This window comes from Pseudomonas sp. LA5 (assembly GCF_028640825.1).
Classification (GTDB): Bacteria; Pseudomonadota; Gammaproteobacteria; order Pseudomonadales; family Pseudomonadaceae; genus Chryseomonas; species Chryseomonas aestiva.
Map to the genome: position 1 here is coordinate 510303 of NZ_JAQYZY010000037.1, position 57391 is coordinate 567693.

Here is a 57391-nt window from a genome sequence, read left to right on the forward strand (position 1 = left end):
ATGCCGCGCATGAACGGTATCGAGCTGGTGGAACTGGTGCGCCGCGATCCGCGTCTGCATGCCCTGCCGGTGATGATCGTCTCCTACAAGGATCGCCCGGAGGATCGGCTCAAGGGCATGCAGGCCGGTGCCGACTACTATCTGACCAAGGGCAGCTTCCACGACGACGCCCTGATCACCGCCGTGCAGGACCTCATCGGAGCCCCATGAGAATCGCCATCGTCAACGATCTGCTGCTCGCCACCGAGGCCTTGCGTCGCCTGCTGATCGGCGACGGGCGCCATACGGTCGCCTGGATCGCCCATGACGGCGAGGAAGCCGTGGCGCGCTGCGCCGAGGACCGCCCGGATCTGATCCTCATGGACCTGCAGATGCCCCGCCTGGACGGCATCGAGGCAACGCGCCGGATCATGGCGCAGTCGCCCTGCGCCATCCTCATGGTCACCGCCACCCCCGACGACTGCGAAGGGGTGTTTCGCGCCATGGGCGCCGGCGCCCTCGACGTAACCGCTACCCCGGCCTTGAGCGGCGGTGCCGATGGTGGCGCCCTGCTGCGCAAGATCGCCCGTATCGAACCCCTGGTGCGGCTGCCCGAACGACCCGCGCGCCCGCCCCAGGCCACCGCTGCCACGCCGAGCACCGCGGCCGACGCCACCCGCGATAGCCTGGTGGCCATCGGTGCCTCCACGGGTGGACCGGCGGCCCTGGTCAGCCTGTTCGAGACCTGGGCGCCCACCAAGGAGGCCAGCGTGGTGCTGGTGCAGCATATCGACCGCCGCTTCGCCCCCAGTTTCATCGGTTGGCTCGGCACCCAGATCGCCTGGCCGGTCACCGCCGCCATGCCCGGCGCCCTGCCGGAGCCCGGCCACGTCGCCGTGGCCCTGGGTGACGATCACCTGCTGCTGGATGAGCGCGGCCGCTTCGCCTATACCGCCGAGCCGGTGGACTACCCCTATCGTCCCTCGGTGGATGTGTTCTTTACCCAGCTCGCCAGCCACCCGCTGCGAGCCAGCAAGGCCCTGGGCATCCTGCTGACCGGCATGGGCCGCGATGGCGCCAGCGGCCTCTATGCCCTGCGCCAGAGCGGCTGCCCGACCCTGGCCCAGGACGAGGCCAGCTGTGCCGTATACGGCATGCCCGCGGCTGCGGTTAGAATGGGCGCCGCGGAGCGCATTCTCAGCCCCGCGCAGATCGGCGCCTGGCTGCAAAGACGCTTCGGCAACGGCTCGCGTAACATGACATGAAAGGTCGCCAACAGGAGCGTTGGACGGCGCAGTGGCAGGGATTGGCCAAGAAGAGACGCGGGACGCCCGACCCCGCCCGCACAAGGACTCGCAGTAATGGCCACGCATGAGGGTAACGCCCAGGATAGCCTGACCGCACCCAAGGTGCGCCTGCTGCTGGTGGACGATCAGCTGATCATCATCGAAGCCTTGCGGCGGATGATCGCCGATCAGCCCGACATCGAGCTGCATTACTGCCTGGACGCTCACCAGGCGGTCAACATGGCCCTGCAACTCAAACCCACGGTGGTCCTGCAGGACCTGATCATGCCCGAGATCGACGGTCTGGAAACGGTCAGGCGCTTCCGCGCCGAACCGGCCCTGCGCGACGTGCCCATCGTGGTGCTCTCCTCCAAGGAGGATCCCCAGGTCAAGGCGCAGAGCTTCGCGACCGGTGCCAACGACTATCTGGTCAAGCTGCCCGACAAGCTGGAACTGCTGGCGCGGGTGCGCTACCACTCCGAGGCCCACGTCCTGCGCGCCCAGCGCGACGAGGCCTTTCGCTTCCTGCGCGAGAGCCAGCGCCAGCTCGCCGAAGCCAATATCCAGTTGCAGAAGCTGGTGGCCATCGACAGCCTCACCGGCATCAACAACCGCCGTCATTTCGACCAGACCTACGAGGGCGAATGGCTGCGCGCCCGGCGCAATCGCCAGCCGCTGGCGCTGCTGCTGTGCGATGTCGACCACTTCAAGCGCTACAACGACACCTATGGCCATCTCAGCGGCGATCTCTGCCTGAAGAAGGTGGCGGCGGTGCTCACCGAGCAACTCAAGCGCCCGGCCGATCTGGTGGCCCGCTACGGCGGCGAGGAATTCGCCATGGTGCTGCCGGAGACCGACGCCGAGGGTGCGCTCAAGGTCGCCGAAGCCTGCCGTGCCGGGGTGGAACGGCTGCAGGTGGCGCATTCCGGCAGCGACCTCGGTTTCGTCACCATCTCCATCGGCGTCGGCAGCATCCAGCCGCAGAGCGGCGACGATCACGAAGCCTTCATCGAATGCACCGACCAGGCCCTGTACCAGGCCAAGGCCGAAGGCCGCAACCGGGTGCATCTGGTCAAGGGCGGCAAGGAGCTGGCGTCCCAGGGCGTTTCGCCAACCGGCTAGAAGCTGCGACTGACCAGGCGATTACGCCCTTCGGCCTTGGCCTGGTAGAGCAGGTTGTCGGCGGCCTTGAGCAGCCCGTCGGGAGTCTGTTCGGGGGTCGGATTGCAGCAGGCCAGGCCCATGCTCATGGTTAGCCAGAGGCGGTCCTCCGCCAGCGGATGAGCGATGCGCAACTCGGCGATGCCCTGCCGGCAGCGCTCCAGCACCGCTTCCGCCGCCGTGCGCGTGGCGCCCGGTAGCAGGAGCACGAATTCCTCCCCGCCATAGCGCGCCAGGCAGTCCCGCTCGCGGATGCGCTGCTCCAGCACCTGGGCGACCCGCGCCAGCGCCTGATCCCCGGCGCCGTGGCCGTGGGTATCGTTGTACTGCTTGAAGTAATCGATATCGAGCATGGCGATGGCCAGCGAACCCCGCCGGCTGACCGCCAGCTGCCACTCGATCGTCAGCTGCTCGTCGAAGCGACGGCGATTGCCCACCGCAGTCAGCGGATCCATGTGCGCCAATTCCTCCAGCAGCCGCCGCTGACGGGCCAGTTGCAGGTGCAGCCGCACCCGCGCCAGCACGGCCAGTGGATTGAAGGGCTTCTGGATGAAGTCGCTGGCGCCCAGCTCGAAGCACTCCACCTCGCGGTGCAGGTCGTTGGCCGCGGTGATGAAGATCACCGGGATGGCGCTGGTCTCGGCGCGGCGCTTGAACAGCTGGATCAGCTGCAGGCCGTCGATGCCGGGCATCACCACGTCCAGCAGGATCAGATCCGGGTGTTCGCGGGCGGCCTTGGTCAGTGCCTGGACCCCGCTCTTGGCCAGCATGATGCGCGCCTCGTTGCGCAACAGATCGCCGAGGACGCGCAGATTGCTCTTCTGATCGTCGACGATAAGGATCAACGGCAGCTCGGGACGACGCCCCTCCATCGGCAACTATCCCGACCGTTGTCCGGCCTGCCGCACTCGCCGCAGCAGATCCGCGGCGGCATCGGCGGCATGTTCGAACTCGACGTCGTTCACCCACTCGCGGATCCGTACCACGTCGGCGCTGTGCGGGGTGCTCACGCAGGCGCGCAACAGGGTGTCGAGCACCTCCTCGGCAGCGAAATCCGACGTCTGCAGGAGTCCGACCAGGCGTTCGAGCAGGGCTTCCAGTTCCTCGACGGCGGCCTCCTCGCCGCCGGCGACCTCGACCAGGATCTCGTCGAGCGACGCCAGGCACCGCTCGGCCTCGGCCTGCAGGCGGCGCACCTCCTCACCAATGGGCTGGGCCAGCCGGATCCGGGTGGTCAGGCGTTGCGCCGCTTCCTGCAAGTCCAAGGCGCCGACATAGGCGGCGGTGGCCTGCAGGCCGTGGGCGCATTCGAACAGCGCGGTGACATCGTCGGCCGCGCGCCAGGCGGCGATCCGCCCAGGCAATTCGGCCTGCTGCACGCGGAAATCCCGCATCAGCTGCTCATAGAGCTCGGCGCTGCCGCGCAGCAGGCGCAGCGCCGACTCGGGTTCGAGCACCGCACTGGCCCGCGCGCGTGCCAGCACGCCGACCTCCTTCACATCCCCCCCCTCTTCCACTGCCTTACGCTCGGCGCGCTGCAGCTGCTCGAGATTGGCCCAGGCGGCGATGATACGGAACAGCTCGGCGGGATCGAGCGGCTTGACCAGGTGATCGTTCATGCCCGCATCCAGGCACCGCTCGCGATCGCCGGGCAGGCCGTTGGCGGTCATGGCGATGACCGGCAGCGCGGCCAGCGCCGGGCGGGTGCGCAATTCGCGGGTGGCCGACAGGCCGTCCAGGCGCGGCATATGGACGTCCATCAGCACCAGGTCGTAGCGCTGCCGCTCCAGCTGGTCCAGCGCCGCCTGGCCATCTTCGGCCACGTCGATCAGGATGCCGCTGCCCTGCAGGAAGCCGATGACCACCTGGCGGTTGATGGCGTTGTCGTCCACCAGCAGCAGGCGAATGCCCTGCAGATCCACCACGCTTTGGCCCACCGTCGGCGCGGTCACCGGTGTCAGGCCCAGCCCGGACAGCAGTCGCTGCACGGCGGGACCGGTGACCGGTTTGTCGAGGAGTTCCAGACCTGGCAGATCCTCGCCCAGGCTGCGCACCTCTTCCGCCTCGTAGGGCGAGGCCAGCAGGGTCAGCGCCAGCTCCGGCTGACGGAAGCGCAACTGGCGCGCCAGCGCCAGGCCGTCCTCGGCGCCCAGGCGCCAATCGACGATGGCCAGTTCGAAGACCGCCGTGGCCATGGCCGCCAGGGCCTGCTCGGTGGATTCCGCTTCCACCACCTGCATGCCCAGTTCGCGCAGGCGTTGCCCCAGGGTGCGCCGGGCCAGGCCGTGGTCGTCCACCAGCAGGACCTGCCGCGGCGTCTGGCTGGGCAGCCGCTCCGGCTCGCCCACCACCGGCAGGGTCAGACGCAGGGTAAAGCAGGAGCCGCGCCCGGCTTCGCTATGGACCTCGAGGGTGCCGCCCATGAGTTCGGTGAGCTGGCGGGAGATCGCCAGGCCCAGGCCGGTACCGCCATAGCGACGGCTGATGGAGCCATCCGCCTGGGTGAAGGGCTGGAAGAGTTGCGCCTGCTGCGCCTCGGCCAGGCCGATGCCGGTGTCTTCCACCGCCAGGCTGAAATGGGCACGACCCGCTTCGCAGACGGCACCGACGCGGATCAGCACATGGCCCCGCTCGGTGAACTTGACCGCATTGCTCAGCAGATTGACCAGCACCTGCTGCAGGCGCAGCGGATCGCCTTCCAGCGCCAGGGGAATGTCCGGACCGCAATCCAGCACCAGTTCGACGCCCTTCTCGTGGGCCTTGATGGCGCAGAGATTGAGCGTGCGTTCGAGCACCTTGGCCAGGTTGAAGCCCAGTTGTTCGAGCTGGGTACCGCCGGCTTCGTTGCGCGAATAGTCGAGCACGTCGTTGATCACCCCCAGCAGGGTCTCGCCGGAGTCGAGGATCTTGCCGACGTGGCCACGCTGCTCGCCAGACAGCCGGGTGCCCAGGGTCAGGCGGCTGAGGCCGATCACCGCATTGAGCGGGGTGCGAATCTCGTGGCTCATGGTCGCCAGGAACAGCGACTTGGCCGCTGCCGCTTCCTCGGCCCGGATGCGCGCCTGGTCCAGCTCGAGGGTCCGTTCGCCGACGCGCTGCTCCAGGGTTTCGTAGATCTGCGCGTGCTCCAGGGAGATCGCCGCCTGGGTGGCCAGGATGCCCAGCACCTGCAGCCGACCCGGGGTGAAGGCCTGGGCCAGCAGGTTGTTTTCCAGATAGAGGATGCCGATCAGGCGGCCCTGGCGCAGCACCGGCAGGCAGCAGACCGAGCGCGGACGCCGCGCGCGGATGTAGACGTCGCGCACGAAGCGGCCGGCGCGGGCGGCGTCATCGAGGATCACCGGTTCGCGGTGACGGATCACGTGGGACACCAGGGTCAGGGGCACCAGGCCCTCGCCGGAGTCCTGTTCGTTCAGCGCCAGTGGCAGCCCCTGCAGCACCTTGGGCTCGGCCGAGCTGCTGCAGATCGAGGCCTGCACCAGCCAGCGACCGCCCTCGGGCAACAGCAGCAGGCCATGCTGGGCGCCGCCCTCCTCCAGGATGATGCGCATCATCCGCGCCAGCAACTGATCCAGCGCCAGCTCGTTGGAGATGGTCTGCAGCGACTTGAGCACCGACAGCCAGTCCAGCCGCATCATCTCACTGGTGGCCTGACTATGGGTCCGCTGCACCGTCAGGGCAGTGGCCTCGGCGGCGCGCAGCCATTGCGGGAATTCGTTTTCCAGCGCCTGGGCCTTGGCCGCGGCGCCCCAGTGCAAATAGCTGCGCTGGGCGTCCTGCAGGTAGGTCCGGGCGATCCGCGGACGCTGCTGTTCCAGCCAGAAGCGCCCATAGAGTTCCTCGGTCAGCGCCGCGCCCTGGCGAAAGCCGTGCAACCGCGCGGATTCCAGGGCCTGTTCGTAGAGATCCATGGCCGCTTCGACCCGGCCCTCGCGGCGGGCCCGCTCGGCCGCCACCAGGTCACGCTTGTGGGCGAAGTTTTCCGGGCAGTGCGCGGCCCAGCCGTTCAGCCGTTCCTGGGCGATCTCGACCTTGGCCAGCGCCTCACCCGCCAGTTCGCCCTCGGCCAGCAGGATCAGCGCCTGATAGAAGGCGTGCTCGGCGATGCTGAACCAGCCGAAGCTCGCCGCCAGCGAGGCTTCCATGGCTTCGGCGTGCTGCCGCGCCTGGGGCAGCCGGCGGAACAGCAGCGCCGCCTGCATCTTGTTGAAGTCGTAGTAGTTCAGACAGAGCACATGGCCGCTGTCCTGCATCTGCCGCACCAGCGCCGCTTCGTCCTGACCCTCTTCGTCCCAGCTCTCCTGACCTGGGGTGAGCCCCTGCAGCAGCCGCAGCGACTGGCGCAGGATGGTGAAGATCTCCAGGGTGTTGGGATCGCCGATGCCCAGCAGGATCCGCTCGATCTCCGCGGTTTCGCCGAGGATGTCGTCCAGCGGCGCCCCAGCGTGCTGCAGGTGCTTGAGGATGTGGAAGGCGCTGTAGGCGGTGAAGATGATCTCGCCGGTGCGCTGACCGGCGGCCAGGGCCTCGCGCAGCAGGGCGACGTTGTCCGCGATGGGGCTCGACCAGGGACTGTTGGTCACCGCGAACATGGTGTAGACCTTGCACTTGAGCGGCAGGTTGCCGGTGCGGTCGACCAGGTCGACGGCCAGGCGCCCGACCTGGTAACCCAGTTCGTAGCGACCGTGGAAGGCCGACAGCAGCGAGCCGTAGTTGGCATAGCCGAAGGGCGAGAGATCGCCATTGCCGTACTGGATCGACAGCTTGACGATGCGCATGACCGCCAGCAGGCTCATCGGCAGGTCGACGTTGATCGCCGGCCCCCAGAGCAGGCCCAGCAGGCGGATAAGCAACTGGGCACGCGGATCTTCCATGCGTGGCAGGTCGAGCAGCGCCGCCGGACTGCGCTCGGCGAGCCAGGCCTCGACCTCGGCGCTGTCGGCGCCGATGGCCTGGTTGATGGCGTCCGGCGCTTCCGGCCAGGGTTCGTCCAGCACCTGGAGGCCGGCCTTGGCCACCACCAGGGCTTCGGTGAAGCGCCCGAGGCCGCTGTAGAGGTCGATCTGCAAGGCCCGCACCCCGGCTTCCTCGAAGATGGTGAGCGCCCGCGGCAGCAGCACTTCGCAGATGCGCAGGGCCTCGTTGGCATCGCCACAGAGGTGCGCGACCTCGGCCCATTCCCGATGCAGCTGGAACAGCAGCTCATGACGGCTCTCCCAGGCCGCGTCGTCGATCAGCGCGACCGCCGTGCGCAGAAACTCCTGGGCGGCGGGATAGGCATTGGCCTGGCGCGCCTTGCGCGCGGCGTCCAGATTGAGTTCCAGCAGCTGCAGCCGCTCGGCGGGCGTCTCGATCAGCGCCAGCGCCAGGTTGAGGTGATTGACCGCGTCCAGCCGCGTGGCGCTGCCTTCGGCGAGATAGAGCTGACCGGCGCGCAGGTGGACTCGCTCGCGCTCGGCAGGCGCCAGCAGCGAGTGAGCGGCATGGCGTACCTGATCGTGCAGGAAACTGTAGTGCGTGGGCGTCTGTTCCCCCGCCGGGCCGCCTTCGGGCTCGGTGAGCAGGCCTTCCTGCACCAGCGACTGGCAGAGGCGGCGGATGTCCGCGGGCGATTCCGCCATCAGCGCGGCGAGGCGATCGCTGGAGAAATGGGTGCCCAGACAGGCTGCCCACTGCAGCAGTTGCGAGGTGCTCGCCGGCAGCTCCTTGAGCTTGCCGACCATGAAGTCGACGACATTGTCGTAGACGTCCAGGGCCTGCAGCCGCGCCAGCTCCCAGTGCCACTGGCCCTGCTCGCCGTCGAACTCCAGCAGGCCTTCCTGCTGCAGACTGCGCAGCAACTGCTCGATGAAGAAGGGATTGCCGAGGGTCTTGTCCAGGCAGAGCCCGGCCAGGGCCGCCTGCTCCGCCGCCGGTGCCGGCAGCAGTTCGGCGATCAGGCGCTCGATCTCCACCCGCGACAGCGGACCCAGCGACAGGGTACGGATCAGCGCCGCGCCGAGCAGGCGCTCCAGGGCGCTGCCGGCGAGCTGTTCTTCACGATGGGTCGCCACCAGCAGCAACGGCCCCTGGTCGGTCCGCGCCAGCAGGCGCTCGATCAGGCGCAGCGACGCGCTGTCGGCCCACTGCAGATCGTCCAGCCACAGCAGCAGCGGACGGGTGTCCACGGCGAAGGCCAGCAGCAGCGCGATCACGGCTTCGTCAAAGCGTTGTTCGGCCTGTAGTGGCGGCAGTTCGGCCACCGGTGCCTGGGGCCCGAGCCAGGTGGCCAGCTCGGGCGAGACCTCGGTCAGCACCCCGGCGTTGCCACCCAGAGCCTCGACCAGGCGGTCGGCAAAGGCTTCGCCCAGACTCTGCCCGACCTCGACCAGCTCGCGCACGGCCTGGCGCAGGGCGCCATAGGGCACGCCGCTGCCAAGGGTCTCGAACTTGCCGTGGGCGAGCAGCACCCGCTCGCCCTGGCGACGGACGAAGGACTGCACCAGCGCCGATTTGCCCACCCCGGAACTGCCACTGACGAAGACGGCTTCGATCCGGCCCAGGGTCGCCCGCGCCAGCGCCTCTTCGAGCAAACGCAGGGGCGCGCCGCGCCCCTGCAGGGTGCGTACCGGCATCAGGCGTGCCGGCGGATCCTGTTCGCCCAGGGCGAAGCCCCCCCGCTCGCCGGCCTGATGGGCCGCCTGGCAGCGCTGCAGATCGCGCAGGATGCCATAGCAGCCCTGGTAGCGTTCCTCGGCGGCCTTGGCCATGAGTTTGTCCACCAGCGCCGCCAGCATCGGCGGTACCGTCGGCACCCGCTCGACCAGCGAGGGCGCACGCATCGCCAGGTGCGCATGCACCAGTTCGAGCGGGTCCTGGGCGCGAAACGGTGGCTCGCCCGCGAGCATCTCGTAGAAGGTCACGCCCAGCGCATAGAAGTCGCTGCGATAGTCCTGGTGGCGCCCGGTCCGCCCGCTCTGCTCCGGGGCAAGATAGGTGAGCGAGCCCTCCAGGCGGGCATCGCTGCCCTGGACGGTGCCAAAGGCCGTGGCGATGCCCAGATCGGTCAGCCGCAGGCTGCCCGTGGTGCAGTTGCAGACGATGTTGCGCGGATTGAGGTCGTTGTGGGCGATGCGCAACCGGTGCAGCCGCGCCAGGGCACGGACGATGGCCAGCGCCCAGTCGAAGAAGTCATCCAGCGCCAGCGGCCCGGCGGCGAGCAACCCGGCGAGGTCGGTGCCGCCGATGTCTTCGAGCACCAGCACCTGCCGACCCTGGTATTCCAGCAGTTCCAGGGCAGCGCTCACCGCCCCGCTGGCACTGGCCCGGCGGGTCAGTTCGAATTCATGGCGCAGCCCGGCCTGGGCCTGGGGCGTGGGATAGTCGGCGGCCAGCTGCTTGAGGATCACCGGCTGACCATCGGCCAGGCGCGTGCCGCGGTAGATCAGGGCATGGCGGCTTTCGCTCACCCGCGTCTTGCAGCTGTAGCCTGGAATCCTCAACACCGCGCTCGCCTCGATCCTCGGCCGACCGGGCGATACCGGGCCAGCGCCTCAACTATTTCCGTTGCCTTGCTAAAGTCTCAAGGGAACTTTTCGATAAAGTGATATTACCCTAGCCATCATCTGGCTTACGTCCACTGGCGCAACAATTTGCACACTTCGGAGCAATACGCATGGACGCTGTACCTTCTGTCCGCAAGATCGCCATCTTGGGCGGCGGCGTGTCCGCCGTCACCACCGCCTTTCGTCTTACTAGTGAGCCCAACTGGCAGGACCGTTACCAGATCACCCTGTACCAGCAGGGCTGGCGTCTCGGCGGCAAGGGGGCCAGCGGACGCAAGGCGACCGACCACCAGCGCATCGAGGAACATGGCATCCATGTCTGGTTCGGCTTCTACTACAATGCCTTCCACAGCCTGAGGCAGTGCTACGAGGAACTGGACCGGCCTGCCGGCGCGCCCCTGGCGACCCTCGACGAGGCTTTCTTCCCGCATTCCCATACCGCCTTCGCCGATGCCTTCCAGGGACAGTGGACCAACTGGCCCATCGATACCCTGGCCCTGCCCGGCAAGCCCGGCGAGGGCTGGAATCCCAAGCCCTTCATGGCCGCCCTCGGCGATCTGCTGGAGTGGTTGCTGCGGCTGGGCGAGGTGGACGACACCCCGGCCGCCACCGCGCCAGGCGGCCTGTTCGCCCGGCTGCGCGCTCACTGCCGTGAGGAATTGCAGGAGCTGGCCCTCAAAGAGGCGGAGCACCAGTTGCAGCAGGCCCGCACGGCGCTGCCCGACGGCGTCGACCATCCCGTGCTGCTGGCGTTGCTGCGCAGGCTCCGCGGCCTGCTCGGCGACATCCTGCACGACCGCAGCCAGACCCACGTCAAGGCCCACCGGCTGTGGCTGCTGATGGATTTCGGCCTGACCGTGCTGATCGGCATGCTCGCCGACGAGGTCTATGCCAAGGGCTTCGCAGCGCTCAACGAAGAGACTTTCCAGGCCTGGCTGAGCCGGCACGGCGCCAGCGCCGCGACCCTGGACAGCGCGGTGCTCAAGTCCCTGCACGGCGGCATCTTCGCCTATCGCGACGGCGACCTCGCCCAGCCCGACGTCGAGGCCGGCACCGTGCTGCGTGCCGCCCTGCTGGCCCTGACCACGGCCAAGGGCTCCTTCATCTGGCGCATGCAGGCCGGCATGGGTGATGTGGTCTTCGCGCCCTACTACGAGGTGCTCGCCCGCCGTGGCGTGGACTTCCGCTTCTTCCACCAGGTCACCGCCATCGAAGCCGCCGACGACGGTCAGGGACCACGGGTGACGCGCCTGCAGATCCAGCGCCAGGTCACCCTCAAGGGCGACGCCTACCAACCGCTGGTGGACGTCAAGGGTCTGCCCTGCTGGCCTTCGGCGCCGCTGTACGAGCAGCTCGACGAGCAGATCGCCCGGGAGCTGCAGGACGGCCAGATCAATCTGGAATCCAACTGGAGCGGCTGGCAGGGCGTCGAGCAGCTGGAGCTGCAGGTCGACCGCGACTTCGACGAGGTGGTGCTGGGGATCTCCGTGGCCGGCCTGGCCGACCTCGCCCCCAGCCTCTGCGCCCTGGACCCCGCATTCGCGCACATGACCCGGCAGGTGGCCACTGTCGCCACCCAGGCGGTACAGCTCTGGCAGAACCGCGACGCCTGGCAACTGGGCTGGAGTGGCTCGCCTCAGGGTGGGCAGGCGCCCGAGCTGCTGGGCTTCGCCGCCCAGGCGATGGACTCCTGGGCGGATGTCAGCTACCTGGTGGACCGCGAAGACTGGTCGAGCGGCACGCCGCCGGCGGACATCAGCTATTTCTGCGGGGTTTTCGCTGCCAAGGCTGCCCCGCCCATCGGCAAAAAGGATGACTATCCGCAGCAGGAGGCCGCCAAGGTGAAGCAGGCCTTCCTCGACCTCATGAACGGCAACCTGGGCGCCTACTGGCCGGCAGCCGTGACCCCGGCGGGCTATCGCTGGGACTTCCTGCTGGCGCCCGTCGAGGTCCAGGGACCAGCGCGCTTCGACTATCAATACTGGCGAGCCAACGTCGATCCCAGCGAGCGCTATGTGCAGAGCGTGGCCGGCAGCAGCCGCTATCGCCTGGCCACCGACGGCAGCGTCTGCCGCAACCTCTATCTGACCGGCGACTGGATCGACAACGGCTTCAACATGGGCTGCGTGGAGTCGGCGACCCTATCCGGCCTGCAGACCGCGCGTGCCCTGCTCGGTCACAGCGAGGTCCTGCCCGGCGAGGACGCCTTCCAGTAGCGCCACCGCCTGGACCGCTGCGCGCTCGGCGCAGCGCTCCACGGCAGGCGGATAGCACGGCGCGGTGCCATCCAGATAGTCCAGCAGCTCGGGCGCCTGGTTCCAGACCGCGGCCTCGCTGTAGAGGCGCGGCAATTCCAGCCGAATCCAGCCATCCATGAGGCGTACGCCCAGCTCCTCGATACCCAGCCCGTGGCCCTCGATCACCTCGCGATCCGCATCGGTGAGGGGATAGTGCGGCGGATAGAACTCGGCCAGGCTGACCAGCAACTTGACCGAAAAGCCGCGCGGATCGGCCAACAAGGCCCCCAGCTCGGCGAACAGCGTCGCCTCTTCCACCAGCGCCTGGGCGAACATCAGTCGGTAGAGGGTGATGTTGAGAAACAGCTGACCGACCTCATTCTCCGCGCGCGCGTCCGCCTGATGCAGGGCGAAGCCGGCCAGGATGGAGGCGTTGTGCGCCCGGTACCAGTGCCGCGGGGTGGGATCGGCGATGAAGGTCAGCCAGCAGCGCGTGGGATAGGGCGCCTGGTCGCCGGGCAGCCCATGCTGCGCCAGGCAGCCGGCCAGCTCGGCCAGGTAGATGAAGTGCAGATTGACGTTGCGCCACCAGGCGCTGCCGGTTATGGGATCCAGGACACCGGCCTGGATTTCCCAGTCGAGAAAGGCCAGTTCCGAGTCGCCATAGCTCAGGCCGTCGTTGTCGGTATCGCCAAAACGCTGATAGAAGTCTTCGCGCACCGCCCGCCGCCGGGCCGGGACGTTCTCGATCTGGCGACAGAGCTCGCCGGTCGCCACGACGGCGTCTTCATAGGTGTACATGCCTTCCCTGCCCTGCATATCAAGATTCCGCCCGATCATGGCGCAATGGCATCAGCGGCTTCCATGCGCATTAGGCTGAACGCACTAGAAGAGAGCTCCAGTGGCGGCCCCTCGTGTCGCCAGTCCCCCTTGAGCGGATCGCCGCCCCGGGCGATCACCACGACCGGTCGGATCTGTCGATGGTCGGACAGCTTGCGCTGGGGCAGCATGGCGTCGCGGTCATCCAGCTGCACCCGGCGGGGCAGATCGGCAACACTCAGCCGCCGCACCGCCAGTGGTGGGCCCGGCTGATCCACCGCCAGCGCCAGCACGAAGACACTGTCCTCGGGCCGCACCCGCTGCGCCACCGCGGGCGCCAGACTGACCTCCACGTCCAGCCCCGGCGTGGTCAGCGCCTGACCGGCGGCCCGCGCCGCCGCCTCCGCCCGGGCGACGCCCTGGGCGAGGGTGTCGCGCAGGGGATCCCCTGGTGGCAGCACGGCGACCAGGCGCTGCCAGTAGCCGGCCGCCTTGGCGTAGCCCCCCCGTTCGTAGGCGGCCATGCCCAGCAGACCCAGGGTGGTGGGCTCGCCAGGATTGGCGGCCAGGGCTTCGTCGGCCAGGGCCTGGGTGCGGGCATCCAGCTGGCGCCCCGCGGCGAAGAAACGGGCCTGGGCCAGTTGCCCGAGGACTTCCGCGCGCCGGCCATCGCGCTGGATGACCTGCTCGAAGGCGGCCACGGCATCCTGGTAGCGACCCAGGCCGGCATAGGCCCGTGCCAGCAGATACCAGTTGTCGGTCGCCTGGGGTTGCAGTCGCGTCGCCGCTTGCAGGTCGGCCAGCAGCGCCTGGGGCGAAGCCGGCGCCGCGGCGAGGCGCTGGCTCAGCTGCAGCGCCGGCCAGGCGCCAAGCAGCAGATAGAGCCCCAGGGCCAGGACCGGGCCGCCCAGGGCGACCGCGATACCCAGGCGCCGACCGTGGCGCAGCGGCGAAGAACCCTCGGCCGGACTGTCGGCGAGCAGGCTGCGGCCCGCCTCGGCTTCGGCCAGCGCCAGCGCCTGGGTGTCCAGTTCCCCCCGTGCGGCCCACGCCCTGGCATCGGCCAGGCGTTCCTGATAGAGCGAGCGATTGAGCACCGCCCGCTGGTCCGCCAGGACGCGTCCACCGCACAGCAGCGGCACGAGCAGGATCAGCACCGCCAGGATCAGCAGCAGTCCCGCCAGCCCCCAGAAGGTCAGCATCCTGGCTCCTCCTCGGCCTGCAGCGCGGCCAGTCGCTGGCGTTCGGCGTCGCTCAGCGTCTGCTCCGGGCGGCGGCGGCGCGTCAGGACCAGCAGCAGCCCGGCGCCACCCAGCAGAGCCAGGCCTGGCAGCAGCCAGAGCAGCAGGGTGCGACCCTCGAAAGGCGGCCGATAGCGGATGAATTCGCCATAGCGCTGCTCCAGGTGGGCGACGATCTCGTCATCGTTCTGCCCGGCCGCCATCAGGCGCTGGATCTCGCGGCGCAGATCGCCGGCGATGGGCGCATTGGAATCGGCCAGGTCCTGGTTCTGGCACTTGGGACAGCGCAATTCGCGGGTCAGCGCCTGGAAGCGCGCGCGTTCGGCGTCGTCGCGAAAGCCATAGGGGTCGATGGCCGCGTGGATCTGGGTCGACCAGACCAGCAACAGCAGCAGCCAGCCGACCCTCATGGCGTCACCACCAGGGCCCGGTAGCGCGGCCCGAGGTCGGTGTCCCAGACACGCTGATCGATTATCCCGACATGGCGATAGCGCACCACGCCGCGGGCATCGATGAGAAAGGTCTCCGGCGCGCCATAGACACCCAGGTCCAGCCCCAGCCGGCCTTCGTCGTCACGGATATCGAGCTGGTAGGGATCGTGGAATTCGGCCAGCCAGCGGCGGGCGCTGGCCTGGTCGTCCTTGTAGTTGATGCCATGGATCATCACGCCCTCGGCCTTGAGTCGAGTGAGCACCGGATGCTCTTCCCGGCAGGCCACGCACCAGGTGCCCCAGACATTGACCAGCGCCGGGCGGCCGAGCAGATCCTCCCGGGTGAACAGTCGTTGGTCCTGTACGCCCGGCAGCGAGAACGCCGGAAACGGCTGGCCGACCAGCGCCGAAGGCAGGGCCTGGGGATCGCGATAGAGTCCGCGAAAGAGCAAGCCGGCCAGCACCAGGAAGGCCAGCAGTGGCAGGCAGAGCAACAGGCGACGGCGCATCAGGCGGACTCCGCGACAGCGGCAGGGGAAGAGGATCGCCGGCGGCGATAGCGCGGATCGGCCAGGGCCAGCAGGCCACCCAGGGCGGTGAGCAGGCCACCGAGCCAGATCAGCCGGACGAAGGGCTTGATCTGCAGGCGCACGGCCCAGGCGCCCTGCCCCAGTGGCTCGCCGAGGGCCACATAGAGATCGCGGCTCAGGCCGGCGTCGATGGCGGCTTCGGTCATCACCGCGCCGCTGGCCAGATAGCGGCGTTTTTCCGGGGTCAGCAGGGCGACCACCCGCCCCTCGCGCTCGACCTGCAGCAGGGCGCGTTCGGCGGTGAAGTTGGGCCCCTCGTAATGCTGGGTGCCGGCGAAGCCGAAGCGATAGCCCTGGAGTTCGACGTGCTCGCCCGGCGCCAGGCGCAGATCGCGTTGCACATCCAACTGACTGGCCAGCACCACCCCCAGGGCCAGCACCGCCAGCCCCAGGTGGGCCAGGTGCATGCCCCAGTAGCTGCGTGGCTGACCGCGCAGGCCGCGGCGCCAGCCCAGCGCCACCACCTTGCCCAGCACGTCGCGCAGCGTGGTCAGCAGGATCCAGGCCGCCAGCGCCAGCACCGCCAGGATCGCCGCCCTGGGCCGGTCCAGCCACCAGCCGGCCAGCCCCGCCAGGACGGCGCAAGCCAGCAGGACGGGCGCCAGCAGGCGCACCAGCCAGCGCCCCGGGCTGCTTTTCCAGCGCACCAGCACCCCGACGCCCAGGGCCAGCATCAGCAGCGCCATCAGCGGCACGAACAGCAGGTTGAAATAGGGCGGCCCCACCGACAGCTTGGCCCCGGTCAGGCTGTCGATAATCAAGGGATAGAGAGTACCGAGCAGGACCGTGGCGGCGGCGGTCACCAGGATCAGGTTGTTGACCACCAGCAGCGCCTCGCGGGAGGCCAGGCTGAAGGCCGCCGAGCCGCCGAGCGCCGGCGCGCGCCAGGCGAACAGCGCCAGGGAGCCGCCGACCACCAGCAGCAGGAAGGCCAGGATGAAGACGCCGCGGGTGGGATCGCTGGCGAAGGCATGCACCGAGGTCAGCACCCCCGAGCGCACCAGAAAGGTCCCCAGCAGGCTGAGCGAAAAGGCGGCGATGGCCAGCAGCACCGTCCAGCCCTTGAACAGACCGCGCTTCTCGGTCACCGCCAGGGAGTGCAGGAGCGCCGTGCCCACCAGCCAGGGCATGAAGGAGGCGTTTTCCACCGGATCCCAGAACCACCAGCCGCCCCAGCCCAGCTCGTAGTAGGCCCACCAGGAGCCCAGTACGATGCCGCAGCCGAGCAAGGCCCAGGCCAGCAGCGTCCAGGGCCGGGCCCAGCGCGCCCAGGCGGCGTCCAAGCGTCCTTCCAGCAAAGCCGCCAGGGCGAAGGCGAAGGCCACCGAGAAACCGACATAGCCCATGTAGAGCATGGGCGGATGCAGGATGAGCCCCGGGTCCTGCAGCAGCGGATTGAGGTCGTTGCCCTCCCGCGGAAATTGCGGCAGCAGGCGCGCGAAGGGATTGGAAGTGGCCACCAGGAAGGTCAGGAATCCCGTGGCCACCAGCCCGAGGATGCCCAGCACCCGCGCCAGCAGGGCCTGGGGCAAGGACCGCGAACAGCACGCCACCGCCAGACTCCAGCCCGCCAGGATCAGCGCCCACAGCAGCAGGGACCCCTCGTGGGCACCCCAGGTGGCGCTGACCTTGTAGTACCAGGGCAGGCGACTGTTGGAGTTGGCCGCCACATAGGCCACCGAGAAGTCGTCCTGCAGAAAGGCCCAGGTCAGGGCGGCGAAGGCCAGTGCCAGGAACAGCCACTGGCCGAGGGCGGCCGGGCGCGCCAGGCGCATCCAGTCGGCCTGGCCGCGCCAGGCGCCCAGCAGTGGCAGGGTGCCCTGCACCAGGGCCATGATGAGCGCCAGCAGCAGGCAGAGTTGCCCGAGTTCCGGGATCATGGCGTCGGCCTCGCGCCGTCCAGCGGTCGCCCGGCCTGGCGCAACGCCTGGCTCACCTCGGGCGGCATGTATTTCTCGTCGTGCTTGGCGAGGATCTGATCGGCGACCAGACGCCCCTGGTCGTCGAGGCGGCCCAGGGCCACCACGCCCTGCCCTTCGCGGAACAGATCCGGCAGGATGCCGGCATAGTTCACCCGCACCTCCTGCTGGAAGTCGGTGATGACGAAGGTCACCGCCAGGGAATCCGCGGCGCGCACCAGGCTGCCCTTCTCCACCATGCCGCCGGCGCGGATGCGGGTAGCGGGCGGCGCCTCGCCTCGGGCGATCTGGCTCGGGGTATAGAAGAGGTTGATGTTCTGCTGCAGGGCGCTGAGGGCCAGCGCCGCCGCGCCCCCTACGCCCAGCAACAGCAGCAGGATCCACAGCAGCCGTCGACGGCGGACCGGATTCATGGCCGCCGCTCCCGCCGCCAGCGCTGGCGCAAGGCCCGCTGCAGTCGGCGACGCGCCTGCCAGCCGTGCAGCAGCAGACCGCCGAGGATGACCAGGGTCAGGCCGAAGGCCGGCCAGACATAGAGGCCGTGGCGGCCCATGCCCAGGACCTGCGCCCATTCCACTCCGCTCACGCGCCCTCCTCGCCCAGTTCCAGGCGTACCCAGCGACTGCGCCACTCGCGCCTGAGCACCTCCAGGCGCATCCGCTGCAGCAAGACGCCAGCGAAGAACAGATAGAACGCCAGCACCATCACCAGCAGTGGCAGCCACATGGCGGCGGGCATCGGTGGTCGCGCTACCAGGCTGAAGGTGGCCGGCTGGTGCAGGGTGCTCCACCACTCCACCGAATACTTGATGATCGGCAGATTGACCGAGCCCACCAGGGCCAGGATGGCGCAGGCACGGGCGGCGCTCTCGCGATGCTCGATGGCCTGCCCCAGGGCGATCACCCCCAGATAGAGAAACAGCAGCACCAGCATCGAGGTGAGCCGGGCGTCCCAGATCCACCAGGTGCCCCAGGTGGGAATGCCCCACAGCGACCCCGTGGCCAGGGCGATCACCGTCATCCAGGCGCCGATCGGCGCGGCCGCGCGCAGGGCCACGTCGGCCAGCTTGAGACGCCAGACCAGGCCGATGGCTCCGGCGACCGCCAGCAGCAGATAGCAGGACTGCGCCAGAAAGGCGGCCGGCACATGCACATAGATGATGCGAAAGCTGTCGCCCTGCTGGTAGTCCGGCGGGGCCAGGAACAACCCCCACACCAGACCCACGGCCAGCAGCACCCCGGCCAGCGCCAGGCAGGGTCCCTGCAGGCGGCCGGCCAAACGATAGAAGATGGCGGGAGAGCCCAGGCGGTGCAGCCAGGTCCAGTTCATGTCGTCCTCGTCATTGGGCCGCGCCGATGCGCAGGCCGGCGGCGACCGCCAGGGGCGCCAGGGTCAGGGCCAGCAGAGTCAGGCAACCCAGCCAGAGCAGCAGTCCCGTCACCGGCAGGCCAAGACGCGCCGCGTCCAGGGTGCTGGCGCCCAGGATCAGCACCGGGATCTGCAGCGGTAGGTTGAGCAGCGCCAGCAGCAGCCCGCCACGGGCCAGGCCCACTGTGAGGGCCGCGCCTATGGCACCGATCAGGGTCAGGGCCAGACTGCCCAGGATCAGGGCCGCAAGGGTCGCCGGCAGGGCCGCGGCGGGCAACCCCAGCATCAGCGCCAGCAGCGGCGTCAGGGTCACCAGGCCGAGGCCGGCGAAGCACCAGTGCACCAGCAGCTTGAGCAGCACCAGCAGCGGCAGGGGCTGGGGTGCCAGCAGCCAGAGCTCCAGCGAGCCATCCTGCCAGTCGCTGCGAAACAGGGCTTCCTGGCCGAGCAGCAAGGCCAGCAGCAGTGCTATCCACAGGAGGCCTGGTGCCAGGGCGGCCAGCTGCTGGCTATCGGGGCCCAGCGCCAGGGGAAAGAGGGTCACCACCAGGGCATGGAAGGCCAGGGGCGTGAGCCACAGCGCCGGACGGCGACAGGCCAGGCGCCCTTCGCGCCTGAGGAAGGCCAACCAGGCGCCGCTCATCGGCCACCGTCCAGCCAGAGCAGCCGATGCCCTTCGGGGACGACCTCCAGTTCGCGGTGACTGGTCAGTACCAGGGCGCCGCCTGCTGCGCAATGGGCGCGCAGGCGCGCTTCCAGCTGCGTGCAGGTGCTGGCGTCGAGGGCGGTGAAGGGTTCGTCCAGCAGCCAGAGCCGCGGCGGTTCGGGCAACTGGAGCCGGGCCAGGGCAACGCGCCGACGCTGGCCGGCCGACAACTGCCCACAGGGCTCGTCCGCCCAGTCGGCCAGGCCTACCGTTGCCAGGGCGACCCGGCAGGCCTCACTCGTGGTCGGGCGCCACAGATTGGCCAGACTGTGGAGATTTTCCACCGCCGTCAGCCCCTCGGCGATGCCGGGCGCATGGCCCAGCCAGAGCAGTTCGGCCGCGGCGGGCCGGCGCACCTTACCCGCGTCCGCCGGCAGCAGTCCCGCCAGGATGCGCAGCAGGCTGGTCTTGCCACAGCCGTTGACGCCCCCGATCCGCAGCGACTCGCCCGCCGCCACGCTCAGACTCAGGTCGTCGAACAGCAGGCGACCGCCCCGTTCGCAACGGAGCGCGACGGCGTCGAGCAGGGGCTGATTCAAGACAGGGGATCTCACGGCACTAAAGTCGGTCGGGCGCTGGCCGTTAACCCGGCACACGCCCTTGAAGGCGCGCCATTATACACAGGCGATTCCACCGGACCTGCCCGATGACTTCCATCTCCGCGATCCAACCCAGCGTCGGCGTCACGCCCGCCCTGCCCGTCCGGGCCGCGGCGGCGCAGGCATCGGACGCGGGGGCGCAGATCCTGCAGGCCCTGCAATCCCTCGACGACCTGATTCCGCCCGGCAGCACCGCGACCGCCGAGGTACTCGCTACCCGTCCGGCCGGCCAGAGCTTCCAGTTCCTGCTGCAACTGCAGCTGGCCGAGGGTGGCAGCGTCCTGCTCACCACCCAGAGTCCGACCAACAACCTGCCGGTGGGCAGCCAGTTGCTGGTGAGCACCCTCGGCTCCACCCAGCTGGCGGTGCTGCTGCAGAGCCTGGAGGGCGACGCACCACCGCCGCCGCTGCAGCAGCTGGATCTGCGCCAGCTGCCGGTGGGCACGACCCTGCAATTGCGGGTGCTGAGCAGCCTGCTGCAACAGCCACCCGGCGCGACGCCCACCTACGAGGTGATCGCCAAGGCCCTGAGTTCCAGTCTCGAAGGTCGCCAGCTCAAGCTGGAATCGCCCCGCCCGGTACCGGTGGGCAGTCTGCTGACAGTGGTGATCAAGGACAGCCAGGAGGTCACGGTGCTGCCCATGGCGCAGCGCCTCGACCAGCTCGACATCGATCGCCAGCTGCAGGGCCAGGGGCAGCGCCAGCTGTCGATGAATGCCCTGCTGCAATGGCTGGAGGACGTCCCCGAGGCTGAGCTGCCACCGTCGGTGGGCGCGGCGCTCAAGTCCCTGCTGGCCAATCTGGAAACCACCGAGGCCCTGGGCACGCCCCAGGGCTGGGCCCGCGCCCTGGCGCGCAGTGGCCTGCAACTGGAGCAGCAATTGCTGGATCGCGGCGGTCCCGATCTCCAGGAGGACTTCAAGGCCAACCTGCTGCGCCTGGTGGATCGCCTGCTGGCCAGCGTGCCGGGCGAGGCCCTGCGCAATCCCCAGGTCGCGATCCAGACCGCCCAGCAGAATCTGCCCGATGCCCTGCGCCGGGCGCTGGGGGACGCCGCCACCGCCAGTCGCCAGCCCACCGCCCTGGACTTTCCCCTGGGCGAACGCGATGGTCGCGGCCTCAGTGCCGCCAACGCCGAACTCGACGAATTGCTGCAACTGGCCACGGGCGTCATCGCCCGCCTGCAGACCCACCAGCTGGCCAGCCTGGCCCAGACCCAGGTCCTGCCCGATGGCTACTACCTGTCCACCTGGCAGACCGAGATTCCCTGGCGCGATGGCGAGCGCCTCGGCGCGGTGCAGGTGCGCTTCCAGGAAGAACGACCGCCGCCGGATAACCGTGGTGAAGCCCGCGACAGCCTGTGGAAGGTGGAACTGGCCTTCGACCTGGCGCCGCTGGGCCCGCTGCAGGTGCGGGCGCAATTGGCCAGCGGCCGGCTGTCGAGCGAATTCTGGGCGGAAAAAGGCGCCACCGCGACGCTGATCGATACCGAATTGCCCCATCTGCGCGACCGCCTGCTGGCGGCCGGCTTCGTGGTCGGCGACCTCAGCAGCCGCCAGGGCCGTCCCGCACGCCATCCGCGCACCACCCTCGAACAACGCTGGATCGACGACACCGCATGAGTACAACCGCCGCCCGCCAGGCCATCGCGCTGTCCTATGACGGCAGCAGCGCCCCCATCCTCTCCGCCAAGGGCGATGCCGAACTGGCCGAACTCATCCTGGCCACGGCCCGGGAGCACGAGGTGCCTATCTACGAGAACGCCGACCTGGTGCGCATCCTGGCGCGCCTGGAACTGGGCGCCGAGATCCCCGAGGCGCTCTATCGCACCCTGGCCGAGATCATCGCCTTCGCCTGGCACCTCAAGGGCAAGTGCCCGGCGCACCTGGCCGACCAGCCGGATCTGTCGCCGGGTTGGGAAAGGATGCCGTAGGAATCGGTCCTCACGGCCATGGCGGCCCGCCGATGCGGCCGGGGCCAGTAGGAACGGCCCATGGCCGCGATCTGCCGTGTAGCCTGGATAACGGCGCAGCCTTATCCACCCTTCGAGTCGGCCTACCCGTGGAAAACGCCATGCGGTTTTCCACGGGCAGGCTGATCGCGATCTTGCCGCGGCTGGTGGAGATGAACGCCCACTCGGACAGCCCCCTCTCCCTCCGGGAGAGGGTTGGGGTGAGGGCGCCCCCGGCAGTCACTCCCAGCGAAAAACGCTGCGCGGTTTTCACGCGACGACACTACGAATCGTTTTATCGTGGCCATGGGCCGCTCCTACGGGGAATGATGCGCTTGCAGGGGCGCCCACATCGGTGGACCGCCAGGACCGCGATCAAGCAATCCAGCCAGCGGAATCGACCTACCCCCGCCGCAACGAATGCCCGACGGCGCCCTTCTCGGCCACCTTGGCGGCGTCCCAGAGTGCATCCATCTCTTCCAGGCTGGCCTCCTGGGGCGTTCTGCCCTGAGCGTTCAGGCCTTCCTCGATATAGCGAAAGCGCCGCTCGAACTTGGCGTTGGCCTGGCGCAGGGCGTCCTCGGCGTCAACCTGCAGGTGCCTCGCCAGATTGACCATCACGAACAGCAGATCGCCGATCTCTTCCGCCACCTGGGCAGCCTGGCCGTTGGCCATGGCCTCGCGCACCTCGTCCAGTTCCTCCTGGATCTTGGCCACCACCGGCATGGCGTCGGCCCAGTCGAAGCCGACATTGGCCGCACGCTTCTGCAGCTTGGCCGCGCGACTCAGGGCCGGCAGCGCGGCCGGCACGTCATCCAGCAGCGAGAGCTGCTCCGGCGCCGCGGCCTTTTCCGCGCGCTCCTCGGCCTTGATTTCTTCCCAGCGGCGCTTGATGGTCGCCTCGTCCAGTCGCGGCAGGTCGAGCGGGCCATGCAGGTCGCCGTCGGGAAAGACATGGGGATGGCGCCGCACCAGCTTGCGGGTGATGCCATCCACCACCTGGGCGAAGTCGAAATGGCCATCCTCGCGACCCAGCTGGCTGTAGTAGACGACCTGGAACAGCAGATCGCCCAGCTCGTCGCGCACCTGCGGGAAATCCCGCCGGGCGATGGCGTCGGCGACCTCGTAGGCCTCTTCCAGGGTGTGGGGCACGATGCTGGCGTAGTCCTGGCGCAGATCCCAGGGGCAGCCGTGTTGCGGATCGCGCAACCGGGCCATGAGGTGCAGCAGATCGTCGAGCTGGTACATGGATGAATCCTGTTACTGGAAAAGAACGAGGCGCCAGGAGGCGCCTCGTGGGGTCGTCGTCACATCTCTCAGGCAGCGCGATTGCGCCGGGCTTCGATGATGTTGGGCAGCTGGGAGATGCGCCCGAGCAGGCGGCCGAGCGCGTCCAGGCCGGGGATCTCGATGGTCAGCAGCATGTTGGCGGTGTTTTCCTCGCGATTGGAGCGGGTATTCACCGCCAACACGTTGATCCGCTCGTTGAGCAGGATCTGCGAGACATCGCGCAGCAGACCGGAGCGGTCGAAGGCCTTGATCACGATGTCGACCGGATAGGTCTGCACCGGCACCGGGCCCCAGCTCACCTGGATGGTCCGCTCCGGCTCGCGACTGGCCAGCTGCAGTGCGTTGGCGCAGTCCTGCCGGTGGATGGTCACGCCACGGCCGAGGGTGATGTAGCCGACGATGGCATCACCCGGCACCGGCTGGCAGCAGCCGGCGATCTGGGTGAGCAGGTTGCCCACGCCCTGGATCTGCACATCGCCACGCTTGCCCGGCTTGTTGGTTGGCTTGCGCGGCAAGTGATCGAGGGTATCGAGGCCCTTGTCCGGCTCCACCAGCTGCTGGGCGGCGTGCATCACCTGGGCCAGGCGCAGATCGCCGGCGCCCAGGGCCGCGAGCATGTCCTCGGAGCCCTTGTAGTTGACCTTCTCGGCCAGGGTGTTGAAGTCCACCGGGGGCAGTGCCAGGCGCGACAGCTCGCGCTCGACCATGGCCTTGCCAGCGGCCACGTTCTGGTCGCGCGCCTGGAACTTGAACCAGTGGACGATCTTGGCCCGGGCCCGCGAGGTGTTGACGTAGCCGAGGTTGGGGTTGAGCCAGTCGCGGCTGGGCGAGCCCTGCTTGCCGGTGATGATCTCCACCTGCTCGCCGGTCTGCAGCTGGTAGTTCAGCGGCACGATGCGGCCGTTGATCTTGGCCCCGCGGCAGTTGTGGCCAATCTCGGTGTGCACCCGATAGGCGAAGTCCAGCGGCGTCGCGCCCTTGGGCAGGTCGATGGCGTGGCCGTCGGGGGTGAAGACGTAGACCCGGTCCGGCTCGATGTCGACCCGCAGCTGATCGGCCAGGCCGCCGATGTCGCCCAGCTCCTCGTGCCATTCCAGCACCTGGCGCAGCCAGGAGATCTTTTCTTCGTAGTGGTTGGAGGCCGACTTGACGTCGGTTCCCTTGTAGCGCCAGTGGGCGCAGACGCCCAGTTCGGCCTCTTCGTGCATGGCATGGGTGCGGATCTGCACCTCCAGCACCTTGCCCTCCGGACCGATCACCGCAGTATGCAGGGAACGGTAGCCGTTCTCCTTGGGATTGGCGATATAGTCGTCGAACTCGCGGGCAATATGCCGCCACAAAGTATGTACGATGCCCAGCGCGGTATAGCAGTCACGCACCTCGGGCACCAGCACCCGCACGGCGCGCACGTCGTAGATCTGGCTGAACTCCAGGCCCTTGCGCTGCATCTTCCGCCAGATGGAATAGATGTGCTTGGCGCGCCCGCTGAGGTCGGACTTGATGCCGGTGGCGGTGAGTTCGTCACGCAGCTGCTGCATGACGTCGGCGATGTATTGCTCGCGATCCAGCCGCCGTTCATGCAGCAGGGTCGCGATCTGCTTGTACTGCTGGGGCTCCAGGTAGCGGAAGGACAGGTCCTCCAGCTCCCACTTGATATGGCCGATGCCCAGCCGGTGGGCCAGGGGCGCGTAGATGTCGGCGACCTCGCGGGCCACCCGGTTGCGGCGCTCTTCGGTGGCGTTCTTGACCGCGCGAATGGCGCAGGTGCGCTCGGCCAGCTTGATCAGCGCCACGCGCACGTCGTCGACCATGGCCACCAGCATGCGGCGCAGGTTGTCGACCTGGGTCTGGCTGCCCAGCACCATGGACTTGCGCGGATTGAGACTCTCGCTGATCGCCGCCATGCGCAGCACGCCTTCGATCAGCTTGGCCACCACCGGCCCGAAATGCTCGGCCGCCGACTCCAGGGTCGCCTTGCCCTCGCGCACCGCCCGGTAGACGATGGCGGCGATCAGGCTGTCCTGATCCAGCTTGAGGTCGGCCAGGATCTCCGCCATCTGCAGGCCGGTATGGAAACTGGAGGTCCCCTCCGCCCAGGTGTGCTCGACCTGGCCGGAATTCTCTTCCGCCGTGCGGGCGAAGCCGCAGGCGTCCAGCAAGGCCTCGCGATCGAGATTCGGATCCACGCTCTGGATATGATCCAGCCAGGCGTGGAGGTTGATGCTGCCATCGACGTTGACTGGCTGATGCGCTCTGACCTGTACCATCTACCCCTTCCTCACGGCGTAGCCTTCTCGCCGGATTGGCTCGCATCGGTTGGCGAGCCGTCGTTACCCGGGCATCCTGCCCGCTTCGAACAGCACCATGGCTTCCACATGGGCGGTCTGCGGGAACATGTCGAGAATGCCCGCTCTTGTCATGCGATAGCCCTGTCGGACCAGCTCCCCGGCATCCCGTGCCAGGGTGGCCGGATTGCAGGAGACGTAGACCAGCCGCCCGATACCCAGGCCGCTGAGCTGCCGAACCACTTCCAGCGCACCGTCGCGCGGCGGATCCAGCAGGGCCAGCGAATGGCTGCCCAGATCGGCGGGTAGCGGGTTCGACAGATCCACCTGTAGAAAGTGCGCGTTGCCGATGCCGTTGTCACGTGCATTTTGTATTGCCCGGGATGTCATCGCCGCGACCCCTTCGATACCGGTAACCGCCGCTGCCTGCCGCGCCAGCGGCAGGGCGAAGTTGCCCAGCCCGGAGAACAGATCGAGCACCCGGTCATCCGCCGTCGGCGCCAGCCAGTCCAGCGCCTGGGCGACCATGGCCTCGTTGATGGCGGCATTGACCTGGACGAAGTCGCCCGGCTGATAGGCCAGGGTCAGGTCCCAGGACGCCAGCCGGAAGCCCAGCCTGGCGTCGGCCTGATCCGCCTGCGGCTCGCCCTTGCCCTGCCACCAGAGCTGGACGCCAGCCGCCGCGCAGAAGTCGCGCAGGCGCGCCTGGTCGCCCGGCAGCAGCGCCCGGGTATGGCGCACCATCATGGCCGTTGCCGTGCCCTGGAAGAGCTCCACATGACCGATCGCCTGGGGCTGTTCCAGCCCGCTCAGCAGGTCAGGCAGCGCGCGCAGCAATGGCTGCAGCTCCGGCACCAGTACCAGGCAGTCGTCGGGGGTGACGATGTCCTGGCTGGCCTCGGCGCGAAAGCCCACTTCCAGGCGGCTCTGGCGTTCGTCCCAGCGCACCGCGATGCGGGCGCGGCGGCGATAGCCGAATTCGGGACCGACCATGGGCGCGGCCCAGGCCAGCGGCTGCACCCCGGCCAGACGGCGGAATTGCTCGGCCAGGGCTTCCTGCTTGAGGGTCAGCTGATCGGCATGGGGCAGGTGCTGCAGGGTGCAACCGCCGCAGCGGTCGGCCACGCTGCAGGGCGGTGTACGCCGCAACGGACTGGCCTCCAGCACCCGAAGGGTACGGGCCTCGACCACCTGACTGCGGGCGCCGAGCACCCGCGCCTCGACCCGCTCGCCCGGCAGGGCACCGGCGACGAACCAGGTCCGCCCGCCTTCGCGCGCGATGCCACGCCCGTCATGGGACAGCCGCTCGATGCCCAGCAGCTGCCGCTTGCCGGTCGGTACCCCGGTCGCCTGGGCGCCACCGGCTGGTTGAAAGCGCAGCCCGCCGCCGCCTCGCTTAGCGCGCGTCATAGACGCCGGTCGACAGGTAGCGATCGCCTCGGTCACAGATGATCGCGACGATCACCGCATTGTCCACTTCCCGGGCGATGCGCAGGGCGCCCGCCACCGAACCGCCGGACGACACGCCGCAGAAGATGCCTTCTTCCCGCGCCAGGCGACGCATGGTGTCTTCGGCCTCCTGCTGCCCCATGTCGATGATGCGATCCACGCGGCTGGCCTCGTAGATCTTCGGCAGATAGGCCTCCGGCCAGCGGCGGATGCCGGGGATGGCCGCGCCCTCCTCCGGCTGCAGACCGACGATCTGCACCTTGGGATTCTGCTCCTTGAGGTAGCGCGAGGTGCCCATGATGGTCCCGGTGGTGCCCATGGAGCTGACGAAATGGGTGATGCTGCCATGTGTCTGGCGCCAGATCTCCGGCCCGGTGCCCAGGTAGTGGGCCACCGGATTGTCGCCATTGCCGAATTGGTCGAGCACCTTGCCGCGGCCTTCGGCCTGCATGCGCGTGGCCAGATCCCGCGCGCCTTCCATGCCGTCTTCCCGACTGACCAGGATCAGCTCGGCGCCATAGGCGGTCATGGCCGCCTTGCGCTCGGCGCTGGAGTTGTCGGGCATGATCAGGATCATGCGGTAGCCCATGATGGCGGCGGCCATCGCCAGGGCGATCCCGGTATTGCCGGAGGTGGCCTCGATGAGGGTATCGCCGGGCTGGATGTCGCCACGGGCCTCGGCCTGGCGGATCATCGACAGCGCCGGGCGGTCCTTGACCGAACCCGCCGGGTTGTTGCCTTCCAGCTTGAGCAGCACGGTACTGCGGGTGTCGCCGGCCAGGCGCTGCAGGCGCACCAGCGGCGTGTTACCGATGCAATCGGCGATGGTGGGATAGTGCAGACTCATGAATCAGCTCGTTCCGCCAGGGGTGAAAGCCTTCCATGATACTCCCAAAGCCTCGCCGACCCTACCCATCCGGCGCTTGGCTAGGGCCGGCGGGTGGCGGCGCCGTCGCTGGCCACCTCCAGGGCGGCGGGCAGGCTCAGCGACAGAATGCCCTCCGGCCCCAGGTTGGGCTGCACCTGGGGGGTCACCTGCATCCCCGGCAGTCCACCCAGGCGCTCGGCCAGTCGCTTGGCGGCATCGGGGGCGACCTTGCGGGTCAGGTCCTCGGTACCGGAATACAGCCAGAGCTGTACCGGCCGAGCGCCGCCCACGCCCTGGAATTCCTCTGCCCGCTTGAGGATGTAGCCCTGCTGCCAGCCATAGGCGACATCGCTCGCCACGTAGCGCTGGAAGGCCTGCGGCTGCCGATAGAGGGTGTCGAGCACGAACAGTCCGCCGTAGCCATGGCCCCAGAGGGTCTGGCGATTGGGGTCCACCGGCACGCTCTGGGTCAGCAGCGGCTTGATGCGTTGCTCGATCAGGTCGAGAAAGGCCCGCGAGCCTCCCGCCGGCCAGTCCTTGCGCACGTCGTCGCGCGTGCGGCCATTGCCCACCGCCGGGGTGTAGTCGTAGGTGCGTTCCTGCATGGCGTCCGCGGCATCGGCGTAACCGATGGCCACCAGCACAGGCGCACTCTTCAGTTTATGGGGGGACAACCAGACGTCCTGGAGTTGCGCAAGGGCGGCATCGCCGTCGAGCAGGAACAGCGCGGGATACCCCATCATCGGCGCCGGCTGCTTGGGAATGCCGATATAGACCCGATAGCGACGCTTGCCGTCCGCCGAGTCGAGCAGGTGCGTCTCGAAGCTGTAGTACATCGACCCCCGCTCCACCAGGGTGGTCTTCTTCGGCTCCTGGGCCTGGCTCGACGCCATCCAGCCGGTTCCCAGCAACAGGGCGCCCGCCAGCATCAGACTGCAACTCTTCTTCAAAGGATCTCCTCGAACACGACCGCACCGGAACGACCGGCAGTCCCTACCAGACCGCCGATGGGGTCAATGGTTGTGCACCCCGGCCAGGGACCGTGGCAGCCTTCGCGGATTTTCGCGAATCGGCGCGCCAGGGGGTGCGACCCCTTTCGCAAAGACTCTCTTTACATTTGGTAAAGGGGTTAGACTCGCCAAATTTCCTCGGGGGACGCGCAGTGCTGGACGAATTGGGACTCAAGGGGCGCATCCTGCTGTTGAGCGTCCTCCCGACCTGCTGCATGGCGGCCCTGCTGGGGGTCTACTTCAGCTGGGTGCAGCTGTCCGACATGCGCAGCCAGCTCATCGAGCATGGCCAGCTGGTGGCCCAGCAGATGGCCCCACTCATCGCCCCGGCCATGCGCACCGGCGACAACGACCAGCTCAACCGTATCGCCCAGCGCGCCCTCGACCAGGCCGATGTCCGGGCGATCAGTTTTCTGGATGCCGACGGCAACCTCCTCGCCCACGCCGGCCCCTCAATGACCGTGGAGCTCACCGGGCGCGACTACCAGACCATCAGCATGAGATCCGGGCTGGACATCACCCACTTCAACCTGCCGGTGCAGACCCATGATCTGCGCCTGACCCGCAGCGACGGCAGTCCGGCCACGCCCCAGACCCTGGGCTGGATTCAGCTCGAACTCTCCCATCACGCCACCCTGCTGCGCGGCTATCGCAACCTGGTGGCTGGCCTTCTGCTGATCCTGCTCGGCCTGGCCTTCACCGCCTTCATCGCGGTGCGCATGGGCCGCCGCATCAACCGGCCCCTGCAGGTGATCGCCCACGGCGTCAGCCAGTTGCAGGAGGGTCGCCTGGAGACGCGCCTGCCGACCCAGCTCGGCAGCCCCGAATTCGACGAACTGGCGACCGGCATCAACCGCATGGCCGAAGCCATGGAGAACGCCCAGTTCGAGATGCAGAACAACATCGACCAGGCCACCGAGGACGTCCGCCAGAATCTGGAAACCATCGAGATCCAGAACATCGAGCTGGACCTGGCGCGCAAGGCGGCGCTGGAAGCCAGCCGCATCAAGTCGGAATTCCTGGCCAACATGAGCCACGAGATTCGCACCCCGCTCAACGGCATCATCGGCTTCACCAACCTGATGCAGAAAAGCGAGCTGACCCCGCGCCAGCAGGATTACCTGAGCACCATCCAGAATTCCGCCGAGAGCCTCCTGGGCATCATCAACGAGATCCTCGACTTCTCGAAGATCGAGGCCGGCAAGCTGGTGCTGGAGAATCTGCCGTTCAACCTGCGTGACATGATCCAGGACACCCTGACCATCCTGGCGCCCTCGGCCCATGAAAAGCACCTGGAGCTGGTCTGCCTGGTCTACCGCGACACACCGACCCACCTGGTCGGCGATCCGCAGCGTCTGCGCCAGGTGCTCACCAACCTGGTGAGCAATGCCATCAAGTTCACCCATTCCGGCACCATCGCCGTGCGCGCCATGGTCGAGGAAGAGACCGACGACCATGCCCAGCTGCGCATCAGCGTCCAGGACACCGGGGTCGGCCTCACCGACGAAGACCGGCAGATGCTGTTCCAGGCCTTCTCCCAGGCCGACAACTCCCTGACCCGGCAGGCCGGCGGCACCGGACTCGGCCTAGTCATCTCCAAGCGCCTGATCGAGCAGATGGGGGGCGAGATCGGCCTGGAGAGCATTCCCGGCGAGGGCTCGGAATTCTGGATCACCCTCAACCTGCCCAAGGCCCACGGCAGCGTCGAGAGCCACAAGCGCATCGCCCTGGCCGGTCGCCGCGTCGGCCTGGTGGAGCCCCACCCCCTCACCCGCCAGGCACTGCAGCACCAGCTGGAAGAATGCGGTCTGAGCGTGGAGCCGTTCGAGACCCTGGAGCAGCTCAGCGAAGCGGTCGCCCACCCGGCCTCCGGCAAGCTGCCGGTCAGCCTGGCGGTGCTCGGTGTCAGTGCCCGCAGCATTCCGCCGGATCTGCTCACCGAGCGCATCTGGGAACTGGGTCGCCAGGACTGCAATACCCTGGTCTATTGCCCCACCACCGACCAGGCGGTGTTCCACGCCTCCCTGCCCGATGTCCATTGCCAGCTGCACGCCAAGCCGGCCTGCAGCCGCAAGCTCGAGCAGGCGGTGGCCGAGCTGCTCAACCAGCGCCCGCAACGCAACGAGAGCGGCGGCCTGGGCATCACCGACCGCCCGCCGCGGCTGCTCTGCGTGGACGACAACCCGGCCAACCTGCTGCTGGTGGAAACCCTGCTGACCGATCTCGGCGCCCAGGTCACCGCGGTGGAGAGCGGCTACGCGGCGGTGGAAGCCGTCCAGCAGGAGCGCTTCGATCTGGTGTTCATGGACGTGCAGATGCCCGGCATGGACGGCCGCCAGGCCACCGAGGCGATCCGCGACTGGGAAGCCAGCGAAGGCGGCACCCCGGTGCCCATCGTCGCCCTTACCGCCCACGCCATGGCCAACGAGAAGCGCGCCCTGCTGCAGAGCGGCATGGACGACTACCTCACCAAGCCCATCAGCGATCGGCAGCTGGCCCAGGTCATCCTCAAGTGGACCGGCCTGCGCCTGCTGCACAGCTCGGCGCCCGAGGTCACCAGCCTCAACAGTGGTGGCCAGGACATTTCCACGCTGGCGGTGATGGATGCGGACGAAGGCCTGCGCCTGGCGGCCAACAAGCCGGATCTGGCCAAGGATCTCCTGAGCATGCTGCTCGCCTCCCTGGCGGCGGACCGTCAGGCCATTCGCCAGGCCCGCGAAGACGGTGACCGCATCGCCCTCATCGAGCGCGTCCACCGCCTGCATGGCGCCACCCGCTATTGCGGCGTGCCCCAGCTCCGCGCCGCCTGCCAGCACAGCGAAACCCTGCTCAAGCAGGGCGCGCCGACCTCCAGTCCGGCGCTGGAAGAACTGGACGCGGCCATCGTCAATCTGTCCGCCCAGGCCAAGAGCCCGCTCTAGCGGACTAGTCCTCGAACAGCCTCAGCTGCAGCGCCGCCTCGCGCAGATCCGTCAGGCGCACGCCCACCCCGAGCAGCCGTACCGGCCGATTGCCCCGCCGGTAGGCCTGCTCCAGCAGGCGCCGATAGCTGTCGAGATCACGACCGGCGCCCTGCTGTTCCAGGGTGGTCTGGGTGAAGTCGTGGAACTTGACCTTGATGAAGGGTCGCTCCGGGCGATAACGATCGGCCAGGCGCGTCAGCCGCTCTTCGAGCTTGGCCAGCAACTCGGGCAACTCCTGCGCACAGGCGGCGGCATCGGGCAGATCGCGGTCATAGGTGCGCTCCACGCTGGCCGATTGCCGCTGGCTGTCCACCTTGACCTGGCGCTCGTCGATGCCATGGGCCAGCGACCAGAGGCGCTCGCCGAAGCTGCCGAACTCGCGCAGCAGATCGAAGCGCGACCAGGTCTGCAGGTCGCTGCAGAGGACGATGCCGCGGCGCTTGAGCTTGTCGGCGGTGACCTTGCCCACGCCATGCAGCTTGGCCACCGGCAAGGCGGCGACGAAGTCGTCCACCTCGTGCGGGGCGATGACGAACAACCCGTTGGGCTTCTTCCAGTCGCTGGCGATCTTGGCGAGAAATTTGTTGGGCGCCACCCCGGCGGACACCGTGATGTTCAACTCCTGCCACACCCGCCTGCGGATATCACGGGCGATCAGGGTGGCGCTGCCGTTGAACAGCTCGCACTGGGTGACATCCAGATAGGCTTCGTCGAGTGACAGCGGCTCGATCAGCTCGGTGTAGTCCTGGAAGATGCCGTGGATCTGCCGTGATACCTCCTTGTAGACCTCGAAGCGCGGCTTGACGAACACCAGGTCGGGACAGAGCTTCTGCGCCTGGTGGGACGACATGGCGGAGCGCACGCCGAAGGCCCGGGCCTCGTAGTTGCAGGTGGCGACGACCCCACGACGATCAGGGGTCCCGCCTACCGCCAGCGGCTTGCCGCCCAGGCGCGGATCGTCGCGCATCTCGATGGACGCATAGAAGCAGTCACAGTCGACATGGATGATCTTGCGCTGGCGCTTGGGTGGGAGCTGGGCGGGAGGACTGTCCGGAGCCATGGAGAGAGATGCCGGGCCGGGCTTGGCGGCTGATTATCCGTACAGTAAGCCAAGACCGCCCGGATTTGTCCATGGCGGACGACGAATCGCCCGTTAACCGACGTCTTGCAGCAGGCGTTGTCGATGGACGACCTCTTCGCGCAGCTCATCGACCACCGCCTTGAGGTCATGGGCATGGTGCAGCTGATCGTAATAGAGGTGGCGCTCGGCGATCACGCCGTCGGGCGTGGTGATCATCAACCGCGCGAAATGCTCGCTGCGCTCGAAGAACTCGATGCGACCCAGGCCCTGGAGATGTTGGAGCAAGGTTTCCAGCAGCAGATTCATGGCGGCCCCTTGGACTTTCCTGGTCAAACGGTTCGGTCGCGCTGCCCATCGTCGAAAGGTGCACCCTCGTCGCCGGCGATGACGGTCCGATCTTCTATATGGCCGGAGCGAACATGGCGGGACGTGGTATCCAGCAATTCCTGCGCCGCAGCGCGGAGCGTCTGCATGTCGTCGACGAGCAATTCGACTTTCTCCACGACCTGAAGTGCCATCTCCGACGCACCTTTGGCACTGCTGCCGGTAAGCGCCAGGGAAAGATTGCACAACTGGGCGACCAGTGTCGCTATATCGTGATCCATCACGCGCATGATGCGCTGATCCAGACGACTCGAATCCTGGGTAGGGTGCATGAGGTTCTCCATAACACCCATCGAGGATAGCACATGGCCACCACCTGCCCTGGCCCTTAGCGGCGTTTTGCTATCACCTTCTCACTTGATCGCGCAGGGGCCCTCATCGGGTTTCCGGACCCTTTGCCGGCTAGATGGGTCGACTGAGGACGTACCTCTAGGAGAACCCCCATGAAGCGCCCTCTACTCGTGTCCTCTGCCCTGCTCCTCAGCCTCATGCTGGGTGGCTGCTTCGATCGCGACCAATCGGATCAGCAGAACCGCTCCAGCGGCGAAAAGGCGTCGGTGCAGATGCAGAAAAGCGATGGCGACAAGTAGGCCCGTCCCTGCTTGGTAAATAAGCCTTTGATGAATATTAAATTTTTCCTTGACGAATTTTTTCATGGCCCTATACTGAGCCACATCGGACGCGGGATGGAGCAGTCTGGTAGCTCGTCGGGCTCATAACCCGAAGGTCGTTGGTTCAAATCCAGCTCCCGCAACCAAATTCGAAAAAACCACTCTCTTGAGTGGTTTTTTTTTGCCCTGAATTTGACCCGGTTCAGATCCAGGCGGTGCGAACTCTGTGGCTACAAGAGCTACAAAGGTTGGTATAGAGCTTTTTTTATCTGTACAAGGCTTGGCAAACCGCGCGCGACCAGTAATCTGACGCGCGTTCCTGTCTAGAGGAGTTTGCATGACTGCACCTGATCCAGCCAAAGAGGTCTCCTCGAAGCCGGCATCCCCTGCGGACCACCCTGTTTCGCCCCCTCAGGCGCTGCCCTGGCGCCTCCTGGAGCGCCTGACGGCCTACCGGCAACCCATCGAACTGGGTCTGACGCTGGTGTTGTTCGCCGCCGCCCTGGTGGTCTGCTGGCATCTGCTGAGCAGCATCGATGGCGAAGCTCTCCATGATGCCCTTCACGATATTCCACACTCCTCCCTGATCGGCGCGCTGATCGCCGCAGCCGCCGGCTTCACCATCCTGCTCGGCTACGAGTGGTCGGCCATGCGCTTCGCCGACGTCAAGCTGCCGGCACGCGCCTGGACCATGGGCGGCCTTACCGCCTTCGCCATCGGTAATGCGGTTGGCCTGTCCATGCTGTCCGGCGGGTCGGTGCGCTATCGCCTCTATGCCCGCCAGGGCCTCAGCGCTCTGGAAGTGGCGCAGATGACGGTGTTTTCCAGCCTGGCGCTGGGCACCGCGCTGCCGCCCCTGGCCGCCATCGCCGCCCTGACCAATCTGCCGGCGTCCACCCAGGCCCTGCGCGTTCCGGAAGCGGTGATCATCACCGTGTCCGCCCTGATCCTGCTCGGCTATGCCGTCGGCATCCTGGCCCTGCGCCGCTGGCGGGTGCCCGAGCAGCCCTGCGCCCACGCCCTGCACTTCCGCATCGGCAAGCGTGCCCTGCGCCTGCCGACCCTGCGGCTGTCCGTGCTGCAGCTGGTGATCACCATCCTCGACGTGACCGCCGCCTCGATGGTGCTCTATCTGCTGCTGCCCACAGCGCCGCCCTTCGGTGCCTTCCTGCTGGTCTACCTGCTGGCGCTGGCCGCCGGGGTGCTCAGTCACGTTCCGGGCGGTGTCGGCGTGTTCGAGGCTGTCCTGCTGGCCGCCTTCGCCAACGAGCTGGGCGCCGCCCAGTTGGCCGCGGCACTGGTGGTCTACCGCCTGTTCTATGTGCTGCTGCCCTTCGTGATCGCCTGCCTGGTGCTGCTGTTCAGCGAAGGCCGCCGCCTGCTGTCGAACAGTCCGGCCGTACGGGTCGCCTCCGGCCTGGCGGCACCCATCCTCGCCATCCTGGTTTTTTTTTCTGGGGTGGTACTGCTTTTTTCTGGGGTCACCCCTGAAATAGACACCCGCCTGGAGGGCATGGATTTCCTGCTGCCCCAGCGGTTGATCGATGCCTCCCACCTGGGCGCGAGCCTGATCGGCGTCGTCTGTCTATTGCTGGCGCAGGGATTGCGCCGGCGCCTCTCCGCGGCTTGGGCGGTGACCTTGGTCTTGCTGTTGCTGGGCTGCCTGCTGTCCCTGTTGAAAGGTTTCGACTGGGAGGAAGCCTCCATTCTGGCGATCACGGCCGCGCTGCTCGCCATCTTCCGCAAATCCTTCTATCGCCGCAGCCGGCTGATGGAACAGCCCTTCTCGCCGCTGTACGTGACCGCCAGCATCTGCGTGGTCGCCGCCTCGGTGTGGCTGCTGCTGTTCGCCTATCAGGACGTGCCCTACGACACCCGCCTCTGGTGGCAATTCGCGCTGGATGCCGATGCCCCACGCGGCCTGCGTGCCGCCCTGGGCAGTTCGGTCCTGCTGCTGATCATCGCCCTGGGCTGGCTGCTGCGCGCTGCGCCGCCGCCGATCGAAGCCCCCACCAGCGCCGAGCTCGAGCGGGCCTTCGGCATCGTGCGCAAATCCAGTCAGCCGGATGGCGGCCTGGTGATGACCGGTGACAAGGCCCTGCTCTTCCACGACAGCGACGATGCCTTCCTGATGTACGGACGACGGGGCCGCAGTCTGATCGCCCTCTTCGATCCCATCGGCCGCTCCCAGCCTCGCGCCGAGCTGATCTGGAAATTTCGCGATCTCTGCGACCTGCACCATGCCCGGCCGGTGTTCTATCAGGTACGGGCGGAGAACCTGCCGTTCTACATGGACATCGGTCTCACGGCGCTCAAGCTTGGCGAAGAGGCCCGGGTGGACCTGCATGCCTTCGATCTCGACAGCAAGGGCAAGAAGGACCTGAGATACACCTGGAATCGCGGCCAGCGCGACGGCCTGGCAATCGAATTCCACGCCCCGGGCGAAGCGCCGCTGGACGAGCTCAAGGCCATCTCCGACGTCTGGCTGGAGAGCAAGCAGGTGCGCGAGAAGGGCTTTTCCCTGGGTCGTTTCGATCCGACCTACCTCAAGCACTTTCGTATCGCCGTGGTGCGTTTCCAGGACAAGGCGGTGGCCTTCGCCAATCTGCTGGAAACCGAACGCCCCGACCTGGCCAGCATCGACCTGATGCGGGTCACCGCGGATGCGCCCAAGCAGACCATGGAATTCCTCATGCTGGGGCTGATCCTGCACTTCAAGGCTGCCGGCTTCGCCCGCTTCTCCCTGGGCATGGTCCCGCTGGCCGGTCTGCACCCCCGCCGTGGCGCCCCCATCACCCAGCGCCTGGGGGCCATGGTGTTCAGACGTGGCGAACAGTTCTATAACTTCCAGGGGCTGCGTCGCTTCAAGGACAAGTTCGATCCGGAATGGGAACCGCGCTACATGGCGGTGCCCGCCGGCCTGGATCCCCTGGTCGCCTTCGCCGATACCGCCGCCCTAATCGCCGGGGGTTATACCGGCCTGGTCAAACGTTGAGACTCCTATGCTGAAACGTGCACTCGCAGTACTGCTCGTCATCCTGCTGATCGCTGGAGGTCTGGGCTGGTGGTGGCTCCATCGCTGGCCGTCGGCGCCCCAGGTTAAGGTCCTGGAGCAGCCGGATGGCCGCCTGCTGACCATGGCCGCACCCAAGGGCGAGCCGCATGCCCGCGTGGTCCTGGCCACGCCTTCGGACCTGCAACTGGCGGATGCCGACCTGCTGGGCCTGGCGACCAACACCGGCGCCGAGATCGTCCAGTACGAGGTCAGGGTCGCCAACAGCTGCCAGGCGCAGAACGACGACTTCACCCAGGCGGCCAAGCAGCTGAGTGGCGCCCCGACCTTCGTCGGCGGCATCGGCGCGGGCGCTGCCCGCGCCTGGCGCTGGCTGACGACCCAGGACAACCCGAAGGCGGCGGCCCTGAGCGTGGGCTTCAATCTGGAAACCCTGGATTGCCCCGACGCCCTGCCGGCCAAGGCGGCCGCTGGCCAATGGCACATCGCCTGGAATGATCATCCGACCGACGATTCGGCCATCTTCGTGCGTCAGCAGAGCAATGCCGACCTGACCATCGCCGACTATGGCACTGCCCTGCCGGTGGTGCTGCGCACCCAGCTAAAGAATCGCCTGCTGGGCCAGCACAACGACATCCCGACCATCGAGATGCCGGCCGATCCGGACGTCAAGCCCGGCCATCCCGACGTCGTGACCATTTTCTACTCCGGTGACGGCGGCTGGCGCGATATCGACCGGCTCTCGGCCCAGGCCATGAACGAGGCCGGTTATCCGGTCGTTGGCGTGGACTCCCTACGCTACTTCTGGCAGCACAAGAGTCCCGAGCAGGTCGCCGCCGACCTCGCCAACCTGATGCAGGAATACCGCGAGAAGTGGAACGCCAAGCACTTCGTCCTGGCTGGCTACTCCTTCGGCGCCGACATCCTGCCAGCGGTCTACAACCGCCTGCCCAAGGCGGATCAGGACCAGGTGAGCTCGCTGCTGCTGCTGGCCTTCAGCCGCAAGAGCAACTTCGAGATCGCCGTGGAAGGCTGGCTGGGCAAGCCGGGTGACGAAGCCGATACCCTGCCGGAAACCAGCAAGATTCCCGCCGCCAAGCTGTTCTGCGTCTATGGCGAGGAAGAGAAGGACGACAGCGGCTGCACCCAGGCGGGTCAGCCGGGTGAGAAGCTGGGTCGCCCGGGCGGTCACCATTTCGACGAGAACTACGACAAGCTGGCCGACTTCATGGTCAAGGCCATCGAGGCCCGTACGCCGCAATAGCCACCAGATAGACCGGGCTTTAAGCCTGTTCAAAGGCTAGCGAGCTAGAGCTAAGCAAGGCGAAGATGGCTGAGGAAGCGGAGTTTACGATTGGTAAATGAGCATTCCGAGGCCATCTTCAACGCCGCTTAGCCGACGCGCAGCAGACTTTGGACTGGCTTGGGGCCCGGACGAACGGCCGGAACAAGGGGCCGGTCTCCCGCGGTCTATGGCTGCAACAGCCACGGAGACTCCCGACATGAGCACACCGCTTTCCGCCGATGCCGCCAGCAAGATCCTGGTGGATGCCTTTCAGCCCCTTGGCTGCGTGGTGTCTTCCGGCACGGATGGCCACGACCTGGCCCTGGGCGTGGTCGATGCCCAAGGCAAGACGCTCTACACCGAAGAACGGCTCAGCGAGGGCGACTACAGCGATCCCCTGCGCCTGGCCGGCTACATAGGCACGGTGCGCAGCGAGCTGGAAGGCAGTGGGCAGACCCTCGACAGCTGGCAGATGCCCTTCATCACCGATCCCGACGCCCTGCCGCCGCCGGTGTTCAACTAGGCAAAGAAAAGGCCCCTGCTGGGGCCTTTTTTCTTGCTGCGCCGGACTAGATCTCGACCTGGGTACCCAGTTCGATCACCCGGTTCACCGGCAGTTTGAAGAATCTCAGGTTGCCGTTGGCGTTCTTCATCAGGAAGACGAAGAGATTCTCCCGCCAGGGCGCCATGCCCAGCCGCTTGGAAGCGATCACCGTCTCCCGACTGAGGAAGTAGGTGGTACGCATCGGCGTGAAATCCAGCCCTGGATAGGGGCAGTGGCTGAGCGCCAGGGGGATGTCCGGCTCGTCCATGAAGCCATAGTGCAACACCACCCGATAGAAGCCGTCACCGAAGTCCTCGACCTCGATGCGCTCGCCGCGCGATACCCGCGGACGGTCCTCGTAGCGCACCGTGAGCAGCACCACCTGCTCGTGCAGCACCTGGTTGTGCAGCAGGTTGTGCAGCATGGCGTGTGGGACCACATCGGTGCGGGCGGTGAGGAACACCGCGGTGCCCTTGGCGCGGAACGGTGGCTGGGCGCGAATGCTGCTGATAAAGATCGGCAGCGGCAGAGCACCATCGTCCAGGCGTTCCACCACCAGTTGCCGGCCCCGCTTCCAGGTGGTCAGCAGGATGAAAATGATGACACCGGCGATAACCGGGAAGGACCCGCCGGAGAGGATCTTCGGCGCATTGGCGGAGAAATACAGCACGTCCACCAGCAGGAAGCCGATCAGCAGCGGCACCATGATCCAGCGCGGCCATTTCCACAGCAGCAGGATCACCGCCGACACCAGGCAGCTGGTGATCAGCATGGTCCCCGTCACGGCCACGCCGTAGGCTTCGGCCAGGTTGGCCGAGGACTGGAAGGTCAGGATCAGGAAAATCACCCCCAGCATCAACGCCCAGTTCATCAGCGGGATGTAGATCTGCCCCTGCTCCTGGCTGGAGGTGTGCTGGACCTGCATGCGCGGGATGTAGCCCAGCTGGATGGCCTGGCGGGTCATGGAAAAGGCGCCGGTGATCACCGCCTGGGAGGCGATGACGGTAGCCAGGGTCGCCAGGCCGATCATCGGCAGCAGCAGCCACTCAGGCGCCAGCAGATAGAAGGGATTGCGCACCGCCGCGGGATCGGCGAGCAGCAGCGCGCCCTGGCCGAAGTAGTTCAGCACCAGCCCTGGCAGCACCAGCAGCAGCCAGGCCCGGGCGATGGGCTTGCGCCCGAAGTGGCCCATGTCGGCATAGAGCGCTTCGGCGCCGGTCAGCGCCAGCACCGCCGCACCCAGCACGATGAAGCCCTTCACCGGGTTGTCGACGAAGAATTGCACCGCCCAGTAGGGATTGAAGGCCTTGAGCACCTCGGGTTGCTGGACGATGCCATAGACACCCAGGGCGCCCAGGGTGGTGAACCAGAGCACCATCACCGGCCCGAAGAACTTGCCGATGGTGGCGGTACCGCGCTTCTGGATGGCGAAGATGCCGACCAGGATCACCAGGGCAATGGGTACGACCCAGGCGTCCAGGCCATCGAAGGCCAGCTCCAGGCCCTCCACCGCCGACAGCACCGAGACCGCCGGGGTGATCATGCTGTCGCCGTAGAAGAGCGCGGCGCCGAACAGCCCCAGCAGGACCAGGGTGGTGGCCAGGCGTGGCGAGCCCTGGGCGGCGCGGCGAGCCAGGGCCGTGAGGGCCATGATGCCGCCCTCGCCCTGGTTGTCGGCGCGCATGACGAAGGTGATGTACTTGAGGGTGACGACCCAGATGAGCGACCAGAAGATCAGCGACAGGATGCCGAGCACGCTGTCGTGATTCAGCGGCAGGCCGTAGTGCGGCGAAAAGACTTCCTTGAGGGTATAGAGAGGACTGGTGCCGATGTCGCCGTATACCACGCCGGTGGCGAGCACGATCATTCCCAAGGCCGAAGGGGCTTTACCACCGTGCTCGTGTTCCGGACGGCTCATGCAGGGCTCCTAGAGTCTAAAATCGGCGCATCCTGCGCCGAAGCGGCGTCAGGATCAAGTTGAAAAGGCCGGTAGCGTGGTGCGCGCACCCTCTCGGCGCAGCGCTTCCAGCACCATAGACTCCTTGGTCGGCAAAAAGCTCTGCGCGGTCGCCAGGACCCGCCTGCCCCTTCCAAGCGGCGGCAGAGATGGCTAGAATCGCGCGTTTTTTGATCAAGGCGCCTCCTGAGCGCCCGCCGAGGTTAGCCCATGTCCATCCAAACGTCCGCCCCCAAGGTCGGTTTCGTCAGCCTCGGCTGTCCCAAGGCCACCGTCGATTCCGAACGCATCCTCACCCAGCTGCGCATGGAAGGCTACGAGATCGTGCCGACCTATGAAGACGCCGACGTGGTGGTGGTCAACACCTGCGGCTTCATCGACAGCGCCAAGGCCGAATCCCTGGACGCCATCGGCGAGGCCATCGCCGAGAACGGCAAGGTGATCGTCACCGGGTGCATGGGCGTGGACGAGGGCAACATCCGCGGCGTGCATCCCAGCGTGCTGGCGGTGACCGGGCCGCAGCAGTACGAGCAGGTGGTCAACGCCGTGCACGAGGTGGTGCCGCCGCAGCTGGAGCACAATCCGCTGATCGACCTGGTGCCGCCCCAGGGCATCAAGCTGACCCCGCGCCACTATGCCTATCTGAAGATTTCCGAAGGCTGCAACCACAGCTGCAGCTTCTGCATCATCCCCTCCATGCGCGGCAAGCTGGTCAGCCGCCCGGTGGGTGACGTGCTGTCCGAGGCCGAGCGCCTGGTCAAGGCAGGCGTCAAGGAGCTGCTGGTGATCTCCCAGGACACCAGCGCCTACGGTGTCGACCTCAAGTACCGGCTGGACTTCTGGAACGGCCAGCCGGTCAAGACGCGCATGCTGGAACTGTGCGAGGCGCTGTCGGGCATGGGCGTCTGGGTGCGCCTGCACTATGTCTACCCCTACCCCAATGTCGACGACGTCATTCCGCTGATGGCCGCCGGCAAGCTGCTGCCCTACCTGGACATCCCCTTCCAGCACGCCAGCCCCAAGGTGCTCAAGTCGATGAAGCGCCCGGCGTTCGAGGACAAGACCCTGGCGCGCATCAAGCGCTGGCGCGAGATCTGCCCGGAGCTGACCATCCGCTCCACCTTCATCGTCGGCTTCCCCGGCGAGACCGAGGAAGACTTCCAGTACCTGCTGGACTGGCTCACCGAAGCCCAGCTGGATCGCGTCGGCTGCTTCCAGTATTCGCCGGTCGAAGGCGCACCCGCCAACGAACTAGGCCTGGAGCCGGTGGCGGACGAGGTCAAGCAGGCGCGCTGGGAGCGCTTCATGGCGCACCAGCAGGCCATTTCCGCGGCGCGCCTGCAGCTCAAGATCGGCCGCGAGATCGAGGTCCTGATCGATGAGGTGGACGAGCAAGGCGCCATCGGCCGCTCCTACGCCGATGCCCCGGAAATCGATGGCAACGTCTATGTCGACAGCGCCAATCCCCTCAAGCCGGGCGACAAGGTCTGGGTCCGGGTCACCGACGCCGACGAGTACGACCTCTGGGCAGAGACGCTCTGAGTCCTGGCTAGTCGTGCAGACGGTGGGTGCCGGGCACATGGGCGTGTCCGGCCGCACTGCAACTGGCCGTAGTCGCTGACGGCGCCGCCGGTTGACCGAGTTCGCGCAGGATGCCGCAACGGTCACCCTCGCCCTCTCCCTGGCAGTGACGCCTCAGGGTCACCAGTTGCTCGCGCAGCTGATTCAATTCGCGGATGCGCACCTCGACATGATGCAGATGGGCGCCGATCAGGGCATCCACCTGGGCACAGCCGGGTTCGCTGGTGTCGCGCAGGGCCAGCAAGGCCCGAATCTCCTCCAGCGTCATGTCCAGCGAACGGCAATGGCGGACGAATACCAGACGCTCGACCTGAGTGTCGTCATAGCTGCGATAGTTGCTGCTGCTACGCGCTGCCGGGCTCAGCAGCCCCTCCCGCTCGTAGTAGCGGATGGTCTCGACCGCGCAATCGGTGCGTCTGGCCAATTCGCCGATCTTCATCACTCTGTCTCGTTCTGCTGACGGACGCCCAGCCTGCGCCGCCGACCGCTGCAGAGCAAGAGACGACGGCCGTCAGGAAGGTGCTGAACCGCGGCTTTTCTCGGAGGGGCGGCAGGTGAAGCGAATCACGCGGGGAAGTGGCCGAGACCTGCCTTGGCGGCAGGCCAGACAGCACGACGCCCCGGCGATGAGTGGGTCGCCGGGGCGCCGAGACAGCCGCCAGACTAATTAGCGTTGTTCTGGTAGAGCGCGGAGACCCGGTTCGGATGCTCCGACTGGAACTGCGTTTGCGCATTGGCACGGATCGATTTGTTCGATACGTCGCGGCTGGCAGCGGACGCCGTACCCGACAGCAGGCCCAGGAACAGGACGGCGACGATGGCTTGGACACCCAGGACTTTCATAGCGAATACCTCTTGGTTGTGCTGTTTCGATAGACACAGCGTACTCCAGGTACTAATTCGCCAAAAAGAGCGCTTTGAGAGAGTGATCTTTACCTATAAGGAAAATATCGCCTGGGAACTTCCAGACCTTTCCTGAGCGTCCGTCTTTCGGCCAAGGGCTCTGGTTCGGCTATCGCAGCTCCTTCAGGTGCTTTTCCAGCCCCATGGCACGGCCGGCGCCGACACTGGTCAGCTGAAAGAAGCCGTAGTCTTCCAGATAGGTCCAGCGACTCCGCGGCCCGCTCCCCGTCTCGCCATGCTGGCACTCCAGGGTCTTGGCCCGCCCGCCGAGGCTGGCCAGTACCTTGCGTGCCTCGCCTTCGCTCACCACCTTGCAGGACAGCCTGATTTCGCGCTGCTCGGTGCCTTTGAGATTGCCGGTCAGGGATTGCCGCGCCTGATAGCCGACCTGGCTACCCACGGCAAGGGCGCGCCAGTCGCCGCTGAAGCTCAGCTGGTCCAGGCTGGCCACCTCTTCCACCGGCAGATTGCCATTGTCGATACGGGTACGACGTACCAGATCGATCAGCCCGCGCCAGTTGAGCGAATCGACCCGGGCAGCCTTGCCCTGGGCACTGAAGCGCAGCAGTCCGGGCTGCGGGCCAGGGCTTACCTGCACCTCTTCGCGATAGGCATGGGTCTGGCCTTCGTAGCGACTTTCGCCCTCCTCCACGAAGCGCTGGACGGCCAGACGCGGCGCGGGTAACGCCTGCGCCTTCAACGCCTGCAGGGGCTGAGCCTGCGGCGCGGGCAATTCGCCGAGGGGCGGTGGTGCGGCCGGTGCGGTGGCGGCAGCCTTGACCCCATCCAGGCGTGGCGTGGCCAGCAAGGCGTCCCGACGATCACAGGCGGCTTCCAGCAGCGTACGCCGCTCGACCGGCGCCGCCGTGAAGGCCTCCTGGCCCTGGGCGCCCAGCTGGCTGTCGGTCACCCGCCCGCGGTCGTCCAGGCCGTAGCGCGCCAGCAGCAGGTAACGACGCGCCGTGCAATCGGCGGCCAGGGATTCACGCCACTGACGCACCGGAGCGCCATAGCGCGGCGTCTGCACCGCGACGGCCAGTTGCTGACCGCCCCAGAAGCGGCGTATTCCGTTGGCATCCACCAGGCTGTTACGGTCGATCACCAGGGTGTCACCGCCAGGGCCACTAGCGAGGGCGCGCCAGTCGGTGTTAACCGGCTGGGCGCAGAGCGCCGCCACATCGGGACGCTGCCTGAGCGTCGCGACCTTGGCAGCGCTCAGCGGCAGGGGCACGGCATAGGCATTCACCCGTCCGGGATAGACCCGCTGAGCACCATCAAGGTAGAGCAGCTCGGCCTGGTCGGCCGCGCAATCCAGAGAAACCAAGGCGGAACCGCCTTCTGCCAGGGCAAGTGCCAGCTGCAGGCGTGAACCTTCGCGCAGAATGCTTTCGGCGATGACCGGACGGGTGAAGAGGTCATCGGCACTGGTCGGGGGCTCGACCGGCGGCTGCTGGGTACTGCAGCCAGCCAGTAGCAACAGCAGGCAAAGGACGGAAAGACGGCTGGAGATCATGAATCCTCTCGACAGGGAACCGCGAAAGATGTCGCGAACAGCAAATTGACCTGAACGAAATGCGTCTGGCGCGGATCAATAAAGGAAGCATGCCGTTTGGCATGACCTCCCCCGTTTCTCCACACGAGGTGCATTTATGAATACCGATCAGATCATAGGCAATGCCAAGGACGCTACCGGCAAGGTCCAGGACAGTTTCGGCGCAGCGACCGGCAATGCCGACTGGCAAGCCGAGGGCAAGGCCCGTCAACTGGAAGGCAAGCTGCAGGAGCAATATGGCCAGGCCATCGACTGCGCGCGCAATGTGACCGCCGACAAGCCCTTCACTGCCCTGGCCATCGCCGGCGGTGTCGGTTTCGTGCTGGGCGTACTGCTTTCGCGCTCCTGATCGGAGACGCCGGGACTGGCCACTGCGCCAGCTCCACAGCAAAAAGGCCTGTCTAGACAGGCCTTTTTGCTGTGGAGCCCATTAACGTTCCAGCGTTACCAGGTGCTTGTGTACCGCGTCCACGATTTCGCCGATGTTGAACGGCTTCTGGAACACGGCATCGAACAGCTCCGAACTCTCCTGGGCCAGGTGTGCCTGGGCCCCGCTCATGAGGATGATGGGCAGGTGTTGCAGGCCCTGGCGTTCACGTAACGCTTCCGCCAGTTCACGGCCATTCATCACCGGCATCATGAAGTCGGTGATGACCAGCGACGGTAGTTCTCGATCGAAGACATCAAGCGCTCGGCGGCCGTTGCTCGCCTTGACCACCATGTAGCCTTCGTCTTCAAGAGCGAAGGCCAGGATGTCCGCTATCAGAAATTCGTCATCGACTACCAGTATCGTCGTCATGTGGAGACTCTCCCAGCCGACGCGATCATGGTTGTATTGAGGGCATGGCTGAACCGGAAAGCACCTTCACCATGTCTTTGAACGCCTTTTTCAGTTCGATTCCCGAGTTGTCTATCACCATCTCGCGTAGCGAGGGGTCATAAAGGCTATCCCGCACCTTGAGGATGGACAGAACTCTTTTGATCTCCGCCTCGGCCTCGACGAATCGCAGCAAAATCAGATTGTCCACCATGCTGGAAAGTTCGGGAGCCGGCGCTGCTATGTCCGCGCCAAACATGTCCCGTAATTCCCAGGTAGCTAGAACTGTGACGCCCTGGGTACGCAGCTCGTTCAGTAATGCGCTGAAGTATTCGATGAGCCGCCCCTGTGGCAGGGCGAAGCGGGCAATGGCGCCCAGGCTGTCGATCACCAGCCGTCTGATGCCGTGCTGCTGGACCAGCGCGAGCAGCTTCAGACCCACTTCATCAAGGCGCAACTCGGTCGTGGGCTGCCAGTGCATGTGCAGTGCGCCCTGATCGATACGCCCGGCCAGATCGAGCCCCAGGGCGTCGGCCTTGAGTTGCAGCCGCTCCGGCGGTTCATAGAAGCTGAACATCAGACCGGGGGCCTCGGGCGTGCAGGCGGCCAGGAAATTCAGCGAAATGGACGTCTTGCCGGCACCCGAAGGCCCCATGAGCAAGGTGGTCGAGCTTTCCGGTAGCCCGTTCTCGATCATCGCATCCAGCGAAGCCACGCCGCTGGTTACCCGCTGGTGCCCAAGGCGATAGGTCGCGCCCACCGAGGGATCGCGATAGAGAGTTTCCAACCGTGGAAACACGGTGATGCCGGCATCGGAGATGGTGAATTCGTGGAAGCCCGGCAACGCGCCGCTACCGCGGGTCTTGCGCAGCGCCAGGCGGCGGATGGTGCGACTGCCGATCTCTTCCTCGTGCAGGTCCAGCACGCCATCGACCATGGTGTGTTCCGGGCTGCCATCTTCGAGACGCGCGCTGGTGAGAAAGATCACCGTGCAACCGGCAAAGGCCGCATGCCCCTGCAACTCGGCGATGAACTTCTTGGTGTCGATGGGCGTTTCCGCACGCGAGCGCGCATTGAGCAGGCCATCCACCACCAGCAGACTGGCCTTCTGCCGGCTGATCTCGCGCCGCAGCAGGCGCACGACCTCATCCAGCCCCTCGCCTTCCATGGTGTCGAAGGCACTCAGGTACTGGACCTGATCCCCGATGCAGGAGCGGTCGAAGAAATCCAGCGTGGAAAAGAACTGGAACATCCGCTCGTGGGTTTCCGACAGCATGGTCGCAAACAGCACCCGGCCACCGCCGCGCACATGGTTGAAGGCGATCTGATTGGCCATGATCGATTTGCCGGAGCCCGGACGGCCCTGGATGACATAGGACGCGCCTGCGACCAGGCCTCCCTTCAAGATCTCATCCAGCCCCTGGATACCGGTTACGACGCGCTCGAGTCGATTCAAGAACGATGCCTCAAACTAATGATGTGTCTGGGACGCCTGGACAGGCGCCCGGTGCTTCGCAGGCAAGAGCCTATAAGGGTGCTACCGAAATAGCCAGCCAGGGGGCCTGGTCTTAGCCGCGTTTGCGAATCAGTCCTTCCTGGGCTACCGAGGCCACCAGCTGGCCCGCGCGGTTGTAGATGCTGCCGCGGCACAGGCCACGCGCGCCACCGGCCCAGGGACTGTCGATGGCGTAGAGCAGCCAGTCGTCCAGACGGAAATCGCGGTGGAACCAGACCGCATGGTCGAGGCTGGCGATCTGCAGCGAGCGATCCCAGAAACTGGTGCCATGAGGCAGCAGCGAACTTGGCAGCAGGTTGAAGTCCGAGGCATAGGCCAGCAGGTAGCGGTGCAGCGCCGGCTGGTCCGGCAAATCGCCCGTGGCGCGGAACCAGACGTGGCGGACCGGCTCGGTCGGCTCCGGCTTGAAGGGATCGGTAAAGACCACCGGGCGCATCTCGATCGGCCGTGGCCCCAGCAGCTTGTCGCGCAGCGGCGCGGGGATCAGCTCGGCATAGCGCTGGGCATGGGCGATCTCCGACTGCAGGGTCTCGGGTGCGGGCACCTCCGGCATGGTCGTCTGGTGTTCGAAGCCAGGCTCCTCGACATGGAAGGAGGCGCTGCAGAAGAAGATCGGCTGCTCGCCCTGGAAGGCGGTGACCCGGCGGGTGGAAAAGCTGCCGCCATCGCGGATGCGATCCACCTGGTAGGTCACCGACTCCACCGCCGAACCAGCGCGCAGGAAATAACCATGCAGCGAGTGCACGCGGCGCTCCACCGGCACGGTCTGGCTGGCCGCCGACAGCGCCTGACCCAGCACCTGTCCACCAAAGAGCTGGGGAAAGCCGAGATCCTGGCTGCCGCCGCGATACAGATCGGGGGCCAGGGATTCGAGGGTCAGCAGATCGACCAGGTTGTCCAGCACCTTGCTCATGGGGAGGGTTCCTTGACAGAGAGCGATCATCATACGCAAAACCGGTCAAATCCTGTGCGTTCGCCGTGCTTCCAGACACATTGCTCATCGTATGACGATAACTGGTGGAGCTTGTGGCCGCATAAGCGGTCACAATGAAGGTATCGCTGTCCGCTCGCAGGCTTCCTTTCCATGACCGAAACCGCCAACGCTTCGTCTCCCCACCCTTCCGCAGCGCAGATCGCGGAGCTGGGCAAGGGCCTCGGACACGACGACATCTTCTTCGCCGCCGTGAAGAAGACCCGGATGCCGATGATCGTGACGGATCCGCATCAGCCGGATAATCCGATCATCTTCGCCAACGAGTCCTTCCTGCGTACCACCGGCTATGCCCTGGACGAGGTGATGGGGCGCAATTGCCGCTTCCTGCAAGGGCCTGACACCCGTCCGGAGCACATCGCCGAAATCCGCAATGCCGTACGCGAGCAACGCGATTGCGACATTGAGCTGCTCAACTACCGCAAGGACGGCTCGACCTTCTGGAACGCGCTATTCATTTCGCCGGTGTTCGATCACGAGGGGCACCTGCGCTACTACTTCGCCTCGCAGCTGGATGTCTCCCGTCGGCGCGATGCCGAGGACGCCCTGCGCCAGGCGCAGAAGATGGAAGCCCTGGGCCAACTCACCGGTGGCATCGCCCATGACTTCAACAACCTGCTGCAGGTGATGGTCGGCTACCTGGATATCCTGAGGATCAACCTGGACCGTCCGGAACTGGACAAGGACAAGGCCAAGCGCCATGTCGACAACACCCGCGACGCAGTGAATCGAGCGGCGACCCTGACCCAGCAGCTGCTGGCCTTTGCTCGCAAGCAACGCCTGACCGGGCGCGCGGTGGACCTGAACAAGCTCATCAATGCCCGCCAGGGGCGCCTGACCCAGGCGCTGGGTGAGCCCTTCCGCTTCATCTTCCGACCAGCACCGGCGCTGTGGAATTGCCGCCTCGATCCGATCCAGCTGGAAACGGCGCTGCTCAATATCGTCGACAACGCCCGCCTGGCCATGCAGGAGCGAGGCGCCGGCACCCTGACCCTGGAGACCCTCAACGTCGAGGTCAATGGCCAGGACCTGGCCCACGGCGGTCTGGCCCAGGGGCATTATGTCTGCATCGCCCTGACCGACACCGGCAGCGGCATGTCCACCGACGTGCTCGGGCGCGCCCTGGACCCCTTCTTCACCACCCGCGACGAAGGCCAGGGCAGCGGCCTGGGCCTGTCCATGGTCTATGGCTTTCTCAAGCAGTCGGGCGGCCTGGTCAGGCTCTATTCCGAAGTCGGCATAGGCACCTCGGTGCGTCTCTACTTCCCAGTTTCCGAAGAGGAGGCGCGTGAGCATCCGGCACCCCTGCCGACCCCGCACGAAGACGGCGGTGGCTCCGAGACCATCCTGGTGGTGGATGACCGACCGGACGTGGCGGCGCTGGCCCAGGCCATCCTGGAGGAAACCGGCTACCAGGTGCTGGTCGCCCACAATGGCCAGCAGGCGCTGGACATCCTCGCTCGCGAGCCCGCCGTCGATCTGTTGTTCAGCGATCTCATCATGCCGGGCGGCATGAATGGCGTGATGCTGGCCAAGGAGGCCCAGCGGCGGCAGCCCGAGTTGCGCATCCTGCTGACCACGGGTTACGCCAACAACGCGCTGGAACTCGAGGAAGGCAACAGCGAACGCTTTCCGATTCTCAACAAGCCCTATGGCCGCCAGGACCTGACCCGCTGGATCCGTCGCATGCTGGACAGCGGCCAGCCATGAAGGACGAGGCCCTGGAGCACGAGCCCGCCAGCTGCGATGCCGGGCAGGATGGCCCGGTAGACCTCCAGAGCTTTCTGGCCTGCCTGGAGCGGGTGGGTAACAGCCCGAACCAGGTCTCGGTGCAGCACCTGATCGATGCCATTGGCAGCCGCTCCTTCGGCCCCATGATTCTCCTGCCGGGGGTACTGGCGATCTCGCCGCTGACCGGCATTCCCGGTATCGCCACCGCCATTGCCGTCTTCGTGATGCTGGTGAGTGGCCAGCTGCTGCTTGGCCGGGATCATTTCTGGCTGCCGCGCTGGGTGCTGCAGCGCTCGGTTTCGCGCGGCAAGCTGCGCAAGTCGCTGCGGCTGCTGCAGCGGCCGGCGCGCTGGGTGGACAAGGTGGTCAAGTCGCGACTGCGGGTGCTCACCTCGCGCCCGGCGCACTTCGTCACTGCCCTGCTCTGCATCCTGATCGCCGCGACCATGCCGGTACTGGATCTGGTGCCCTTCGCCAACACCACGGCGGGACTGGCATTGACCTCCTTCGCCCTGTCGCTGATCGCCCGCGATGGCCTGCTGTTCCTTCTGGCACTGGGTTTCTGCACCGGCATCCTCTGGTTCATCCTGGAGCTCCTGGTGTTTTGAGCACGCGCCTGCCGCTGGTCTACCACGAGGACTACAGTCCGCCCTTCCCCGCGGGCCATCGCTTTCCGATGGAGAAATTCCGCCTGCTGCACGAGCACCTGAGCGCCAGCGGCATTCTCGGCACGGACAACTGGCAGCGGCCCGAGCTCTGTCCGGACAAGGTGCTGGCGCTGGCCCATGCGCCCGCCTACATCCGCGCCTTCCAGGCCGGCGAGCTGGCGCCGCCGCTGCAGCGCCAGCTGGGCCTGCCCTGGAGCGAAGTCCTGGTGCGCCGTACCCTCCGCGCCGTGGGCGGCTCCCTGCTCACCCTGGAGCTGGCGCTGCGCCATGGCCTGGCCTGTCACCTCGCCGGGGGTACCCATCATGCGCACCACGACTATCCAGCCGGCTTCTGCATCTTCAACGACCTGGCGATCCTGGCGCTGTCGCTGCTGGAAAGTGGGCGCGCCGGGCGGGTGCTGATCCTGGACTGCGACGTCCACCAGGGCGATGGCACCGCACGCATCCTCGCCGAGGTGCCGGACGCCGTCACCGTCTCGCTGCACTGCGCCACCAACTATCCGGCGCGCAAGGCGCAAAGCGACTGGGATATCCCCCTGCCCCGCGGCCTGGACGACGCCGGCTATCTTCAGGTTCTCGACGAGGCCCTGGGCTACCTGCTGCCCCTTCATCAACCCGACGTGGTGCTCTACGACGCCGGCGTCGACGTCCACCGCGATGACGCCCTGGGCTATCTGGATCTCACCGATGCCGGTCTCGCCGCCCGGGACGGTTTCGTCTTGCGGCGCTGCCTGGCGGCGGATATACCGGTCGTGGGAGTCATCGGTGGCGGCTATTCCGCCGATCGCCAGGCCCTGGCCCGCCGGCACGGCATTCTCCATCACACCGCGACCCAGGTCTGGCAGGAACTGGGCCTGACCTGAACAGGAGTTTTCATGAGCAAGACAGTCAAGACCTCTGAATCCAGCCAGGCGCGCCTGGCTGTACTGATCGATGCCGACAACGCACCAGCTGCCATCGTCGACGGTCTCATGGCCGAGATCGCCCGCTTCGGTGTGGCCAGCGTCAAGCGCATCTATGGCGACTGGACCCAGCCGCAACTCAACAGCTGGAAAAAGGTGCTGCTCGACCACTCCATCCAGCCGGTGCAGCAATTCGGTTATACGAAGGGCAAGAACGCCACCGACAGCGCCCTGATCATCGACGCCATGGATCTGCTCTACACCCGCCGCTTCGACGGTTTCTGTCTGGTTTCCAGCGACAGCGACTTCACCCGCCTGGCGGCGCGGCTGCGCGAGGAAGGGCTGACGGTCTATGGCTTCGGCGAAGAAAAGACCCCGGACCCCTTCGTCTCGGCCTGCGACAGATTCATCTACACCGAGATCCTCAGATCCAAGCCGCGCGAAGAGCCGCGGGAAGCCAGCAGTACCACCGACAAGCCGGCCACCACCAATCGCGGCAAGCCCAAGCTGAGCACCATCCTCAAGCTCATTGAACAGGCGGTGGAAGACGCCTCCGACGAAGGCGGCTGGGCCAATCTGGGCCTGGTCGGCACCAACCTGGGCAAGGTGCGTCCGGATTTCGATGCCCGCCTCTATGGGCATCGCAAGTTCAGCGGTCTGGTCAAGGCCCATGGCGATCGTTTCGAGGTCCAGGAACGCGACCCTGCCGATCGCAGCGCGGGCAAGGCCGTCTATATCCGCAACCGCTGACGCCGCTGCGCCTGCCCGGCTCTAGACTGGGCACTGGCGGCGAAAAGCCGCGATCGGTCACTATCAAGGTGCCATACCACCGGTCCGAGGCCGCGGAACCGCTCGGCTGGCGGTGGCCTCAATCCTAGGTGCTTACCGCCCTACGGAGACCGCCATGCGAGCCTTGACCTACCACGGTGCCCACGATGTCCGCGTCGATACCGTTCCTGATCCGACCATCCAGGATGCCGACGACATCGTCCTGCGGGTGACCGCCACAGCCATCTGCGGCTCGGACCTGCACCTCTATCGCGGCAAGATTCCCACAGTTGAGCACGGTGATATCTTCGGCCACGAATTCATGGGTATCGTCGAGGAAACCGGTCCGGCAGTGACCGCCGTGCAGAAAGGCGACCGGGTGGTGATTCCCTTCGTCATCGCCTGCGGCAGCTGCTTCTTCTGCAACCAGGATCTCTACGCCGCCTGCGAAACCACCAATACCGGCCGCGGCGCCATTCTCAACAAGAAGCAGATCCCACCGGGCGCGGCCCTGTTCGGCTTCAGCCATCTCTACGGTGGCGTACCGGGCGGCCAGGCCGAGTACGTGCGCGTACCCAAGGCCAACACTGGGCCCTTCAAGGTGCCCGGTACCCTGGCCGACGAGAAGGTGCTGTTCCTTTCCGACATCCTGCCCACCGCCTGGCAGGCGGTGCTCAACACCGGCATCGGTCAGGGCTCCAGCATCGCCATCTACGGCGCCGGGCCGGTCGGCCTGCTGTCCGCGGCCTGCGCGCGGATGCTGGGTGCCGAGCGCATCTTCATGGTCGATCACCACCCCTATCGCCTGGCCTATGCCCAGCAGACCTATGGCGTCATCCCGATCAACTTCGACGAAGACGATGACCCGGCCGCGACCATCATCGAGCAGACACCCGGCAAGCGCGGCGTCGACGGTGTGGTCGATGCGGTAGGCTTCGAGGCCAAGGGCAGCACCACCGAGACCATTCTTGCCAACCTCAAACTGGAAGGCAGCAGTGGCAAGGCCCTGCGTCAGTGCATCGCCGCGGTACGGCGTGGTGGCACCGTGAGTGTCCCGGGCGTCTATGCCGGCTTCATCCATGGCTTCCTGTTCGGCGACGCCTTCGACAAGGGCCTGACCTTCAAGATGGGCCAGACCCACGTACAGCGCTATCTGCCGGAACTGCTGGAACACATCGAGCGCGGCGACCTGGCGCCGGAGGCCATCATCACCCACCGGATGTCCCTGGAGCAGGCGGTCGAGGGCTACAAGATCTTCGACAAGAAGCAGGAGGACTGCCGCAAGGTGATCCTGACGCCGGGACGCACGGAGCCCCTGATTCCGGAGCGACTGGAAGAACCCCTGGCGGCGCCCCTGGGTCAGGCTGGCGTGGTCTAAGAGCCCAGCACCTCGCGTACAATGGCGGCTTTCCGTAGCTCCTGGATGCCGCCATGTCTCTCTCCCCCGCCACCCCTGCCGTCGCTGTCATCGGGGGTGGCCCCGCCGGGTTGATGGCGGCCGAGACCTTGGCCGCTGCCGGCATCCCCGTAGACCTCTTCGACGCCATGCCCTCCGTGGGCCGCAAGTTCCTGCTGGCCGGTGTGGGCGGCATGAATATCACCCATGCCGAGGAACAGGCCGCCTTTCGCCGGCGCTATCGCGAACGCGAGCGCGGCGTCGGTCTCTGGCTCGATAGCTTCGACAGTGATGCCCTACGTGCCTGGATCCATGACCTCGGCATCGAGACCTTCGTCGGCACCTCGGGGCGAGTGTTTCCCGCCGACATGAAGGCCGCGCCGCTGCTGCGCGCCTGGCTGCATCGCCTGCGCGATCAGGGCGTACGCATCCACACCCGCAGCCGCTGGCTGGGCTGGGACGCCGAGGGTCGGCTGCGCCTGGCGACCCCGGAAGGCGAGCGCCTCTTGCGGCCCCAGGCCTGTGTGCTGGCACTCGGCGGCGGCAGTTGGCCGCGCCTGGGCTCGGACGGTGCCTGGCAGGCCCCGCTGGCCGAACGTGGCATCACACTGCGACCGCTGGAACCGGCCAACTGTGGCTTCGAGGTGGCTGGCTGGAGTGACTTCCTCAAGACCCGCCATGCCGGCGCGCCAGTCAAGCCCGCCGCCCTGGCTCTGCCCGGCCAACCGCCACGCCAGGGCGAATTCGTCCTTACCGAGACCGGCATCGAAGGCAGTCTGGTCTATGCGCTGTCTGCCGAGATCCGCTCGGCCATCGAAGGCGCCGGCCAGGCCACCCTGACCCTGGATCTGGCCCCCCAGCGCGACCTCGCCGAACTCGGCCGGGCACTCGCCAAGCCACGCGGCAGCCAGTCCCTCGCCAATCACCTGCGGCGTCACGCCGGGATCGACGGCGCCCGCGCCGCCCTGCTTCGCGAGCTGGCCCCGGCGGAAACGTTCCAGGACATGGCTCGGCTGGCCCAGGCCTGCAAGGCCCTGCCCCTCACCGTGGTCAGACCGCGCCCCCTGGCAGAAGCCATCAGCAGCGCGGGCGGGGTGCACCTGGAAGCATTGGATGAGGGCCTGATGCTGCGGCAATTGCCTGGCGTCTTCTGTGCCGGCGAGATGCTCGACTGGGAAGCACCCACAGGCGGCTATCTGCTCACGGCCTGCTTTGCCAGCGGCCGGGCGGCGGGCCAGGGCGTGCTGCGCTGGCTGGCCGCTGGTGACAGGTCGGCCTGAGCAGTCCCGGCGCGATGCCGCTCTACCGCTCGCGGCCGGCCTCGGTGATGCCAGACGGCGACCGGGCGCGGTAGCATAGGCAGCGACCACGGCGATCATCATGGATCCATGCCACCTTCCCAGGCGTTGTCGGAATTCAGGCAGTTGTTGCGCGATCTGGCGGGAGATCTCCGCCAGTTCGGCCGCGACCGTCGCCGCCTGGTCGACGAACTGGAAACCCTGACCTCGGTCTTGCTGGCGATCCTGCTCGGCCATTTGGCCGGGGTTCAGCATGTCGGCTGGGCGGCTTTCAGCGGCTATATCGTGATGAGGTCAGATGTCCGCGACAGCTGCGCACGCGGCTGCCTGCGAGTGCTGGGTACCTGTATCGGCGCCGCAGGTGCCCTGCTCGTCCTGCGCCACCTGCAGCTGAACCCCTACGAGCAGGCTGGACTGCTGGGCACCGTGGGCAGCATCACCCTCTATCTGACCCTGGTGGGCCGCTATGGCTACGCCTGGTTGCTGGGCGGCCTCACCTACGCCATGGTGGTCCTGGCAAGCCTCCAGGCACCCGCTCAGCTGGAGCAATACGCCCTGTCCCGTCTGTTGGAAGTGGCGCTCGGCACCTCGGCCTGCGTACTGGTGAGCGCGCTTTCCACCTACGGCGTCCGTGCCCGCCTATGGCCCAGGGTACCGACCACGGTAGCCTCAGCGCCGCGAACCCTGGGTGTCTGGCAACCCTTGGCATTGCGCCATGCGCTGCAGGGGGGTCTGGCCCTGGCCCTGCTGGCGCTGGGCGCGACGGGGAAGATCGCGGTGGACATCAGCCAGGCCGCCATCACCATCCTGGCGGTCATGGTCGTTCCCTTCGACGGCCTGAGCAGCGCCGGCAAGGCAGTCTCCAGAAGGCTGCTGCATCGAATGCTCGGTTGCCTGCTCGGCGGCGGCCTGGCGGCCATCCTGCTGCTGGTCAGCCAGGAAAGTCTCTGGCTGACGCTGGCGGGCGTCGCGCTCGGCGTGCTGATCGGCAGACACCTCGAGAACGGCCCGCTCGGTATCGGCTATCTCGGCATGCAGTTCGCGCTGGCGTTTCTGGTGGTGATGGTGCCTGACCACCATGACCATATCGACCCGGTGGCAGGCATGGCGCGGCTGGGCGGTATCCTGTTGGGTTTTCTGGTGCTGGAGCCGGTGTACTGGATCTCGACCTGGCTGATCAGGCGCCTGTCCCCCTCGAGAACCTAGCAAGCGGCCGCGCTGACCTCAGGCCGGGCGTTCGACGAACTCGGTGGCCGGCGAGCCATCGGCATTGTGCTGGCGGATCACCGCCGGCCGCCCTTCCTCGTCCAGCAGCACTTGGCCGATACCGGCGCCGTTCCACAGCCGCTCGCCGGCCTCGCGGCGATCGGGCAGGCGTGGCTGCAGCTCCCAGCGGCGACGCTTGGTGAAGCCGTTGAGCGGCGACCAGGGCGCATAGAGCCAGCGATTGAGCCGGTCCAGGGTCGCCAGCAGGCGCGGCGGAAATTCGTTCTTGATGCCGCTGCTGGTGATCTGCCAGAGCCGCGGCTCGCCCCGTCGGTCACGGATGCGGATGTCGTAGACGAAGGAATAGTGCACGTCGCCGGAGAGCACCACGTAGTTGCCCGGGGTGCGCCGGTGGCGAAAGATGTTGAGCATGGTCTTGGCCGCACCGGGATGGGCCATCCAGTTCTCGGCATCCACCATCAGCGGCTGGCCGAACCAGGTGAAGATACGCTGCACCGCCTCGATCAGCTTGACGCCGAACATGGGCGCGGCCGAGACGATCACCGCCGAGGGATGGTCCAGCAGATCCTGCTGCAATTCGCAGAGGGCTTCCCAGTCCATCAGGCCCGACGGATGCTCCAGGCGTCTTTCGCTGCGCCAGCGGCGGGTGCGGGTGTCCAGCACGATCAGCGGCGGATCGGTCTTGAGCACATAATGCCAACCCTGGAAGCGCAGCAGGTCGTCGATGCAGCTGTTCTGCACCGGGCAATCCAGCATGCCATCGTCGCCCGCCGTGTCCAGCAGGCGGGCGGTGACCGCGAGGGGTTCGGCTACCGCTTCCGGAGCGTTGCCCCAGGCCTGGCAGAGCAGATAGGCCAGCAGCGCATTGCCGAGGATGCGCCGGGAAAAAGGGTGGCCGTAGGCGGTCTCCTCCCAGCGGGCGGACAGATTCCAGTCGTCGGTGACGTCGTGGTCGTCGAAGATCATCAGCGTCGGCACCCAGGCCAGGGCTCGTGCCGCCTGGGGCAGGGTCGCGACGAAGCCGTCGATGCAGCGCGATTCGGCGGCGTAACGCTCCTGGTCCCTGGCGTCCAGCGCCGGCGGCATGACCTCGATCAGGGTCCAGGGCGTCGGCGACCAGCAGAGCAGATAGAGCGCCAGCACCTCGCTCAGCGTCACCAGGTGATTGTGCGCATTGGTGGAGGTGAAGATCGGCTTTTCCACTCCGCCGAAGAATTTCTCGCGTAGCGCCCGGTTGGCCTTGAAGGCCGGCAGCAGGTCTTCGCGGTGATAGAGGTTGGCCGGATGGCCCATCAGCGCGTCGCTGTCCGCCACCACCGCGCCTTCGAGACCCTCGCCATGGAGGCCGAGGCGGCGGATCAGTGCCTGCACCGCCAGCAGCATCGGCCCCGCGACATCGTCGGCATAGATCTGATCGCCGGTGAGCAGCAGGGCCGCGGGCCGCTCCGCGGGGGCCGTGCAGGCCTGCAG

The 57391-nt window shown here is 66.9% G+C and carries 48 protein-coding genes and 1 tRNA gene (2 of these 49 only partly in view); 21 read left to right on the forward strand and 28 right to left on the reverse strand.

The genetic code is table 11. From position 1 onward, the window contains the following. From PVZ72_RS14315 to PVZ72_RS14325, 3 genes are all read left to right on the forward strand, one after another. Window positions 1-210: the 3' portion of a hybrid sensor histidine kinase/response regulator gene (locus PVZ72_RS14315; RefSeq protein WP_273862280.1), read on the forward strand. 1977 nt of this gene lie to the left of the window's left edge; only the last 210 of its 2187 coding nucleotides appear in the window; its start codon lies beyond the left edge, outside the window; its stop codon occupies window positions 208-210. Then, window positions 207-1244: a chemotaxis-specific protein-glutamate methyltransferase CheB gene (gene cheB, locus PVZ72_RS14320; protein WP_273862281.1), complete on the forward strand. Its 1038-nt coding sequence runs from the start codon at window positions 207-209 to the stop codon at window positions 1242-1244. Before PVZ72_RS14315 ends, cheB begins: the two co-directional genes overlap by 4 nt. Before the next feature lie 96 nt (window positions 1245-1340). After that, window positions 1341-2387: a GGDEF domain-containing response regulator gene (locus tag PVZ72_RS14325; protein ID WP_273862282.1), complete on the forward strand. Its 1047-nt coding sequence runs from the start codon at window positions 1341-1343 to the stop codon at window positions 2385-2387. Here the strand turns inward: PVZ72_RS14325 and PVZ72_RS14330 are convergent. Next, entirely contained in the window at window positions 2384-3298 is a 915-nt protein-coding gene (locus PVZ72_RS14330; protein ID WP_133861098.1) for a diguanylate cyclase domain-containing protein, read from the reverse strand. The genes PVZ72_RS14325 and PVZ72_RS14330 overlap by 4 nt on opposite strands. 6 nt (window positions 3299-3304) lie before the next feature. Continuing rightward, complete coding sequence (locus PVZ72_RS14335) at window positions 3305-9910, reverse strand: response regulator (RefSeq protein WP_273862283.1); 6606 nt, start codon at window positions 9908-9910, stop codon at window positions 3305-3307. A 170-nt stretch (window positions 9911-10080) separates the two neighbouring features. On the opposite strand from PVZ72_RS14335, the gene PVZ72_RS14340 reads away from it, so the two are divergent. Next, window positions 10081-12186, forward strand: a complete 2106-nt coding sequence (locus PVZ72_RS14340) for an NAD(P)-binding protein (protein ID WP_273862284.1) — start codon at window positions 10081-10083, stop codon at window positions 12184-12186. Here PVZ72_RS14340 and PVZ72_RS14345 read toward each other — a convergent pair. Genes PVZ72_RS14345 through ccmA form a run of 10 tightly spaced genes read right to left on the reverse strand, consistent with a single transcriptional unit; the run spans window position 12112 to window position 19820 of the window. Further along, window positions 12112-13026, reverse strand: coding sequence for a hypothetical protein (locus PVZ72_RS14345; protein WP_273862285.1), 915 nt, complete (start codon window positions 13024-13026; stop codon window positions 12112-12114). The two genes, PVZ72_RS14340 and PVZ72_RS14345, sit on opposite strands and share 75 nt — an antisense overlap. Window positions 13027-13043: 17 nt before the next feature. After that, on the reverse strand, window positions 13044-14228 hold the full coding sequence (ccmI, locus tag PVZ72_RS14350; RefSeq protein WP_273862286.1) for a c-type cytochrome biogenesis protein CcmI: 1185 nt from the start codon (window positions 14226-14228) through the stop codon (window positions 13044-13046). Further along, on the reverse strand, window positions 14222-14677 hold the full coding sequence (locus tag PVZ72_RS14355) for a cytochrome c-type biogenesis protein (protein ID WP_273862287.1): 456 nt from the start codon (window positions 14675-14677) through the stop codon (window positions 14222-14224). The genes ccmI and PVZ72_RS14355 overlap by 7 nt, the downstream gene beginning before the upstream one ends. Beyond that, window positions 14674-15207: a DsbE family thiol:disulfide interchange protein gene (locus tag PVZ72_RS14360; protein WP_273862288.1), complete on the reverse strand. Its 534-nt coding sequence runs from the start codon at window positions 15205-15207 to the stop codon at window positions 14674-14676. The genes PVZ72_RS14355 and PVZ72_RS14360 overlap by 4 nt, the downstream gene beginning before the upstream one ends. After that, the gene (locus PVZ72_RS14365) at window positions 15207-17168 is read right to left on the reverse strand and encodes a heme lyase CcmF/NrfE family subunit (protein ID WP_273862289.1); all 1962 of its coding nucleotides are present in this window, start codon (window positions 17166-17168) and stop codon (window positions 15207-15209) included. Before PVZ72_RS14365 ends, PVZ72_RS14360 begins: the two co-directional genes overlap by 1 nt. Beyond that, window positions 17165-17620 (reverse strand): cytochrome c maturation protein CcmE, encoded by a 456-nt coding sequence (ccmE, locus tag PVZ72_RS14370; protein ID WP_133861106.1) that lies wholly within the window; start codon window positions 17618-17620, stop codon window positions 17165-17167. The genes PVZ72_RS14365 and ccmE overlap by 4 nt, the downstream gene beginning before the upstream one ends. Continuing rightward, on the reverse strand, window positions 17617-17793 hold the full coding sequence (gene ccmD / locus PVZ72_RS14375; RefSeq protein WP_187979695.1) for a heme exporter protein CcmD: 177 nt from the start codon (window positions 17791-17793) through the stop codon (window positions 17617-17619). Before ccmD ends, ccmE begins: the two co-directional genes overlap by 4 nt. Continuing rightward, entirely contained in the window at window positions 17790-18536 is a 747-nt protein-coding gene (locus PVZ72_RS14380) for a heme ABC transporter permease (protein WP_133861108.1), read from the reverse strand. The genes ccmD and PVZ72_RS14380 overlap by 4 nt, the downstream gene beginning before the upstream one ends. A 10-nt stretch (window positions 18537-18546) precedes the next feature. Further along, window positions 18547-19218, reverse strand: a complete 672-nt coding sequence (gene ccmB, locus PVZ72_RS14385; protein ID WP_273862290.1) for a heme exporter protein CcmB — start codon at window positions 19216-19218, stop codon at window positions 18547-18549. Continuing rightward, on the reverse strand, window positions 19215-19820 hold the full coding sequence (gene ccmA / locus PVZ72_RS14390; RefSeq protein WP_187979697.1) for a cytochrome c biogenesis heme-transporting ATPase CcmA: 606 nt from the start codon (window positions 19818-19820) through the stop codon (window positions 19215-19217). Before ccmA ends, ccmB begins: the two co-directional genes overlap by 4 nt. 107 nt (window positions 19821-19927) lie before the next feature. Here ccmA and fliK point away from each other — a divergent pair, with 107 nt between their 5' ends. Continuing rightward, entirely contained in the window at window positions 19928-21502 is a 1575-nt protein-coding gene (gene fliK / locus PVZ72_RS14395) for a flagellar hook-length control protein FliK (protein WP_273862291.1), read from the forward strand. Continuing rightward, entirely contained in the window at window positions 21499-21813 is a 315-nt protein-coding gene (locus PVZ72_RS14400; RefSeq protein WP_133861112.1) for an EscU/YscU/HrcU family type III secretion system export apparatus switch protein, read from the forward strand. Before fliK ends, PVZ72_RS14400 begins: the two co-directional genes overlap by 4 nt. 420 nt (window positions 21814-22233) lie before the next feature. On the opposite strand, the gene mazG is transcribed toward PVZ72_RS14400, so the two are convergent. The 5 genes from mazG to PVZ72_RS14425 form a co-directional block, all read right to left on the reverse strand. Beyond that, on the reverse strand, window positions 22234-23079 hold the full coding sequence (gene mazG, locus PVZ72_RS14405; RefSeq protein WP_273862292.1) for a nucleoside triphosphate pyrophosphohydrolase: 846 nt from the start codon (window positions 23077-23079) through the stop codon (window positions 22234-22236). A gap of 68 nt (window positions 23080-23147) precedes the next feature. After that, window positions 23148-25388, reverse strand: coding sequence for a GTP diphosphokinase (gene relA, locus PVZ72_RS14410; RefSeq protein WP_133861114.1), 2241 nt, complete (start codon window positions 25386-25388; stop codon window positions 23148-23150). Between the two features lie 63 nt (window positions 25389-25451). Beyond that, entirely contained in the window at window positions 25452-26816 is a 1365-nt protein-coding gene (rlmD, locus tag PVZ72_RS14415) for a 23S rRNA (uracil(1939)-C(5))-methyltransferase RlmD (RefSeq protein WP_273862293.1), read from the reverse strand. Beyond that, window positions 26803-27702, reverse strand: coding sequence for a cysteine synthase CysM (gene cysM / locus PVZ72_RS14420; RefSeq protein ID WP_007158967.1), 900 nt, complete (start codon window positions 27700-27702; stop codon window positions 26803-26805). Before cysM ends, rlmD begins: the two co-directional genes overlap by 14 nt. Before the next feature lie 80 nt (window positions 27703-27782). Beyond that, window positions 27783-28673 carry an alpha/beta hydrolase gene (locus PVZ72_RS14425; protein WP_273862294.1) on the reverse strand — a complete coding sequence of 297 codons (891 nt, stop codon included), beginning with the start codon at window positions 28671-28673 and terminating at the stop codon, window positions 27783-27785. 212 nt (window positions 28674-28885) lie between these two features. Here PVZ72_RS14425 and PVZ72_RS14430 point away from each other — a divergent pair, with 212 nt between their 5' ends. After that, window positions 28886-31654, forward strand: a complete 2769-nt coding sequence (locus PVZ72_RS14430; RefSeq protein WP_133861116.1) for a response regulator — start codon at window positions 28886-28888, stop codon at window positions 31652-31654. A 4-nt stretch (window positions 31655-31658) separates the two neighbouring features. On the opposite strand, the gene dinB is transcribed toward PVZ72_RS14430, so the two are convergent. The 3 genes from dinB to PVZ72_RS14445 all read right to left on the reverse strand — a co-directional run bounded on the left by dinB (window position 31659) and on the right by PVZ72_RS14445 (window position 33433). Continuing rightward, entirely contained in the window at window positions 31659-32756 is a 1098-nt protein-coding gene (gene dinB / locus PVZ72_RS14435) for a DNA polymerase IV (protein ID WP_187979703.1), read from the reverse strand. Between the two features lie 93 nt (window positions 32757-32849). Continuing rightward, on the reverse strand, window positions 32850-33083 hold the full coding sequence (locus PVZ72_RS14440; RefSeq protein WP_017642220.1) for a hypothetical protein: 234 nt from the start codon (window positions 33081-33083) through the stop codon (window positions 32850-32852). A gap of 23 nt (window positions 33084-33106) precedes the next feature. Continuing rightward, a complete protein-coding gene (locus PVZ72_RS14445; protein WP_133861118.1) occupies window positions 33107-33433 on the reverse strand; it encodes a hypothetical protein in 327 nt (108 codons plus the stop codon). A 171-nt stretch (window positions 33434-33604) separates the two neighbouring features. On the opposite strand from PVZ72_RS14445, the gene PVZ72_RS14450 reads away from it, so the two are divergent. From PVZ72_RS14450 to PVZ72_RS14470, 5 genes are all read left to right on the forward strand, one after another. Continuing rightward, window positions 33605-33751, forward strand: a complete 147-nt coding sequence (locus PVZ72_RS14450; RefSeq protein WP_166655896.1) for a hypothetical protein — start codon at window positions 33605-33607, stop codon at window positions 33749-33751. Window positions 33752-33841: 90 nt separating this feature from the next. Beyond that, window positions 33842-33918, forward strand: a tRNA-Met gene (locus PVZ72_RS14455). Between the two features lie 191 nt (window positions 33919-34109). Beyond that, complete coding sequence (mprF, locus tag PVZ72_RS14460) at window positions 34110-36767, forward strand: bifunctional lysylphosphatidylglycerol flippase/synthetase MprF (RefSeq protein WP_263258930.1); 2658 nt, start codon at window positions 34110-34112, stop codon at window positions 36765-36767. A gap of 7 nt (window positions 36768-36774) precedes the next feature. Continuing rightward, window positions 36775-38049, forward strand: coding sequence for a virulence factor family protein (locus tag PVZ72_RS14465; RefSeq protein ID WP_273862295.1), 1275 nt, complete (start codon window positions 36775-36777; stop codon window positions 38047-38049). A 238-nt stretch (window positions 38050-38287) separates the two neighbouring features. Further along, entirely contained in the window at window positions 38288-38593 is a 306-nt protein-coding gene (locus PVZ72_RS14470; protein ID WP_273862296.1) for a hypothetical protein, read from the forward strand. Between the two features lie 46 nt (window positions 38594-38639). Here the strand turns inward: PVZ72_RS14470 and PVZ72_RS14475 are convergent, their stop codons facing one another. Continuing rightward, a complete protein-coding gene (locus PVZ72_RS14475) occupies window positions 38640-40481 on the reverse strand; it encodes a potassium transporter Kup (protein WP_133861257.1) in 1842 nt (613 codons plus the stop codon). 306 nt (window positions 40482-40787) lie between these two features. On the opposite strand from PVZ72_RS14475, the gene rimO reads away from it, so the two are divergent. Continuing rightward, window positions 40788-42113, forward strand: coding sequence for a 30S ribosomal protein S12 methylthiotransferase RimO (gene rimO, locus PVZ72_RS14480; RefSeq protein WP_187981377.1), 1326 nt, complete (start codon window positions 40788-40790; stop codon window positions 42111-42113). A 7-nt stretch (window positions 42114-42120) separates the two neighbouring features. On the opposite strand, the gene cadR is transcribed toward rimO, so the two are convergent. From cadR to PVZ72_RS14495, 3 genes are all read right to left on the reverse strand, one after another. Beyond that, window positions 42121-42591 carry a Cd(II)/Pb(II)-responsive transcriptional regulator gene (gene cadR, locus PVZ72_RS14485; RefSeq protein WP_133861122.1) on the reverse strand — a complete coding sequence of 157 codons (471 nt, stop codon included), beginning with the start codon at window positions 42589-42591 and terminating at the stop codon, window positions 42121-42123. A 224-nt stretch (window positions 42592-42815) separates the two neighbouring features. After that, window positions 42816-42995 carry a hypothetical protein gene (locus PVZ72_RS14490; protein ID WP_133861123.1) on the reverse strand — a complete coding sequence of 60 codons (180 nt, stop codon included), beginning with the start codon at window positions 42993-42995 and terminating at the stop codon, window positions 42816-42818. Window positions 42996-43164: 169 nt separating this feature from the next. After that, complete coding sequence (locus PVZ72_RS14495) at window positions 43165-44568, reverse strand: hypothetical protein (protein WP_273862297.1); 1404 nt, start codon at window positions 44566-44568, stop codon at window positions 43165-43167. A 136-nt stretch (window positions 44569-44704) separates the two neighbouring features. Between PVZ72_RS14495 and PVZ72_RS14500 the strand changes: the two genes are divergently transcribed. Next, on the forward strand, window positions 44705-44956 hold the full coding sequence (locus tag PVZ72_RS14500; RefSeq protein WP_017642209.1) for a CsbD family protein: 252 nt from the start codon (window positions 44705-44707) through the stop codon (window positions 44954-44956). Window positions 44957-45037: 81 nt separating this feature from the next. Here PVZ72_RS14500 and PVZ72_RS14505 read toward each other — a convergent pair whose 3' ends face one another. From PVZ72_RS14505 to tesB, 3 genes are all read right to left on the reverse strand, one after another. After that, window positions 45038-45406 (reverse strand): response regulator, encoded by a 369-nt coding sequence (locus PVZ72_RS14505; RefSeq protein WP_133861125.1) that lies wholly within the window; start codon window positions 45404-45406, stop codon window positions 45038-45040. A 25-nt stretch (window positions 45407-45431) separates the two neighbouring features. Next, on the reverse strand, window positions 45432-46880 hold the full coding sequence (locus tag PVZ72_RS14510) for an ATPase domain-containing protein (RefSeq protein WP_133861126.1): 1449 nt from the start codon (window positions 46878-46880) through the stop codon (window positions 45432-45434). A 112-nt stretch (window positions 46881-46992) separates the two neighbouring features. Then, window positions 46993-47853: an acyl-CoA thioesterase II gene (gene tesB, locus PVZ72_RS14515; protein ID WP_133861127.1), complete on the reverse strand. Its 861-nt coding sequence runs from the start codon at window positions 47851-47853 to the stop codon at window positions 46993-46995. Window positions 47854-48024: 171 nt separating this feature from the next. On the opposite strand from tesB, the gene PVZ72_RS14520 reads away from it, so the two are divergent. From PVZ72_RS14520 to PVZ72_RS14550, 7 genes are all read left to right on the forward strand, one after another. Further along, window positions 48025-49641, forward strand: coding sequence for a histidine kinase famiy protein (locus PVZ72_RS14520; protein ID WP_273862298.1), 1617 nt, complete (start codon window positions 48025-48027; stop codon window positions 49639-49641). Next, window positions 49638-50270: an exopolysaccharide biosynthesis protein gene (locus PVZ72_RS14525; RefSeq protein ID WP_133861129.1), complete on the forward strand. Its 633-nt coding sequence runs from the start codon at window positions 49638-49640 to the stop codon at window positions 50268-50270. The genes PVZ72_RS14520 and PVZ72_RS14525 overlap by 4 nt, the downstream gene beginning before the upstream one ends. Then, window positions 50267-51193, forward strand: a complete 927-nt coding sequence (locus tag PVZ72_RS14530) for a histone deacetylase family protein (protein ID WP_273862299.1) — start codon at window positions 50267-50269, stop codon at window positions 51191-51193. The genes PVZ72_RS14525 and PVZ72_RS14530 overlap by 4 nt, the downstream gene beginning before the upstream one ends. A gap of 12 nt (window positions 51194-51205) precedes the next feature. Next, window positions 51206-51982: an NYN domain-containing protein gene (locus PVZ72_RS14535; protein ID WP_158891225.1), complete on the forward strand. Its 777-nt coding sequence runs from the start codon at window positions 51206-51208 to the stop codon at window positions 51980-51982. 154 nt (window positions 51983-52136) lie between these two features. Continuing rightward, window positions 52137-53378 carry a zinc-dependent alcohol dehydrogenase gene (locus PVZ72_RS14540; RefSeq protein ID WP_017642201.1) on the forward strand — a complete coding sequence of 414 codons (1242 nt, stop codon included), beginning with the start codon at window positions 52137-52139 and terminating at the stop codon, window positions 53376-53378. 53 nt (window positions 53379-53431) lie between these two features. Beyond that, window positions 53432-54676: an NAD(P)/FAD-dependent oxidoreductase gene (locus PVZ72_RS14545; RefSeq protein ID WP_273862300.1), complete on the forward strand. Its 1245-nt coding sequence runs from the start codon at window positions 53432-53434 to the stop codon at window positions 54674-54676. A 108-nt stretch (window positions 54677-54784) separates the two neighbouring features. Further along, complete coding sequence (locus PVZ72_RS14550) at window positions 54785-55900, forward strand: FUSC family protein (RefSeq protein ID WP_273862301.1); 1116 nt, start codon at window positions 54785-54787, stop codon at window positions 55898-55900. Window positions 55901-55918: 18 nt separating this feature from the next. Here the strand turns inward: PVZ72_RS14550 and PVZ72_RS14555 are convergent, their stop codons facing one another. Next, window positions 55919-57391, reverse strand: partial view of an alkaline phosphatase family protein gene (locus PVZ72_RS14555; RefSeq protein ID WP_273862302.1) — the 3' portion only. The gene runs 420 nt beyond the window's last position; only the last 1473 of its 1893 coding nucleotides appear in the window; its start codon lies beyond the right edge, outside the window — the gene reads right to left on this strand; the stop codon is at window positions 55919-55921.

Bases quoted from the DNA above. Each gene is read 5' to 3' on its own strand.
- ccmE (WP_133861106.1), bottom strand. From the start codon at position 17,620: ATGAATCCGGTCCGCCGTCGACGGCTGCTGTGGATCCTGCTGCTGTTG.
- cysM (WP_007158967.1), bottom strand. From the start codon at position 27,702: ATGAGTCTGCACTATCCCACCATCGCCGATTGCATCGGTAACACGCCG.
- PVZ72_RS14365 (WP_273862289.1), bottom strand. From the start codon at position 17,168: ATGATCCCGGAACTCGGGCAACTCTGCCTGCTGCTGGCGCTCATCATG.
- mprF (WP_263258930.1), top strand. From the start codon at position 34,110: ATGACTGCACCTGATCCAGCCAAAGAGGTCTCCTCGAAGCCGGCATCC.
- PVZ72_RS14495 (WP_273862297.1), bottom strand. From the start codon at position 44,568: ATGATCTCCAGCCGTCTTTCCGTCCTTTGCCTGCTGTTGCTACTGGCT.
- dinB (WP_187979703.1), bottom strand. From the start codon at position 32,756: ATGGCTCCGGACAGTCCTCCCGCCCAGCTCCCACCCAAGCGCCAGCGC.
- mazG (WP_273862292.1), bottom strand. From the start codon at position 23,079: ATGTACCAGCTCGACGATCTGCTGCACCTCATGGCCCGGTTGCGCGAT.
- PVZ72_RS14550 (WP_273862301.1), top strand. From the start codon at position 54,785: ATGCCACCTTCCCAGGCGTTGTCGGAATTCAGGCAGTTGTTGCGCGAT.
- relA (WP_133861114.1), bottom strand. From the start codon at position 25,388: ATGGTACAGGTCAGAGCGCATCAGCCAGTCAACGTCGATGGCAGCATC.
- PVZ72_RS14355 (WP_273862287.1), bottom strand. From the start codon at position 14,677: ATGAGGGTCGGCTGGCTGCTGCTGTTGCTGGTCTGGTCGACCCAGATC.
- PVZ72_RS14465 (WP_273862295.1), top strand. From the start codon at position 36,775: ATGCTGAAACGTGCACTCGCAGTACTGCTCGTCATCCTGCTGATCGCT.
- PVZ72_RS14540 (WP_017642201.1), top strand. From the start codon at position 52,137: ATGCGAGCCTTGACCTACCACGGTGCCCACGATGTCCGCGTCGATACC.
- PVZ72_RS14340 (WP_273862284.1), top strand. From the start codon at position 10,081: ATGGACGCTGTACCTTCTGTCCGCAAGATCGCCATCTTGGGCGGCGGC.
- PVZ72_RS14490 (WP_133861123.1), bottom strand. From the start codon at position 42,995: ATGAAAGTCCTGGGTGTCCAAGCCATCGTCGCCGTCCTGTTCCTGGGC.
- PVZ72_RS14330 (WP_133861098.1), bottom strand. From the start codon at position 3,298: ATGGAGGGGCGTCGTCCCGAGCTGCCGTTGATCCTTATCGTCGACGAT.
- rlmD (WP_273862293.1), bottom strand. From the start codon at position 26,816: ATGACGCGCGCTAAGCGAGGCGGCGGCGGGCTGCGCTTTCAACCAGCC.
- PVZ72_RS14450 (WP_166655896.1), top strand. From the start codon at position 33,605: ATGAAGCGCCCTCTACTCGTGTCCTCTGCCCTGCTCCTCAGCCTCATG.
- PVZ72_RS14380 (WP_133861108.1), bottom strand. From the start codon at position 18,536: ATGAACTGGACCTGGCTGCACCGCCTGGGCTCTCCCGCCATCTTCTAT.
- tesB (WP_133861127.1), bottom strand. From the start codon at position 47,853: ATGAGCAAGGTGCTGGACAACCTGGTCGATCTGCTGACCCTCGAATCC.
- PVZ72_RS14520 (WP_273862298.1), top strand. From the start codon at position 48,025: ATGACCGAAACCGCCAACGCTTCGTCTCCCCACCCTTCCGCAGCGCAG.
- PVZ72_RS14445 (WP_133861118.1), bottom strand. From the start codon at position 33,433: ATGCACCCTACCCAGGATTCGAGTCGTCTGGATCAGCGCATCATGCGC.
- cadR (WP_133861122.1), bottom strand. From the start codon at position 42,591: ATGAAGATCGGCGAATTGGCCAGACGCACCGATTGCGCGGTCGAGACC.
- PVZ72_RS14545 (WP_273862300.1), top strand. From the start codon at position 53,432: ATGTCTCTCTCCCCCGCCACCCCTGCCGTCGCTGTCATCGGGGGTGGC.
- PVZ72_RS14440 (WP_017642220.1), bottom strand. From the start codon at position 33,083: ATGAATCTGCTGCTGGAAACCTTGCTCCAACATCTCCAGGGCCTGGGT.
- ccmB (WP_273862290.1), bottom strand. From the start codon at position 19,218: ATGAGCGGCGCCTGGTTGGCCTTCCTCAGGCGCGAAGGGCGCCTGGCC.
- PVZ72_RS14535 (WP_158891225.1), top strand. From the start codon at position 51,206: ATGAGCAAGACAGTCAAGACCTCTGAATCCAGCCAGGCGCGCCTGGCT.
- PVZ72_RS14325 (WP_273862282.1), top strand. From the start codon at position 1,341: ATGGCCACGCATGAGGGTAACGCCCAGGATAGCCTGACCGCACCCAAG.
- PVZ72_RS14470 (WP_273862296.1), top strand. From the start codon at position 38,288: ATGAGCACACCGCTTTCCGCCGATGCCGCCAGCAAGATCCTGGTGGAT.
- PVZ72_RS14505 (WP_133861125.1), bottom strand. From the start codon at position 45,406: ATGACGACGATACTGGTAGTCGATGACGAATTTCTGATAGCGGACATC.
- PVZ72_RS14360 (WP_273862288.1), bottom strand. From the start codon at position 15,207: ATGCGCCGTCGCCTGTTGCTCTGCCTGCCACTGCTGGCCTTCCTGGTG.
- PVZ72_RS14400 (WP_133861112.1), top strand. From the start codon at position 21,499: ATGAGTACAACCGCCGCCCGCCAGGCCATCGCGCTGTCCTATGACGGC.
- PVZ72_RS14475 (WP_133861257.1), bottom strand. From the start codon at position 40,481: ATGATCGTGCTCGCCACCGGCGTGGTATACGGCGACATCGGCACCAGT.
- PVZ72_RS14500 (WP_017642209.1), top strand. From the start codon at position 44,705: ATGAATACCGATCAGATCATAGGCAATGCCAAGGACGCTACCGGCAAG.
- fliK (WP_273862291.1), top strand. From the start codon at position 19,928: ATGACTTCCATCTCCGCGATCCAACCCAGCGTCGGCGTCACGCCCGCC.
- PVZ72_RS14525 (WP_133861129.1), top strand. From the start codon at position 49,638: ATGAAGGACGAGGCCCTGGAGCACGAGCCCGCCAGCTGCGATGCCGGG.
- ccmI (WP_273862286.1), bottom strand. From the start codon at position 14,228: ATGCTGACCTTCTGGGGGCTGGCGGGACTGCTGCTGATCCTGGCGGTG.
- PVZ72_RS14345 (WP_273862285.1), bottom strand. From the start codon at position 13,026: ATGCAGGGCAGGGAAGGCATGTACACCTATGAAGACGCCGTCGTGGCG.
- cheB (WP_273862281.1), top strand. From the start codon at position 207: ATGAGAATCGCCATCGTCAACGATCTGCTGCTCGCCACCGAGGCCTTG.